The organism is Micrococcus sp. FDAARGOS_333 (genome assembly GCF_002206575.2).
Taxonomy (GTDB): domain Bacteria; phylum Actinomycetota; class Actinomycetes; order Actinomycetales; family Micrococcaceae; genus Micrococcus; species Micrococcus lylae.
Map to the genome: position 1 here is coordinate 619,608 of NZ_NJFJ02000001.1, position 56,150 is coordinate 675,757.

The window sequence follows — 56,150 nt, forward strand, 5'->3', positions numbered from 1 at the left end:
GTCCCCGATCAGCGGGATCTCGGCGGTCATCAGGCGGAGGCCTCCGACTCGTCCAGGACGGCGACGTTCACGACGTCCTCGATCACCGGGTTGGACAGCAGCTCGGCTGCGGCGGTGCGGGCCTGCTCGAGGATCTGGTCGGTGACCTCGCCCTCCACGTGCAGCTCGAAGCGCTTGCCCTGGCGGACCTGCTCGAAGGCGGTGAAGCCGAGGCGGGGGAGGGCTCCGGCGATGGCCTTGCCCTGCGGGTCGAGGATCTCGGGCTTGGGCATGACGTCGACGACGATGGTGGGCATCCACTGCTCCTGATGTGCCTGGTGCGCCCCGCGCGGCGGGGCCTGCTGACGGTGCTGGAAGCACGGCGGCGCGCCGTCTCGTGCCGTCTCACGTCGGCCTGGGCGCCGGACGCTCCGCGTGCTTGCCCGCCCAGTCTAGCCGGGGGCGTGAGGCCGGGTGGGTGCCGGTGCCTGCCCTCTGCTGCTGATAATCGACGGTTCGTCACGAGATCGAGGAGATTCTCTGCGATCCCCTGACCAACCGTCGATTATCCGGCCCACCGCAGCCGCCACGACACCGGTGCAACCCGCCCGTGCATCGAGCCGACTGCCGGCGGGAGTTGTCCACAGCCGATCGGAGTCGTCCATCCGGATCCCGCAGGCTGGGCACATGGACGACGTTCTCGAACAACGGACCGCTCGACTTCGGGCGGAGGGTCTCCTCATTCCCGGACATGGGCCGCTGCTCCGGCTGGCGGACGGAGCTCCCAAGTCCGCCGCGAACCTGCTCGGCAAGCTGTGGACGACCGGGCGCGTCGCCCGGCTCTGCCCCGGCGTCTACATCGGTCTCGAGCGCTGGGCCGCCATGGCGCCATGGGACCGGTACACCGCGGCGTGCGCGGCCTATGCGCTCACTCATCCGGCGGCCCGGTTCACCGGCGTGACAGCGGCCCATCTGCACGGCCTCCCGCTCGCGGAGACGCCACGCGAGATCTGGCTTCGATCCCGCGTGCCCGGGCACCGTGCCAAGCGGGCGATGACCGCCTCGCCCTTCTCAGACGCTGCTCGAGGACGGCACCGGCAGAAGCTGTGGGCGCTGCCCGTGGTGCGCTGGACTTGGAACGGCGTCGAGGCTCCGGTCAAGGAGAAGCCGCGGCGCTGGCGTGGCCGGCTTGCGTTGGCTGCGATCGGGTGGAACGCCTGGCCGGCGGCGCCCCTGGCGCCGGCCACGGTCGAGGCGCAGCTGAAGGACGGTACGCCGCTCGGTGCTGTCACGGTCGATCCGCTGCCGACCCTGCAGCTTCTCCTGGGGTCCACCCTTCCGTTCCGAGAGGCCGTCGTCGCCCTCGACGGGCTTCACCGCCGTCTGCCCGGCCCCTCTCAGACGTGGGCGGAGAACCATGCCCACAGGCTCAGGAGCAGGGCTGCGATGCAGAGGTTCACCCGGGCCTGGTCCTTCTCGGACGCCCGTGCGGAGTCGGCCGGAGAGTCCCTCGCCCGGGCACTCATCCACGAACTGGGGTTCGTGGCGCCGCAGCTCCAGCGGCGCTTCTTCGCGCAGGACGGGCGGGAGGTCGCGCGAACCGACTTCTGGTGGGAGGACGTCCGGGTCGCCGGCGAGTTCGACGGGATCGGCAAGTATGACGTGGACCTCCACGCGGACCCCCGGGACAGGAGGAACTCCATCAACAGAGAGAAGCAACGGGACGTGGAGCTTCGGAGGGTTTGCCGCGACGTCACGCACTGGACGTGGGCTGACCTGAAGGACCCGCGGCGTCTGGAGGCTGAGCTGCTGCGAGTCGGAGTGCCGCGCAGGCCGGCGTGACGACGACGCCCGGGTTCCGCGGTGAGCGTGCGCGGGCAGCCCCCCGCCAGGATCGACGGTTTGTCATGGGGTCGCGGCGAATCTCTGCGATCCCATGACAAACCGTCGATTATCAGCACCGGGGAACAGCACGGGAGCACGCCCCGACCGCCTCATCCCAACCTGCGGGCCAGCACCTCGGCGGCGTCGTCGAGGAGGGCGCGGAACAAGGCGTCGTCGCGGTGCTCGAGCCAGCCGACGGCCGCCCCGAACAGCCCGGACAGCGCCTGCTCGGCCACCAGGGCGACGTCCGCGTCCCAGGCCAGGCCGGTCCGCGCGGCCATGTCCTCCAGCAGCTGCGCCACCACGGCGCGATACTCGCCCTGGCTCTGCCCGGACAGCGCACGCAGCTCCGGATCCCGCGCCGCCATCAGGGACAGCTCGAAATACGCGGTCTCGGTGTCCGGGTCCGCCATCACCGAGTCCGCATATGCCGTGAACACCTCGGCCACCGCGTGCCGCACGTCCTGTGCCGAGGAGATCTCGCGCTCCCGCTGCGCCGCGGCCAGGTCGCTGAGGTGGCTGATGTCCAGCCGCATGACCTCGCGCAGCAGCTCGTTCTTCGAGGAGAACGCATAGTGCACGGTGCCGTGCGGCACGCCGGCCTCCTTGGCCACAGCGCGGGTGGTCAGGGCCCAGGCGCCGTCGCGCGCCATCACCCGCACGGCGGTCTCGGTCAGCTCGCGCCGCCGCTGCTCCAGGGGGACGTGGGTGCGCTTCTCAGCCACGGGTCTGCTCCTTCCCGACGGCGGCGCCTGCCTCGTCCTGCACCGCACCGCAGGTGCCGCCCGGCCGCTCCCCGACGACGGCTCGTGCCTGCGCCTGTCCCTCGCCTCGTGCGGGGGCCGGCTCGGCGGCGCCCCGGCGCACCTCGTCCGCCTCGACCCGGCGCACCTCGTGCGCCTCGACCCGCCGCATCTGCGCGGTGTCCCGTGCGGCCGCGGCCTCGGCGATGAACTGCCGGGCGGCGGCCGGCTGCCCCTGTCTGCCCTCCGAGCGCAGGCCGTGCCAGGCCAGCAGCAGGGTGAGCGCGGCCGTGCCGATGCCGATCGCGGCGACGAGGTCCATGCCGGCCATGAACGCGCCGTCGGCGATCTCGAGGAGACGGGTGCCGCCGTCGGGAAGGGACTCGGCGATCCGGTGGGCGGCGGCGAGGGTCTGGGAGGCGGCGTCCGCGGAGGCCGCGTCCATGCCGGGCAGGTCCGCGGTCTCGCGCACCTGCGCCGCATAGAGGGCCATGCCGGCGGTGCCCAGCACCGCGGTGCCCATGGCGCCGCCGAACTCGTAGCCGGTCTCGGAGATCGCGGCGGCCGCGCCGGCGCGCTCGGGTGGGGCTGCGGTGAGGATGACGTCGTTGGTGAGGGGCTCGGCCAGGCCCACGCCGAGGCCGAACAGGCAGGACAGCAGCGTGAACAGGAGCATGGTCTCGTCCCCGTGCATCTGTGTGCCCGCCCCGAAGCCGCAGATCACCAACCCCAGACCGGCCATGATCACGGTGCGCACGGAGACGGTCTTCGCCAGGGCAGGGGCGAGCAGGGTGCCCACTACGGAGGCCGCCGCCAGCGGGAGCATCCACAGACCGGCCGCAGCCGAGCCCATGCCCTCCACCAGCATCAGGTACTGGGGGAGGAAGAACATCAGGCCCATCAAGGCGAACATGGAGATCACGTTGATGGACACCGCGGAGGTGAAGGCGATGTTCCCGAACAGGGACACGTCGATCATCGGGTTCGCCAGGCGCCGCTGCCGCAGGATGAACCAGGTCAGTGCCGCGCCGCCGGCCGCCAGGCCCACCAGCACGGTCCAGTCCGGGGACTTCGCGGCGGTCTTCAGGGCGTAGACGACGCCGATCAGGCCCACGATGGACAGCAGTGCGGACAGCGGGTCGAAGGGGCCCGGGTGTGGGTCCTTGGACTCCGGCAGCAGGAACGGGGCGAGCAGCAGGAACGCCGCCATGACCGGGACGTTCATGAGGAACACCGAGCCCCACCAGAAGTGCTCGAGCAGCGCACCGCCCACCACGGGGCCGAGCGCGGCTCCGCCGGAGAACGCGGTGGCCCACACGGCGATCGCGGTGCGGCGCTCAGTGCGGTCCGGGAAGATCGTGCGGATCAGGCCGAGGGTGGAGGGCATGAGGGTGGCGCCGCCGATGCCGAGCAGGGCGCGGGCGAGGATCAGCGTCTCCGGGGTGGTGGCGAACGCCGCCACCAGGGAGGCGGCGCCGAACAGCGGGGCGCCGATGAGCAGCAGACGCCGGCGCCCGATCCGGTCGCCGAGGGACCCCATGAAGATCAGCAGTCCGGCCAGCAGGAACGAGTAGAGGTCGATGATCCACAGCAGCTGGGTGGAGCTCGGCTGCAGGTCGGCCGACAGGGACGGCACGGCGATGCCGAGCACGGACATGTCGATGGAGATCAGCAGCACGGGCAGGACCAGCACGGCCATCGCGGTCCAGCGGCGGAGTGCGGACACAGGGCACCTCACGGGGAAGTTCGGGTTAGGACGCGGACCATCCTGACACAGAGTTGGCCGGGCGGCCAAGTCCTTTTGGCCATCTGGCCGAAAGTGTGGTGGGCGGCGCCTGCGGCCGGTGCCCCGTCGGTGCGTGCTCAGGCGGATGGGCGCGGGCCGGGGGCCTGCTCGGCGTCCTTCGTCTGTCCCCGGGCGAACCGCTCCGCCCTCGGCGGAGGAGCCTGCTCGGACGCCTCGCCCGGGCCTAGCCTGGTGCCATGATCACTGCACGTCCCCCGAAGGGTGCCCGCCCGCCGGCCTCCGCCACGGACCGCGCTCGGCGTCCCCGCATCAGCCCGCTCCTGCCGACCATGGCCTTCGCCCTGGCCGGCGTCATCGGTGCCGCGATCCGCGGTTCGAAGAACACCTCCGCCCCGACCGCCCGCGAGCGCCGTCAGGCCGGCCGCGGCGGGAAGGCGTGAGCGCCGGGGCCTGCCCCTGCGGGCTCGGCCTGCCCTACGCCGAGTGCTGCGGGAGGGCACACCAGCGCTTCGCGGCCACCGGGAAGCTGACCGCGCCCACCGCGGAGGCCCTCATGCGCTCGCGCTTCGCCGCGTTCGCCCGCCTCGGCGAGGCGGATCCGAACCACGACGACGGCGCGGCGGAGTCTGCCGCGATGGTCGCCTACCTGCGGGCCACCTGGGCCGCCGAGCATCGCCCCTCCGCCGCGGACCTCACCCCGACGCCGGCGGAGCCGGCGGCGCGCTTCACGCGCCTGGCCGTGCTCTCCACCCAGGACGGCGGGCCGTTCCAGGACCGCGGTGTGGTCGAGTTCGTGGCGGTCGGCGAGGGCGAGGGCGGCCGCTTCCGCCTGCACGAGACCAGCCGCTTCCGCCGTGAGGATGGGGCCTGGGTCTACGTCGACGGCGAGGTGCGCTGACCGGAGGGCGTCGGTCTGCCTCAGGGCGGGCCGGCAACTGACGCCGGCACGTCTCGAATGCGTGCGTCGGCCCGGTCCCGACCTCAGAGGAAGAGACCGGAGAGGACCGAGAGGACCAGCGCGGCCAGGCAGAGGACCGCCACGATCGTGACGATCGGCTTCGGACGGCGCGGGGCGTCGTCCTCCTCGAATCCGTGGTGGCGCAGCTCCGGGGGCATCTCGCCCATGGCGGGTCTCCTCATTCCTCGTCCGGGGTGAACAGGTCCTCGATCCGCCGCTCGAACACCGCGGCGAGGCGGAAGGCGAGCGGGAGCGAGGGGTCGTAGCGGCCCTTCTCCAAGGAGATCACGGTCTGGCGGCAGGCGCGATCGCGTCAGGAGGAAACCATGAGGTGGGCCGCTGAAGGCTATGCAGCCGAGGTTGCAGGCACGGGGAGGCCCTCGCACCGCCGCCGGGAAGGCGGAGGTGCGGGGGCCGTCGTCGTGAAGGGGGAGACGCTCTCCCGTCAGCAGAGGATCAGCGGTTCAGGAAGTCCTCGACCGAGGGAACCACCGCACGGGAGTCCAGCAGCTCGCGCTGCATGGCGGCCTCGGTGATGCGGTTGGCGGCCTTGACGGCCTCGGTGCGCATCTTGATCTTGATGTCGTTCTTGTGGGTCGGGGTGCCGGCCACCTGGTGGGCCTCGGTGTCCATCGGCAGCGGCAGGGCCTCGCAGAGCGTGTACTCGTCCGGCATCTCACCGGTCAGGAAGTACTCGCGCACCGGGGCGTCCACACACTCGGAACCGTACGGGAAGACGCCGTGCGAGCCCTCGTTGTCCACGGAGATCAGCGAGGTGTTGCGCAGCACGCCGGCGGCGCGGTGGCCGCCCTCATACGGGGTGGCGGCGTCCAGCTCCGTCTGGATGATGACGGCGTCCTGGGCCTTGGCACCACCCGGCTGCTTCGGCATGGAGGTCTGGGCGGGCCAGTACATGCACTCGGACGGGCCCATCATGACGCCGATCCACGGGGACTTGCGGATCAGGTCCTTGACCCACGAGGTCCAGTAGCCCTTCGACTGGTTCCACTGGCCGTCCTGGCAGCGGATGGCGGAGAAGGTGCCGGAGAAGGTCACCTGATCGCCGGTCTTCACGGCCTCGGCGATGCGGCCGCGGTTCTCCACGGACTCCATGCCCCGGGCGGCGAAGCGGTCGAAGGCCGCCACCTGGTCGGCCGGCATCTCCGCGCGAGCCCGGGCGACGACCTCCTCGAGCTGGGCCTTCGCCTCCTCCGGGGTCTCCGCCTCGGCCTCCTCGGCGGAGATCTGCAGGAACATGCGGATCATCGCGCCGGCGAACGGGTAGTCGGCGGTGTTGTACATCGCCGGGAGGATGAACGAGCCGGCGACCAACTGGCCGAGCATCGAGCGGGTGCCGCCGGCGGCCTCCCACTGCTCGCGGATCTCCATCGCGTCGGTGCCCAGGCCGAACTCGTCGTCATGGCGGGCCATCCACGGGAGCGTCATGTCCTGGAACTGGCGGTCGCGGGAACGCGGCTGCAGGTCCCAGGTGGTCTGGAGGCCGTCACGGGAGACGTCCACGGCGGAGTCCAGCAGGAAGCGGTGGGCGCGCTGCGGGAACTCGCGCTGGTACCAGGAGCCCAGCCAGGTGCCGTAGGAGTAGCCGATGTAGGACAGCTGCTCCTCGCCGAACAGGGCGCGGATGAAGTCCATGTCATACACGGTCTGCTCGGTGGTGATGTACGGGGTGAGCGGGTTCTCGAGGCAGGCCTCGGTCTGGGCCTTCTGGTCCTCCCAGATGTCCGCGTCCGGGTCCGGGGTGTACGTGCACTCCAGCGGAGTGGACTCGCCCACGCCTCGCGGGTCGAAGCCGATGAAGTCGTAGGACTCCGCCAGCTCGGGGGCGCGTTCGGCCATGGCCGGGCCCCAGGGCAGGCCGGAGCCGCCCGGTCCGCCCGGGTTCACGAGGGCGATGCCCTGGCGGTTCGGGTTGCCCTTCGAGGTCTCGGTCTTGGCGACCCGCAGGGTGATGGTGTTGCCGTCGGTCGGGTTGTGCCAGTCCCGCGGCACGGTCACGTCCGCGCAGGCGGTGCCCGGGATGGCGCCGAAGCGCTCGTTGAGGGACTCCGAGCCGAAGTCGCAGTCCTCCCAGTTCAGCTCCTGGTCCAGCAGGTGCGCGCCGAGGACGCCGGCGTCGTTCACCTGGTTGCCCTTGCCGTTGTTCCCGTTGCCGTTGCTGCCGTTGCCGGGTGCGGCGCTCGCCGGGGCGACGCCTCCCAGGCCCAGGGCGGCGACCGCCGCCACGGCCGCCGAGATCTTCATGTAGCGCGACTTCTTCAGGCTCATGCCCATCGTCCTCATCTGTCGTGTTGTGTTGCCGGGAGTGACACAGGCTTCCCCCTCAGACAGTCTGTGTGTGCGCCACATTACAGATCGACGCGAACTGAATGTGGCGGGAATCACCCCTGGGCCGTGGTTCCACGATGCCAGTGGATGGATATTCGACGCCTGACCAGGGCAGTCAGGGCGGTGTGTAACCAGCCGGTCACAGTGTGCCGCGGAGTGGAAGGCCGTCGTCAGGCCAGGCGCGAGGTCGCCTCCAGCAGCCGTGCCCGCAGAGCCTGGCCGCGGGCTGCGAACTCGCGCTGGCGTCGCGCGTACTCGGCCCGGCCCGCGGGCGTCTCGATGCGGATCGGCTCGAAGCCCCAGTCCACGAGGTCGTAGGGCGAGGCCTTCATGTCCATCTCCCGGATCTCCCAGGCCAGCTCGAAGCAGTCCGCTGCGAGCTCCGAGGGGACCGCCGGCGTGAGTTTGCCGGCCCACTTGTGGAGGTCCATGTTGCCGTGCAGGCATCCGGGCTGCTCCATGTCCCGCATCGTCTGGCGGGTCGGCTGCTCCTCGTTCAGGGTGCGGGCCTCGGGGGCGAAGAAGCGGAAGGCGTCGAAGTGCGTGCAGCGGATCCGCTGGCCCTCCACCACGGCGTTCGTACCCTTGGTGCCGAGGCGCAGGGGCACGGTCGAGTGGCGCACCCCGTGGACCTCGGAGCGATAGGCCATGGCCCACTCGTGGAGGCCGAAGCAGCCGAGGCGGGCCTCACGGCCCGCGGTGCGGCCGAGCAGGTCGCGGATGAAGGCGATCCCCGTGGCGCGGTCCGCGGCGAAGGTCTCCTGGTCCACGGTCCAGCCGCCCTCCGGGGCGTCAGGGTGCTCGCCGGGGGCGACGCGGCGGTAGTGCGTCCACCTGGTCCGCGGGGCCTGCGCGAACTCCTCGGCCTCGGCCGCCGCGGCCGAGCCGGCCGAGTCGTCGGCGAGGATGACGCCCAGCCCCGGGTGCCAGCGCTGCAGTGAGCCTGCGGACTGGCTGTAGTACGTGAAGAGGAAGTCGTACACGGGGTGGCGCAGGCCGTCGTTGTGCAGTGCCATGAGCGGATCGGTGCGCTCGGCGATGCGGGCCCGATGCGCCCGGGCGGCGGCGCGCCACTGGGCGGCGGACAGGACGACGTCGGCCTGCTGGGGTGTGGCAGGGCGGCGGTGGAGGTCAGAGGGGGAGTGCATGACTCCGCCCATTCTTCCCGAATCGCGGGTCCGAGCCGGCTCTCTCCGGACGTCCGGCCCCCGCTGTGTGGCGCGTTCAGATCACATTCAGGTAACGGTCCTGATGTCCAGGGCTTACCCAGGCTAGATTTGCACTCGCGTGTATGGCCTGGATCACGCCCTGAGGGGAAACAAGGGCGCCAGTCGCCGCACCCGCACCGCCCGCCCGGTCCCGGGCGGGGAATCCACATCATTGGTGAGGAAAGGCGAGGTTATGTCTGATAACCCCCAGCGCACCCGGAGGTTCCGGGCCCTGGCCGCCGCCGTCGCCGGTGCCGGCCTGGTCGTGGCGCCCATCGCGGGCGCTCCGGCCATGGCGGCCCCGAACGACGTGCAGGCCAGCTCGACCACCGGCGTGCCGACGATCTCGGACAAGTACGAGGCCGGTCGTTACTTCGTGGTCCTCAAGGACCAGCCCTCGGTGACCTACACCGGCGGCACCGCCGGCTTCGAGGCCACCGCCACGGGCAAGGGCAAGCCGTTCGACGCGAACCGCCCGTCCGTGGCCAAGTACGAGCAGCACCTGGCCATGCGTCAGGAGGCCGTCGCCAAGGGCGCCGGCGTCAAGACGCAGATGAAGTTCAAGCGTGCGCTCAACGCGTTCGTCGCCGAGCTGACCCCGGCCCAGGCCATGCAGCTGGCGAAGGACGACCGCGTCCTCGGCATCGCCAAGGACGAGCAGAACGCTCCGGACTACTCGTCCACCGAGTTCCTGGGCCTGCCCGGTTCCAAGGGCGCCTGGAACAGCACCTACGGCGGTGCGGCGCAGGCCGGCAAGGGCGTCGTGGTCGGCGTCATCGACACCGGCATCTACCCGGACCAGCCGTTCGTGTCCGGCGAGCCGGTCAAGCCGCTGTCCGGCACCCCGAAGGTCGGCGAGCCGTACAAGACGGCCGACGGGCGCACCGCCATGCTCAAGGCCGACGGCACCACCGCCTACGCCGACTGTGAGACCGGCCCGGACTTCCCCGCCGAGTCCTGCAACGACAAGATCCTGGGCGCCTACGCGTTCTCCGAGGACTTCGAGGCCTTCGTGCCCGCCGAGAACCGTCACCCGTCCGAGCGCATCTCGCCGCTGGGCGTGTTCTCGCACGGCACCCACGTGGCCACCACGATCCTCGGCAACCACGGCACCGAGCAGATCATGAACGACGAGTCCTACGGCGAGGGCTCCGGCGTGGCTCCGGAAGCCAAGCTGATCTCCTACAAGATCTGCTGGGAGGACAACGACCCGAACACCGGCGGCTGCTACACCTCCGCCTCCGTGGCCGCCATCGAGCAGGCGATCGCCAACAACGTGGACGTGCTCAACTACTCGATCTCCGGCAACAACAACTCGATCGTGGATCCGGTGGCCATGGCCTTCCGCTCCGCGGCCGAGGCCGGCATCTTCGTGGCTGCCTCCGCCGGCAACTCCGGCCCGGGCCCGAACACGGTCAACCACTCCTCCCCGTGGCTCACCACGGTCGCCGCCCAGACGTTCTCCAACGAGCTGACCGGCACCATCGAGTTCGAGGACGGCACCAAGGTCCGCGGCGCCTCCGCCGCCACCTCTGAGGCCGGTCCGGCCGAGGTCGTGCTCGCCTCCGAGGTCGCCGCCGGCTCCGACGAGAAGGCCGCGCGCCTCTGCGTGCCGGGCGGACTCTCCGACGAGGCCGCCGGCAAGATCGTGGTCTGCGAGCGCGGCGAAATCGCGCGCGTGGACAAGTCTGCGGCCGTGGAGGAGGCCGGCGGCGTCGGCATGATCCTGGTCAACATGACCGAGGGCTCGCTGGACGCCGATCTGCACTCCGTGCCGACCGTCCACACCAACGACACCTCCGTGATCGACAAGGTGCGTGGCAAGGACGTCAAGGCCACCATCGTCCCCGAGGACACCACCGGCCTGCCGGAGGAGCCGCTGCCGCAGGTCGCCGGCTTCTCCTCGCGCGGCCCGTCCAACGCGGAGAACCAGGAGTTCCTGAAGCCGGACGTGGGCGCCCCGGGCGTCGCCGTCCTGGCCGGCGTCTCCGCCCTGGACCCGGACTACGGCGGAGACACCTTCGGCCTGATGTCCGGCACCTCCATGGCCTCGCCGAACGTGGCGGGCATGGGAGCCCTGCTGGCCGGCAAGCACACCGACTGGTCCCCGATGGCCATCAAGTCCGCCCTGATGACCACCGCCGACCCGGTGAAGAACTCCGACGGCTCGGACAACCAGGACAACTTCGCCACCGGCGCCGGCTCCGCCAACCCGAAGGCCGCCGCGGCCCCGGGCCTGGTGTACGAGTCCGACGCCAAGCAGTGGGACTCCCTGCTGTTCGGCGACATCGCCGGCCGTGACGTCAACGTCCCGTCCGTCGTGGTCCCGGACGTGGTGGGCTCCACCGAGGTGAAGCGCACCGTGACCGCCACCCAGGCAGGCACCTGGAAGTTCACCTCGGACGTTCCGGGCTTCGAGATCAAGGCCTCCCCGTCGACCGTGACCCTCGCCAAGGGGCAGTCGGCCGAGGTCACCCTGACGATCTCGCGCACCGATGCCGAGCTGGACACCTGGACCCACGGCTCCATGTCCTGGGAGCGCCCGGCCGCCCAGTCGGTGACCTCCCCGGTCACCCTGAAGGCCAAGGCCGCCTCGGTCACCGCCGAGAACGGCACCGCCGACATCGTCGACGAGGGCGCCTCCGGTTCCCACGACGTGGAGGTCAAGGCCGGCATCACCGGCGAGCTGACCCCGACCATCGCGGGTCTGAACCAGAGCGAGTCCGAGGCCATCACCAAGAAGCCGGGCGGTGAGCTCGATGTCGCGGAGAACGAGTCGACCGCCATCCGTGAGGTGAACGTGGCGGAGGGCGTGGAGTCCTTCTCCGTCGCCATCAACTCCGGCCGTGCCGGCTCCGACTGGGACCTGTTCGTCTTCACCCCGTCCGGCCAGCTCATCGAGCGGGCCACCGCTGCGGAGTCCGAGGACGTCACCATCAACTCTCCGGCGGCCGGTCAGTACATCGTCATCGCGCACCTGTACAGCACCGACGACGGATCCAGCGACGACGCCACCCTGGAGACCCTCCAGCTGACCGCCGACGCCGGCAACCTGACCGTCGACCCGAACCCGGTTCCGGTCGTGAAGGGCCAGACCACCAAGACCACCGTCTCCTGGTCCGGCCTGACCGAGGGCACCTGGCGCGGTGTGATCACCTGGGCTCCGGGTGTGACCTCCAACGTCACCATCACCGTGGGTGAGGGCGGCGGCCAGCCGGGCGACCCCGAGGTCTGCGACGTCGAGGACTTCTCGGACAACCCGGAGGGCTCGCAGTTCTACGGAGCCGTGCGCTGGATGCAGTGTGCGGAGATCACCTCCGGCTATGTCGACGGCACGTACAAGAAGCACCGCGACATCACCCGTGGTGAGTCCATTGCCTTCCTGTACCGCTACATCAAGCCGGAGCACACCGCTCCCGCCACCTCGCCGTTCTCTGACCTCTCCACGCGCTTCACGCACTACGAGGCCATCACCTGGGCGGCCCAGGCCGGCGTGACCACCGGCTACCTGGACGGCACCTTCCGTCCGAAGCGCGACGTGAGCCGCGGCGAGTTCGCCTCGTTCATGTACCGCGCCGCCGGTGAGCCGGAGTACACCGCCCCGGCCGAGTCCCCGTACACGGACGTGCTTCCGGGCTCGACCCACTACAAGGCGATCGCCTGGCTGCATGACCAGGGCATCGTGGAGGGATACGGTGACGGCACCTTCCGTCCGGGCACCGACATCTCCCGCGGTGAGGTCGCCGTGATCATGGAGCGCTTCGACGGCACCCGCTGATCACAGTTCGGATCACCCGGTGATCTGACCTGACGCAGAGGGCCCCGCACCGGCAACGGTGCGGGGCCCTCCTGCATGTCCGTGAGCGGCACTCCCTAGAATCCTGTCCATGCCCTCGCACGCCGCCCCTGCGCCCTCCGCACCGTTTACGCGCCGTCAGGGACTCTTCGCCGTGAGCCTGACGGGTGTCGCCGGCTTCGTGGACGGGCTGGCCTTCATCCATCTCGGCGGCTACTTCGTCTCCTTCATGTCCGGCAACTCGTCCCGCGCCGGTGCGGATCTGGCCGAGGGGTTCGTGGAGGGCTGGGCGAAGGCGATGGGTCTCGTGGCCGCCTTCGTGGTCGGCGTGATGCTCTCCTCGCTTGTGCTGGGACGCCGACGCCGTAGGCATCGGACGCCGGAGGACGGCCCACAGCTGCCCGCAGTGGCCCTCACCCTCGGCATCCTCGTGGTCGCCGCGCTGCTGGCCGTCGTGGTCGACGTCGCCCCCGAGCCGCTCGCGGGTGCCGCCGACGTGGTGGCCCCGCCGATCATGGCCGCTGCCATGGGTGCCGTGAACGGCACCTTCACCCGCGGGGGGAGAGGTGACGGTCGGCCTCACCTACATGACCGGCACCCTGGTGAAGGTGGGACAGCACCTGGTCGCCGCGTTCTCCGGCGGCAGTCGCACGCTGTGGCTGCACTACCTGGGGCTGTGGGCGGCGATCGCCCTGGGCTCCATCCTCGGAGCGGTGGCCTACCTGCAGGTCGGTCTGCAGGCTCTGTGGTTCGCGGTGGCCTCGCTCGCCCTCTCCCTCGCCCTGGCACAACGACGACGGCGACGCGCCTGAGCAGGGTGCGGAGGCGTCACGCCGGCGTCCGGCGACCCGCTCAGCGGCCGGTGCCGCCGTACACGGTGGCCTCCACGTCCGTGTCCATGCCGAAGGCCGAGTGGATGGCCTTCACGGCGGTGTCCAGCTTGTCCTCGCCGGTCACCACGGAGATGCGGATCTCCGAGGTGGAGATCATGTCCACGTTCACGCCGGCCTCGTGCAGGGCCTTGAAGAAGGTCGCGGAGATGCCCGGGTTCGAGCGCATGCCGGCGCCGATCAGGGAGAGCTTGCCGATGGCCTCGTTGTAGACGATGTCCTCGAAGCCGACCCGCTCCTGGGCGGCGCGCAGGGCCTCGCGGGCCTCCTTGCCCTCCACGATCGGCAGGGTGAAGGAGATGTCCGTGCGGCCGGTGCCCTCGCGGGAGACGTTCTGCACGATCATGTCCACGTTCGCGTTGGCCTCGGCGATCACTGCGAAGATCTCGGCGGCCTTGCCCGGGATGTCCGGGACGCCGACGACGGTGACCTTGGCCTCGGAGCGGTCGTGGGCGACGCCGGAGACGATCGGCTGTTCCATGGGTTCGCCTTCCTTGATGGTGATGGTGTCCTCGGGGTCGGGGATCACCCAGGTCCCCTCGTGCTGGGAGAAGGAGGAGCGCACGTGCAGCGGCACGCCGAAGCGTCGGGCGTACTCCACGGAGCGCAGGTGCAGGATCTTGGAGCCGGACGCGGCCATCTCGAGCATCTCCTCGGAGGAGATCCGGTCGATCTTCTTCGCGGAGGGGACCACGCGCGGGTCGGCGGTGTAGACGCCGTCCACGTCCGTGTAGATCTCGCAGACGTCGGCCTTCAGTGCGGCGGCCAGTGCCACGGCGGTGGTGTCCGAGCCGCCCCGGCCCATGGTGGTGATGTCCCGGGACTCCGGGCTCATGCCCTGGAATCCTGCGACGATCGCCACGTGGTCCGTGTCCAGGGCGGTCTTCACGCGGTCCGGATTCACCGAGATGATGCGGGCACGGCCGTAGCTGGTGTCCGTCATCATGCCGGCCTGGGAGCCGGTGTAGGACCGGGCCTGGGAGCCCTCGGCGTGGATCGCCATGGCCAGCAGCGCCATCGAGATGCGCTCGCCGGCGGACAGGAGGATGTCCATCTCGCGGGCGGGGGCGTCGTCGGTGAGCTCGGCGGCGAGGTCGAGGAGCTCGTCCGTGGTGTCGCCCATCGCGGAGACCACCACACACACCTGGTGTCCGGCGCGCTGGGTCTCCACCACGCGCTTGGCCACACGCGTGATGCCGGCGGCGTCCGAGACGGACGAGCCGCCGAACTTCTGCACGATCAGACTCATGGTGTCCTGCCCTTGCGGTTCGGGGTCGGTGAAGCCGGGAACCGGTCCGTGCCCGCACACCGGAAGGGGTGTGGAGCCCATGCTGACCGGGGCCGTCCGGGGTCATCGTAGGCACGGTGCCGGGGCAGGTCCGACATGTGAGGTCGAATGTGTCCAGCCGGTGGACGCCGGAGGCCCGGCCCGCCTCCAGCTCAGACCTGAGACTGATGTGGGCCCGGGCTGGAAGGTGTCATCATGAGTCCATGACACAGATCACCTCGGCCTCGATCCCGGAGGTCCCGCAGCGGCGGGAACCCGGCGGGATCGACGCACACGGCCTGTCCCGCTCCTTCGGGGACGTGAAGGCCGTGCAGGAGATGGCCCTCTCGGTCCCGCCCGGGAAGGTCACCGCACTGGTGGGGCCGAACGGCTCCGGCAAGACGACGCTCATGCTGATCCTGGCCACGCTGTTGCGCCCGGACACCGGCTTCGTCACCGTCGACGGGATCGACGCGATGCGCGACCCGCAGGGCGCCCGCCGGCGGATCGGCTGGATGCCGGACACCCTGGGCGTCTGGGAGTCGCTGACCTGCCTGGAGATCCTGGGGACCATGGGCCGGCTGTACGGCATGTCCGGCGCCGAGGCCGACGCGCGGGCCGCCGAGCAGCTCGAGTGGGTGCAGCTCACCGAGTTCGCCAAGCGCCCCGCCCGTGTGCTCTCCCGCGGCCAGCAGCAGCGGCTGTCCCTGGCTCGAGCCACCGTGCACCGCCCGTCCGTGCTCCTGCTGGACGAGCCGGCCAACGGCCTGGACCCCGGCTCCCGGCTGCGCCTGCGCGACGACGTCCGCCAGATGGCCGCGGACGGGGTGGCCGTGCTGGTCTCCTCCCACGTGCTCTCGGAGCTCGAGGAGATGTCCGACCGCGCGGTGGTCGTCCGCGACGGCACCACGGTCTCCGCCTCGGAACTGGACGACGCCGCGGACCGAGAGCTGCGGTACCGCATCGCCGGCCCGGAGAACGCCCAGGGTGCGGCCCTGACGCGGGCGCTCGAGGAGCGAGGCATCCCCTACACCCACGGCAGGGGACGGCAGCGTGCCGGTGTGGTCGTTGCCGTGTCCGGTCGCCAGGCGGCAGCGCAGCTGCTGGCCGAGCTGGTCGGTGCCGGCGTGCCGATCGCCCACTTCGCGGAGGAGGGCTCCCGTCTGGAGGATGCGTACCTCGCCGCGGAGCGTCCGGCCGCGCAGGGCTCGTCCGGCGCCGGCACGGCGGCCGGGCCGGCAGCGAACGCCGCCCCGCAGGAAGGAGACTCCGCATGAGCCACGTCGGCACCCTCGTGGGGATGGAGCTGCGCCAGCGGATGCGCTCGCGCGGCTGGTACGTGATGCTGGCCGTCTTCTTCGTGCTCACCGGCCTGGTGACCCTCGGCGCGCTGGGCCTGTTCGGCCTGTCCGGGGCGGGGCCGGAGGAGCGGCAGGCCTCCGGCCGGCTGATGTTCGACTTCGTCGCGTTCTTCGTGCTCCTGCTGTCCCTGCTGATCTCCCCGGCGCTGTCCGCGAACGCCATCACGGGCGACCGCGCCGGCGGCACCCTGGCGATCGTCCAGGTCACGCCGGTGCGGACCTGGCAGCTGATGCTCGGCAAGTGGATCGCCGCATGGATCCCCTCGGTGGCGTTCCTGTTGGCGGCGCTGCCCTGGTTGATCGTGACCCTCGTGTTCGGTGACCTGCCGGTGTCCATGCTGCTGCTGGCCTGCCTGGTGCTCATGGTGGAGTTCGCCGTGGTCACCGGACTCGGCGTCGCCGTCTCGGCGATCTCCGGCCGCACCCTGTTCGCCGTGGTGGTGACCTACCTGCTGGTGGCCCTGCTGGGGATCGGCACGCTCATCGGCTTCGGCCTGGGCACCCAGTTCACCAAGACCACGGTGAAGGCCAACTACCCGGACTACTCCTCCACCGCAGACGTCGACTGGCAACCCGGACAGGTAAAGGAGTGCACCGGGCGGCTTCGGGACCAGGAGGTCTCGGACATGCGGCGCATCGGCTGGGCGCTGGCGCCGAACCCGTTCGTGCTTATGTCGGATGCCGTGGCTCCGGCCAGCCGGCTCCTGGACGAACGGGACGCCGCGGTCAATTCCCTCATGACCACGATCTCTGCGGGCACCCGCATCACCCAGCTGTCCCCGGAGGAGACCATCTACTGCGTGGACGGCATCCCGCGGACCACCGGCGAGCCGCTGCTGGTCGAGCGCGGCGGTCTCACCCCGGTCTGGCCGCTCGGCCTGGCCGTGCAGGTCGGGTTCGTGGCGGTGCTGATGGTGTTCGGACACCGGCGGCTGAACACTCCGGCCGGACGTCTTCCCCGCGGCCTGCGGATCGCCTGAGCGGCCTCGTCAGCCGTTGAGGAGGCGGCGTCCCTCGAAGGCCCGGCCGAGGGTGACCTCGTCCGCGTACTCAAGGTCGCCGCCGACGGGCAGGCCGGAGGCCAGCCGGGTGACGCGGATGCCGGTGGCGCCGAGCATCCGGCCCAGGTAGGTGGCGGTGGCCTCGCCCTCGAGGTTGGGGTCGGTGGCGAGGATGACCTCGTGGATGACGTCGTCCTGGAGGCGGGTGAGCAGTTCGCGCACGTGCAGCTGCTCCGGGCCGATGCCGGCGATCGGATTGATGGAGCCGCCGAGCACGTGGTACCTGCCGCGGTAGGCGCGGGTGCGTTCGATCGCCATCACGTCCTGCGACTCCTCCACCACGCAGAGCAGGGACGTGTCGCGCTTGTCGTCACGGCAAATGGCGCAGCGCTCCTGTTCGGAGACGTTGAAGCAGAGCTCGCAGAGCTTCACCTTCTCCTTCACGGTCCGGATCGCGTCGGACAGACGCAGCATGTCCTCGGACTCGGCTTCCAGGATGTGGAAGGCGATGCGCTGCGCGGACTTCGGGCCGATGCCCGGCAGCCGGCCGAGCTCGTCGATGAGGTCCTGGACGGCACCGTCGTACACGTGTCACCTGTGGCTTTCTCGCGGCGCGTGGGGTGCCGCGTGGATGGAGTGTCCGCGTCGGCGGCGCGGGCAGGTCAGCTGTTCGGCTGCTCTTCGATGAGGCGGGCGCCGAGGATCCGCTCGACCACGGCGCGGCCGACGAGGCCGGACTCCTCGAGCGAGATGTCGTCGTCGCTGGCGACCTCGTCCTCCCAGGATACGGAGGGCTTGGCCTCGGCCGGCGGGGTCGTCGGCTCGGGGCGGGGTGCGCGGCCACGGGCGGCGTCGCGGGCCGCTTGGACGGCCGCCGCACGCGGGTCGAGCGCCGGCCTCTCGCTTCCCGACGACGGCTCCTCGCCGCCGCCTGCCTCCCCGCCTCGCGGACGGGACAGGTCGGCTGCGCTGGGACGGCCGCCCTGAGACGGGTCCGCGGCGCCGGGTCCGCCCGGTGCGCCGGAGCCGGGCACGCCTCCGGGACCGCCGGATCCTTCGTTCACCGGGGGGTCGGCCGAGCCGCCCTCGGCCATGCGCTGCATCAGGGCCCCGAACCAGGAGGCGGGGTGGCCTCCACCGCGCTCGGCGAGGGCCTTCGGGTCGTTGCCGGCGGCGGCCTCGGCGAAGGCGACCTCGCGGGCGGAGCGGGCACCGGTGGGGCGCTCGCCGGACGGGGAGCCCGCCGAGTCCTTGCCGGGGAGGCCGGGGACTCCGGTCTCCTGCGTCGCGGACGAGTCGTCGTGGTCCGGGGCGGGGACGCCCGGGTCCGGTGAGTCGTCACTGCTGGGGCGGCGGGAGGATGGACCCTCTGAATCGGCAGCCGAAGCGTTCGGGCGCGGGTCGTCCTCGGCGGAGCGGTCGAAGCCCTGCGGTCTCAGGTTGCCGAAGCGGGCGGCGAACTCGGCGCGCAGCTCGGACTCGGGCCGCGCGAACACCGGGATCGAGTGCTCGACCTCCGGGACCAGGGGGCCCGGGTCGTAGGCCGGCACCGGGGAGCCCTCGGCCGAGGATGACGGGCCGGCCGGGTCGGTGCCCTGCGGTGCGGACGACTCGGCGGACGGGTCGACCTTGCCGCCCTGGACCGAGGCCGACGCGTCCTCCAGAGCCTGAGGGTCCTGACGGTCCTGACGGTCTTGTCGGTGCTCGTCAGCGGTGGTGTCGTCGTCCGCGTCGTCCGCGGCGTCCGCGGCGGGCGCGGCGGGCGCGGAGGAACCGGAGGCGCCGAAGGTCTGCTCGGCCTCGGAGCCGGTGTCCTCCGGGCTCCAGCCCTCGGGACCGGCCGAGTCCTCCATGTCCGAATCCGGGTCGAACTCGGGGATGTCGGCCCACGGGTCGTCGCCCGGGGACTCGGAGGGGCCGCCCCAGTCCGGGGCGGTGTCCTGCGGGGTGCCCCAGGCGTCTGGGGAGGGCGCCGGCGGGGGAGTGGTCTCACGATTGGCCGGCCGCTGGCGCTGCTCGTGCTCAGGCGGGGCCGGTCGCTCGGGCTGCGGCGGCTGCGGGGCCGGTCGCTCGGCCTGCGGCGTCTGAGGGCGCGGACGCTCGGGGTGCTGCGGGCTTGGGCGCTCGGGCTGCTGCGGCACCATGGGGGCCGAGTCCTGCGCGGGCTGGGGGCCTGGATTCTGCGGCGTTCCGCCGTTCACAGGTCCGGCCGCCGGGGAGGGGCGGCCCTCAGCTTTTGGGTGCCGGTCTCCCTGGGGGCCGTCGCCGCCGAGGATCAGGTCCAACTCGGGACGGATGCCGAGGACGCGGTGCACGGCCTCCGCGAGCACCTGGTCGCCGCGGCGGTTCAGCAGGGAGCGTCGCGGGCCGTCCTGGGTGAAGCCGACGGTGAGCAGACGGCCGTCGAAGCCGGCGACGGACGCGTTGTCCTTGACCAGCATCCACACCAGGCGGGAGGAGTCCTCGAGCGCGGCGAGGATGTCCGGCCAGGCGCGGCGCACCATCTCCACCGAGTTCGTGGCCTGGCCGCCGGACGGCGGCTGCTCCGAGGCGGGGGTCGAGGAGTCTGTGCCCTCGGCGGCGTCCGGTGCGCCGGGGGTCTCCACCGGCGGGGCCTCGCTCTGCGGCCCCTGCGTCGAGGGAGCCTCGGTCGGCGGTGTCTGCGGAGCCTCGGCTGGCGACCCCTGCGTCGGGGGAGCCTCGGCCGTCGGAGCCTCGGCCTGCGGTGCCGTCGGTGCCTGTGGACGCTGCGAGACCTGCGGCGCCTCCTGAACCTGCTGGGCCGCTGGGGCCTGCTCGGCCGCCGGAGCGCCCTGACCGCCCGGCGCGGTGTCCTGCCGGCGCATGGCGGCACGGGCGAGCGCGGCGCCGGACAGTCCGGCCGCGGCGGCCACGCCACCGCCGCCGTCTGCACCGTCACCGGCGGCTTCGGCGCTGCGGGCCGCACCGTCCGGGGTGCGACCTGCGGCCGCTGCATCGGCGGCAGGCGAGGCGGGCTGGGAGGGCGCGGGGCCGTCGTCGGGAAGGGAGCCGCCGGCGTAGGCGAGGCGACGCTCCAGGGCCTCCAGGCGCGCGGACAGGCCGCGGTGGGTGTCATCGGAGGCGGGCAGCAGCAGACGGGCCATGAGCAGCTCGAGGTGCAGGCGCGGGCTGGTGGCGCCGACCATCTCGGACAGGGCCTCATTGGTGATGTCCGCGAGCCGGGAGAGCTCGGCGCGGCTCAGCTGGGCGGCCTGCGCGGCCAGACGCCGGACCTGGTCCTCCGGCACCCCGTGGAGCACCGCGGACGCCTGGTCCGGCATGGCGCGGGCGATCACCAGGTCACGGAAGCGGTCCAGGAGGTCCTCCACGAACCGCCGCGGATCCTGTCCGGACTGCACCACGCGGTCCACGGCCTTGAACACGGTCTGCGAGTCGTCCGCGGTGAGGGCATCGATGACGTCGTCCAGCAGGGCCTCGGGGGTGAAGCCGAGCAGGTTCACCGCGAGGTCGTAGTCCACGCGCCCCTCGGCGGCGCCGGCGATCAGCTGGTCCAGCACGGACAGGGTGTCTCGCACCGAGCCGGTGCCGGCGCGCACCACCAGCGGCAGCACGCCCGGGTCCACCTGCGTCTGCTCGGAGGCGCACAGCTGCTCCAGGTACGCGATCAGCGGCTCCGGCGGCACCAGCCGGAACGGGTAGTGGTGGGTGCGGGAGCGGATGGTGCCGATGACCTTGTCCGGCTCCGTGGTGGCGAAGATGAACTTCAGGTGCTCCGGCGGCTCCTCCACGATCTTCAGCAGGGCGTTGAAGCCCGCCGAGGTGACCATGTGGGCCTCGTCGATGATGAGGATCTTGTAGCGGTCCCGGACCGGGGCGAACGTGGCGCGCTCGCGCAGGCCGCGGGCGTCCTCCACGCCGCCGTGCGAGGCGGCGTCGATCTCCAGCACGTCCAGCGATCCGGGGCCGCCGGTGGCGAGGTCCCGGCACGAGTCGCACTCGCCGCACGGGGTGGACGTCGGGCCCTGGGCACAGTTCAGGCAGCGGGCCAGAATGCGTGCGGAGGTCGTCTTGCCGCAGCCGCGCGGACCGGAGAACAGGTACGCGTGGTTCACCCGGTCCTTGGACAGGGCGGTCCGCAGCGGGACGGTGACGTGGTCCTGCCCGATGACGTCCTCGAACCGGTCAGGGCGGTAGCGGCGATACAGGGCGGTGCTCACCCGTAGAACACTATCCGGTGTGCCGGACGTCATGGAACGGCCACGGAATACCTGTGGACGGCCGTTCTGTTGCGCCCATCATGACTCAGACCACCGCAGACCTGCGCAACGACGCCGAGCAGCACGCCCGCTCCACCGCCCCCGAGGACCTGGGGGTGCGGCTGGACCGCAAGGCGCTCGACGCACTGTTCGAGGGCTCCCACACCACCCAGCTGTTCACCGATGAGAGGGTGGACCCCGAGCTGATCCGCCGCGTCTACGAGGACCTGCGCTGGGCCCCGACCGCCATGAACAATCAGCCCCTGCGCCTCGAGCTGATCGAGTCGGAGGAGGCCAAGGCCCGGCTGCTGCCGCACATGATCGCCTTCAACCAGGAGAAGACGCGGCGGGCGCCGCTGACCCTGATCGCCTCCTATGACCTGGACTGGCACCGCCACATGCCGCACCTCGCCCCGTTCCGCGAGGGCTTCGCCGAGGACGCGGAGGGCAAGCCGGGCATGCGCGAGGGCATGGGCCGAACGAACGGCTGGCTGCAGATCGGCTACCTGATCCTCGCGCTGCGCGCCCACGGCCTGCAGGTCGGCCCCATGGCCGGCTTCGACGGCGACGGCATCGACGCCGAGTTCCATGGGGACACCAACTGGAAGTCCCTGCTGGTGCTCAACGTGGGTCACGCCCCGGCCGGCCACGAGAAGGCCCAGCAGCCCCGCCAGGGCCGCCTGGAGTTCGACCAGGTCGCCACGGTCCTCTGACCGCCCCGTGGGCACAGGGGCGACGACGGCACAGGGCCCCCGGAGCGCTTGCTCCGGGGCCCTGTGGTCGTCCGGGGAGGAGTGCTCCGCGGTCGGGGCGGTGACGGACCGTGGGCTCAGGCGGTGAAGGCGGTCTCGTCGAAGACCCAGGCCTGGCGGGGCAGCGCCCGGGGGTCGAACGCGGCGACCGCGTCCTCGAGAGGTCCGGCCGGCAGGCCGACGGAGGCGAGCATGACGTCCCGCACGCGCTCGCCGACCGCGCTCAGGTTCGCGGGGGCGCCGACGGCGGCGAGGTCCTCGAGGGTGACGGCCCCGTCCCGCTTGGCCAGGCGACGGCCCTCGGCGTTCACCACGAGCGGGACGTGCAGGTACTCGGTGTCCGGACAGTCTTCGCCGCGGGCGACGCAGAGCGCCTCGGCCAGCCAGCGCTGCCGCGGGGCGGAGTCGAGCAGGTCGTCACCGCGGACGACCTGGTCGACGCCCTGCTCGAGGTCGTCCACCACCACGGCGAGGTTGTAGGCGTAGGCGCCGTCGTTGCGGCGGAGGACCACGTCGTCCACCAGCCCCGTGACGGTGCCGTGGAGCAGGTCACGGGCGGAAGCCTCCGGGAACTGCCCTGAGGCGAGCCCTTCGATCCGGGCGGCGTCCACGCGAAGTGCCGCAGGGCGCTCGGCACGGCGGCGGTCCCGCTCGGCCGCGGACAGGTTCCGGCAGGTGCCGGGGTAGAAGCCGGGAGGACGAAGAGGCGCCGGGGAGGCGGAGGAGGGGCCGTCGTCGTGCTGCCCGGCGGGTCCGTTGGGCGCGGAGGAGGCTTCTGCGATGTCCTTGCGGGAGCAGTAGCACTCGTAGACAGCGTCCTCGCCGAAGCGGGCGCGCAGGGCTGCGACGGCGTCCGCGTACAGGGCGGTGCGCTCGGACTGGCGGACCGGCTCCGCGTCCCACGTGATGCCGACGGCCGCCAGCTCGGCGAGCTGCTCCTCCTCGGCGCCGGAACGGACACGGTCCAGGTCCTCCACACGGAGCAGGAACGGGCGGCCGGAGGCGCGGGCGGCGAGCCAGGCGAGCATCCCGGTGCGCAGATTGCCCACGTGGAGTCGGCCTGTGGGGGAGGGGGCGTAGCGACCGGCGGGCATCGTCAGGCTCCTCGGGGTGCGGGCCGGAGACGCCGTGCGGCGCATGGCTCCGGGGAAAGTGAAGACCCCCCACGCACCTGCCAGAGCCCACCTACCCTTGCTACCTTCCGGTCCTGGGGGAGTTCAGCGAGATGACACCACGTGAGGGGCCGTAGGCGAGTCTAGCAGTGAACCATGAGGCGGGCGATTCAGTGGTCGATTGGCATTGTCGGGAATCTGTGGTGTAGGCTCATCCGTGCCCTTGACCGGTTCGCCGGCAAGGGTGAGCCAAGGAGGATTCGCCTAGCGGCCTATGGCGCACGCCTGGAACGCGTGTTGGGTTAACAGCCCTCGGGGGTTCAAATCCCCCATCCTCCGCGGAAGAAGAGCCCTCGGACTTCGGTCCGGGGGCTTTTCGCGTGTCCGAGAGCCTCTGAAAGACGCGTTGTGTCCCCCTCGGTGACGTATGCTTCACCATCAACCGAGGGTGTTCTGCCTCACATTGCGCCAGACCGGCGAGAGGGGGAACAGCGGCTCCCTCACACTGTTCTCTTCATCTCGGAGGCCACAGCATGTCGTTTGAGGAACTCATCGAACTCACCAACAAATACATCTGGTCCTCGGCCCTGGTGTACCTGTGTCTGGCCGCAGGCGTCTACTTCTCCCTGCGCACCGTCTTCCTGCAGGTGCGGTGCATCCCGGACATGCTCACCCAGCTGAAGGCCGGCGAGAAGTCCGCGGACGGCACGTCTTCCATGCAGTCGCTGATGATGTCCCTGGCCGGCCGCGTGGGTATGGGCAACATCGGCGGTGTGGCCACCGCGATCGCCTTCGGCGGCCCCGGCGCCGTGTTCTGGATGTGGACCGTGGCCTTCCTGGGGGCGGCGACCTCCTTCATCGAGTGCACCCTCGGCCAGATCTTCAAGGAGAAGGACCTGGACACCGGTGAGTATCGCGGCGGCCCGGCCTACTACCTCTCCAAGGCGTACCAGCACACCTCCTTCGGCGGCGCCCTCAAGGTCTACGCCGTGGTCTTCGCGATCGTGACCGCGTTCGCCACCTCGTACTTCCTGCCGGGCGTCCAGGCCAACGGCATGGCCGCCGCCATGGGCGAGGCGTGGGGCGTGGCGCACTGGGTCGTGGCGCTCGGCGCCGTGATCCTGCTGGCCTTCATCGTCATCGGCGGCGTGAAGCGCATCGCCACCTTCGCCGTCTACGTGGTGCCTGTGATGGCGGTGCTGTACATCGTCCTGGCGCTGATCGTGTTCTTCGTGAACTTCGACCAGATCCCGTACGTGTTCTCCACGATCTTCACCTCGGCCTTCGGCTCCCACGCCGTGTTCGGCGCGATCCTCGGCATGGCCGTCCAGTGGGGCGTCCAGCGCGGCATCTACTCGAACGAGGCCGGCCAGGGCACCGGCCCGCACGCCGCGTCCGCCGCCGAGGTGTCCCACCCGGCCAAGCAGGGCTTCGCCCAGTCCTTCGCCGTGTACATCGACACCCTGTTCGTCTGCACCGCCACCGCGTTCATCATCATCTCGACGAACATGTACAACGTGTTCTCCGAGGGCAAGGAGGACTCCGCGAAGCTGTTCACCGGCAGTGTGGCGGACTCCGTGAAGGTCGGGCCCGGCTACGTGCAGAACGGCTTCGACACCGTGTTCGGCGGCTGGGGCCCGTCCTTCGTGGCGGTCGCCCTCGCGTTCTTCGCCTTCACCACGATCGTGGCCTACTACTACATGGCCGAGGTCAACACCTCGTTCCTGGTCCGCAACCTGAAGAGCCCGATCCTGCGGCGCGGTGCCATCCGCGCCGTCCAGGGCCTGATCCTGATCTCCGTCGCCTATGGCGCCGTCACCACCACCGGTGCCGCATGGGGTCTCGGCGACATCGGCGTGGGCTCCATGGCCTGGCTGAACATCGTGGGCATCCTCCTGCTCCAGGGTCCGGCGTTGAAGGCGCTGAAGGACTACCAGCAGCAGAAGAACGCCGGGCTGGACCCGCAGTTCGACCCGCGCAAGGTCGGCATCCGGAACGCGGAGTTCTGGGAGCTGCGCGCCGACGGGCTGGTGAAGCAGGGCATGACCGGCGAGGAGCTTGCGGCCACGGCCGACACCGTGGACGCCCCGCGCCGCGACGGAGGCTCGCACGGCGCCTGAATCCTGCGGACACCCAGCTGAAGCGCAGCCGATACGAGGCCCGCACCTGTGACGGTGAGGGCCTCGTGCGCCGTCCGTGGGTGGTACCACCTCCCCTGCAGGCGCTGAACCATGCGGATCTGGCCGCCTGGACCAGGGTGATGCAGGGTGTTCAGAATCATGGAGTGCTCGTGATGACGCTCTGTATCTGCATTGGGTATGCTTAGCCATGGGGGAGCTCTCACCGGCTGGACGCCCGAAGCAGAGTCGCTCACTCCGTTCCACTGTGAAGACCATCTGACTGAGGTAAAGAGATGAGCGTCGACAACGCCAACAACACCCGCCGTGCGGTCAACCGTCGCGCGGTCACCACCGGCCTTGCCTGGTCCGTCCCGGCCGTCGCCGCCACCGCGGCCGCGCCGTTCGCCGCCGCGTCCCTGGTGAAGAACCCGGGCATCAACGGCTGGGTCCAGGTGGCAGCAGGCTCGAGCTACACTTGCACCCGGCGCGTGACCGTCACGTCGCGTCCGTCGAACCCGGGCCGGACGCCTGACGGCGCTCCCTACGGCCTCTACCTCTACGACACGGACCCGCGCGGCCACTATGACGCCGCGAAGATCGTCTACTGGGTCCGTGGCGACCACACCAGCCGCAATCGGATCACGTGGCGATCGGGCGGCAATCACTCCTCCTGCTGGTCCGGTCCCACCACGGGCACTGCGCAGCGGAAGTCGGACGGTGCCGTGTACACCCCCTACACCTGGACCTACACCTGCGCCATCGATCCGTCCACGGTCTCTCGGGACGGCCGTCTGTACCTCGGCAACTTCGATGTGTACGCGGACATCAACCAGAACTTCGGCGACCGGTATTGCGAGCCGCTCCAGTTCTGGGCCTACCGCGAGATCCGCGTGGACGCGGACGGCGACGGCCCGGGCGAGCCGGAGCTGATGCACTTCGAGCGTCACGCGGACCTGGACCGCACCCGCGGCTTCCGCTCGGGCGACGGCGCTGCGCCGAGCCAGGCGGGCACGGATCGCGCTGCCGGCGGCGGCGCTGACTCCGCCGCCGAGACGTCGTTCGACGAGGCCTCCGCGATCCACTGACACCGGGGCACTCCCCCCCCCCCCCCCCCCCCCCCGGAACCGCAGGAGCGCCACGGCAGCTTGGGCCCCCACGGTGACTTCTGTCTCACCTGACACCCGCTGACCGTCAGGGACGACGGCGGCCACGCACCTTTCACAGGTGCGTGGCCGCCGTCGTGTGTGCGGGGCCGTCCGGCCTCGCGGGTGGTCAGCCCAGCAGGTGCGGGTGGAACTTCTCCGTCACCTTCGGGTGCGCCCGGGCGAAGCCCTTGAGCATGTTGGCCCCGAAAGAGGAGAGCATCGGGTTGTCCGGGTCGTCCGAGGCGCCGCGGGCCTCGGCGGCCAGCTCGGCCGGCAGCTCCACCTGGTCCACCACGGCGTCCAGGCGCGGGGAGTAGAAGAACGGCACAGAGTAGCGGTCCACGCCCTCCGGAGGGGACTGCACCCGGTGGATGGTGGCCATGAGGTACCCGTCTGTGGCCACCTCGAGCATCTCGCCGAGGTTCACCACCAGGGCTCCCGGGATCGGCTCCACCGGCAGCCATGCGTCCTGGCCGTAGGGGCGCACTTCGAGGCCGCCGACCTCGTCCTGCAGCAGCAGGGTGATGAACCCGTAGTCCGCGTGCAGGCCCACGCCCTGGGAGCCGGCCTCGGTCACGCCGCCCACGTAGTGGGCGAGCTTCGCCATCCAGGCGCGGTCGCCGGAGAAGGCGTCGGCGAAGTGGTCCTCGTCCAGGCCGATGGCCACGCACAGCGCGCCGAGCAGCTCCTCGCCCACGTGGTCCATCAGCGTGGCCCAGGCCATGGCCTGCCGCTCCAGCTCCGGCATCTGCTCCGGCCACTGGTTGCGGCCCTGCAGATGCCAGTACTGCTCGTCCGGGCCGATCCGCTCGGCCGGCACCGGCTCGCGGTCCGGGGAGAAATCCAGCTGCTCGCGGGAGTCCGGCCGCCCCTGGGTGCGCTCGGCGGCGATCGCCGAGTAGCCGCGCCAGTGCGGCGAGTTCTGGTTGTGCAGCGCCATCTTCTCCGCCTCCGGGCGGGCGAAGAACTCGGCGGTCACGCGGAACAGGTCGTCCACCTGGCCGGGCTGCGCTCCGTAGCCGACGATCTGAAAGAACCCGACTGTGTGCGCCGCATGCCGCAGCTGCTCCAGGAACTCGGGGTTCCGGGAGCCGTCCGGCAGGCGCAGCGTGGACATGTCCAGCACGGGGACCTCGGTGGGGGCCGGCTCCGTGCGCTGGTCCTGTGTGGTGAAGGTGGTCATGCCCACCATGAGACGCCCGGGCCGGTCTCCGGCGCACATCGCGTTGCGCCGCATGTCCTGCGGTGACTCCGTGTGTCCGCCGGTGACCCCGCGTGACGGGTTCGGAGCCCGCGCCCAGGTCAGTGCCCCCGCAGCTCCTGCTCCACCCACTCCAGCAGGGACGCCCCGACGGCTTCGTGCACATCCTCGGCGTCGCCGAAGCCCCGTTCCGCCAGGTCTGCCGCCGTCAGCACCGGATAGGGCGTGTCCGGGACGCCGTCCGCCGGGCGCACGTCCACATGGTCCACGCGGGCGCCGCGGCCGTGCAGCCAGTCCGCCATCGTGTAGTCGGAGCGCGAGTCGCCTGCGGTGAGCCAGCGTGCCGGCAGCTGCACATGCGCCTCGGCCATCATCTCCAGGGTGTGGGAAGCGCCGAGCGCCTTCCCGGAGTCTGCGTGCTGTACATCCACCGAGATGACGGTCGCCTCGACCTCGTAGTCCTCGGCCAGCCCCTCGGCCGCCAGGAACTTCTCGACGCGCCGGGCCACCGCGTCCCGGGCGGGTTCGTAGCGGCCTGTGTCCGCGTCGACCTCCTTCTCCAGGGAGATCATCGCCAGCTTCGTGTGGTCCTCGAACTGCAGCCCGTCCGCCAGCTCGGCGTTCACCTTCCCGACGACGGTCCGGAGCCTCTGAGGGACCGCCATCGGCGGCGACGTGCGCACCCAGGCCGGCAGGCCGTCGTCGTGGCTCACCCGCGGCAGGTCCCCGGAGGGGACCTCGGAGAAGGGGAACCACACGGCGCCCTTTTCGCAGACTGCGAAGGCCGGGGCATCCGCGGCGATGCCGGCGTCCCTGAGCGGGGAGAGGACGCGGCGCAGGAGGAAGTCGGCCGAGCGGCCCGTGTTGAAGCAGACCGGCACCCCGGAGGCGAGGAGGCGGGCCAGGGAACCCACGATCCGCTCGGGCACGGTGCGGGTCTCGGTGGAGGCCACGGGGCCGTCCACGTCCAGCAGGAGTCCGACGGGGGAGATGTCGCGCATGTACCCACACTAGGTGTTGTGGGTCATGAGGTTCGTGGTACGAGGTACGGGCTGAGATGAGACGAGCGGGTCCCTGCCGCAGGATGGAAGTTCCTCAACAAACACACCCAGCAGGAGGGTCCGCTCAGGACTCAGGCTCACGCACCCCCTGACCCCGACCGGCCGTCTGCGCATGGTCCACCGCCACCTGCACGACCGGATCCCGCAATCCCACGTGGCAGTCGAGTTCCGCGTCAGCCGGCCTACGGTGGCCACGTGGGTGGCCCGCTACAAGATTCAGGGCGAGGCAGGACTTCAGGACCGGTCCAGCCGGCCCCGGCGCTCATCTGACCGACTCGATCCTGCGGTGGTCGCCCAGATCCACGCCTTGAGAAGGCAGAAGAAGTGGTCGGCATCACCGGATCCGCCCGTGTCCGGGCCGTCGTCGTGCGCGGCAGGTCAGAAGAGCTGGCGCAGGTTCGCCTTCGCGAGATCGAGCAGCTTGGTGCCCTTGCCATCGAGGACGGTGCGCATGGCGTAGAGCGCGAAGCCCTTGGCCTGCTCGAACTCGATGCTCGGCGGGATCGTCAGCTCCTGACGCTCGGTCTTGACCACCAGCAGCGCCGGCCCGTCGTGGGCGAGGAACTCGCGCATCACCGCGGGCAGGTCCGTCGTGTGGTCCGCGCGGAAGCCCTTGATGCCGATCGCTTCCGCGATCGCCGCGAAGTCCGGGTTCTCCAGACTCGTCCCGTAGGGGATGAACCCGGCGGCCATCATCTCGAGCTCCACGAAGTTCAGCGAGTCGTTGTCGAACACGAGCGTCTTCACGGGCAGGTCGTTCTGCACGAACGACATCAGCTCGCCGAGCATCATGGCCAGCCCGCCGTCGCCGGCCATCGCCACCACCTGGCGGGTGGGGTCGACCGCCTGGGCGCCGACCGCCTGCGTGACCGCGTTGGCCATGGAGCCGTGGGACATCGAGCCGACAATCCGGCGGCGCCCGTTCATCGTCAGGTATCGGGAGGCCCAGACCACGGGGGAGCCGACGTCGGGCAGGAACACCACGTCGTCGTCGGCCAGCTCGTCGAGGAGGCGGGCCACATACTGCGGGTGCACGCGTCCGCGTCCCGGGGTGGCCAGCTGGTCGAGGTCCTTGCGGGTCTTGGCGTAGTGCTTGAGCGCCTTGTCCAGGAACGCCGACGACGAGTTCCCGCGCAGCAGCGGCAGCAGGGCCTGGGCCGTCTCCTTCACCCCGCCCACGAGCGGCACGTCCACGGCCACCCGTCGGCCGATCTGCTCGCCGCGCACGTCCACCTGGATGACCGTGGCGTCCTCGGGGTAGAACTGCCGGTACGGCAGGGAGGAGCCGAGGATCAGCAGCGTCTCGGCCTCCTTGAGCGCGTGGTAGCCGGAGGCGAAGCCGAGCAGGCCGGTCAAGCCGACGTCATACGGGTTGTCGTACTCGATCCTGTCCTTGCCGCGCAGCGCGTGGACGATCGGGGCCTGCAGCCGTTCCGCCAGGGCCACGACCTCGTCGTGGGCGCCGGCCGCACCCGCGCCGGCCAGGATGGTGATCCGCTTGGACGAGTCCAGGGCCTCGGCAGCCTCGCGCAGCACGGAGTCCGCCGGGATGACGCGGGACGGCGTGTGACGGATCACCTCGGGCTTCGCGGAGAGCTCGGTGAGGGCCACGTCGCCCGGGATCACGAGCACGGCCACGCCCCGCTGCTCGACGGCGGCCCGCATCGCGGTGCGCAGCATGCGGGGCATCTGGTCCGCCGAGGAGACGTGCTCCACGTAGACGGAGCACTCGCGGAACAGGTCCTGCGGGTGGGTCTCCTGGAAGTAGCCCGAGCCGATCTCCTCCGACGGGATGTGCGCGGCGATCGCGAGCACCGGGGTGCGGGAGCGCTGGGCGTCGAACAGGCCGTTGATCAGGTGGAGGTTGCCCGGACCGCACGAGCCCACGCAGACCGCGAGCTCATCCGTGAGCTGGGACTCGGCGGAGGCGGCGAAGGCCGCGGTCTCCTCGTGCCGGGTGTGCACCCACTGGATGCCGCCGTGGGAGCGCAGGGCCTCGGTCAGCCCGTTGAGGGAGTCTCCGGGCACGCCGTACATGCGGCGCACGCCCGAGGCGTGGAGGGTCTCGACGATGTTCTGGGCGACAGTGGCCACGGTGGAACCTCTTCTCTGGTCGGGAGGCGCCCGGGCCGGTTCGGCAGGGGCGCGGCATTCCCTTCCACGCTAGGGGTCGAGGTCCGGGCCCGGCGAGGGGCGGCCGCCCGCAGGGGGCGCCCGACCTGGTCAGCGCAGCAGGTCGCGTTCGACCCAGCGCAGCAGGGACTCGCCCGCGGCGACGTCGGGCAGGTCCCCGGAGGGCACGGGGCCGTCCACGTCCAGCAGGAGTCCGATCGGGGAGATGTCGCGCATGTACTTTCACTAGGGGGCGGTGAATCCACAGTCCCCGCATGGACTTCTCGTCGGTGTGGATGCCTAGGATGGCGGCGAACGAACGGGCCGGGGTGCCTGCGCCCCGGCGCCTCCGTCTGGCCAGGGAGCACCCCATGAGCACGCACGTCGACAGCACTCAGGCGGGTCGCGCACTCGACTCGACCGTCGGGCGCATCGTCACCGCCGTCGTGGTGGTGGCCGCGCTGATCTTGATGATGGTCGGCATGGGCCTGTTCGGCGGCACGCGTGTGACCCACGCCGTCGGCGGCTGGCTCGATGCGGACGCCACCTGGCTGTCCGTCGGAGAGGCAGCCGGCTACATCTGGGGGCTCATCTACGCCGGCTTCGTCGGCTATGCGGTGTGGCAGCTGATGACTCCCACCCCCAGCCGACGGCACGTGCGCATGCGCCCCTGGATCCTCGCGGGCATCGCCCTGAACATCGTGTGGCTCGCCGCCGTCGAGGCAGGGCTGCTGTGGGCCAGCGTGGCGGTGAGCATCGTGCAGCTGGCCGTCCTGCTGGTGATCCTGGTCCAGATGGAACGGCTTCCCGCGCCGGGCTGGGGCGAACGGATCGCCGTGGACTGCGTCCAGGGGTTCTACCTCGGTTGGACAATGGTGTGCGTCTTCATCAACGTCGCCGCGGGCCTGGCCTCCTCCGGCTGGGACGGCGGCCCCTTGATGCCTGCCACCTGGGCCGTGATCGCTGTCATCGCCCTCACCATCCTGAGCGCACTGCTCTCCGCCTACGACGGCGGACGGTTCTGTGTGGTCCTGGCCGTGGCCTGGGGTCTGTTCTGGATCGGGGTGAACCGTTCCGACGGCCGCGGCCTGCAGTCCGGCAGCCTGGCGGTCACCTCCTACGGCTGCGCTGTGGTGGTCATCCTCGCCTGGGCCGGCGCCCGTTGGCTGTCCGCGAAGTCGCCCACCGGCGAGGCCCGTGACCTCATCGTCGACGCCCTCGACGGCGACGGTCAGATCACCACGCGCTGACGCCTGGGCAACGCGGCCGACTGCGGCGGGCGCCCCCTATGGAGTTGGTCACAGTGATGCGGTTCTGACCTGGGAAGATGCTCGCGTCAGGATAAACTGGGAAAGTCCTGTACGGCCGCTCCTCAAAAACTTGGAGGCCGAAGGGCATCTCCCCTTGGTGAGGGCTCATCCCCTCTTCGCAGAAAGGACACAGCGTCGTGCCCGTTTCCCCATCCCCCTCCAGCTCCCTGCGTCTGGCCGCCGCCCTCGGGCTCGGCCTGTCCCTGGTCCTCACCGGCTGCGGCGAGGATCCGAACGCCTCGTCCGCCGCCGGGAGCTCCTCCTCGGAGTGGGCCAGCGAGACCAATGACTCGTCCTCCAGTGCGTCCGCCGACCGGTCCGCCGACGCCCGTGAGTCCGAGCGGGCGGAAGACGGTCGCGGGGACGACGTCTCTGAGGAGTCGGCCCGCGAGTCCGAGGAGTCGGCCCGCGAGTCCGAGAAGGCCGAGCGCGCCGAGAAGGAGCGTCAGGAGCGCGAAGCGCGCAAGGAGCAGGAGCGTGAGACGCAGGCCCGCGCCGAGGCCGAGAAGTCAGCCGCCGCCGAGCGCGAAGCCGAGCAGGCCGCGGCGAGCCGAAAGGCCGAGGAGTCGGCCGCCGCCGAGCGCGAGGCCGAGCAGGCCGCGGCTCAGCAGCGTGAGCGCGAGGCGGCTGACAAGAAGGCAGCCGAGGCGAAGGCCACCGAGCAGAAGACGGCCGAGCAGGCCGTCGCGACGGACGCTGCCCAGGCTGCCGCTCCGGCCCCGTCCCAGGCCTCCGCGAAGCCGGCTTCCCCTGCGTACGTGGACGGGGAGCGCGGCATCGTGGTCTCCGTGACCGACGGGGACACCCTGCGCATCCGCATCAACGGCGTGGAGGAGCGGGTCCGTCTGCTGAACATCGACACCCCGGAGACCAAGCATCCCTCGCACGGTGTGCAGTGCCTCGGTCCGGAGTCCACGGCCGCCCTCAAGAGCCTGGTCGCCCCGGGACAGCCCGTCACCCTGCGCTATGACAAGGAGCGCCGTGACCGCTACGACCGGGTCCTCGCCGGCGTCTGGGCCGGAGACACCTTCGTCAACGCCGAGATGGCCCGCCTGGGCCTGGGCGAGCCGGTGATCTTCCAGCCGAACGTCCGCTTCTACAACGAGGTCCACGCCGCCTGGCAGGAGGCCAAGGCCGCCGGCCGCGGCCAGTTCGCCTCCGGCCTCGGCTGCACTCCGGGCACGGCGTCCGCACCGGCCCAGGCCGCTCCGGCTCCGCAGCAGTTCGCCGCTCCCGCATCGAAGCCGGCCCCGGCCCCGGCCCCGGCATCGAAGCCGGTGGCAGCCCCGGCCCCGGCCCCGGCGCCGAAGCCCGCAGCGGCCCCCGCAGCGGGCGGCTCGGGCCCGGTGGCAGGCAACACGGCCACCAAGACCTGCCCGGCCTCCCACCCGGTCAAGGCCAATGACAACTCGGGCATCTACCACCTGCCGCACAACCAGGCGTACTCGCAGACCAACGCCCGCAACTGCTACGCCACCGCCGCGGCCGCCCAGGCCGCCGGCTACCGCGCCGCCAAGCGCTGACCCGCCTCACCTCCCGCGCCGCGCCGCTGCGGCCGCGGAGGGGCGGACACAGACCGGGCCCCGGTCCTTCCTGACAGCGTCAGGCAGGGCTGGGGCCCGGTTCGTGTGGGGTGTCCGTCGAGGGCTCAGGAGTCGGCGCGCAGGGCGTAGCCGGCCTCCTCCAGCTTCTCCTGGGCATCGGCCTTCTTCACGAGGGCGGAGGTGTCCTTCGGCGGCAGGCTGAGGTGGCTCTCGGCGGCCACACCGGCGCGCAGCTGCTTCGCGCGCTCCCACTCGGCGTCCACGGACAGGCCGAGCAGCAGCACGATGTTGAAGACCCAGAGCGCGAACAGCAGGGCCATGACACCGCCGATGGCGCCGTACGAGGAGTAGCCGGCCAGGGTGGCGAAGTAGACGGACAGGGCCACGGCGGCCAGGATCATGCCGACGAAGGCGACGATGTTGCCCGGGCCGAAGACGGTGAACTTCGGCTTCTGCACGTTCGGGGTCAGGTAGTACAGGACCGCGATCATCAGCAGCACGAGCACGACGATGACCGGCCACTTCACCCACGTCCAGATCGGCAGGAACGAGTCCGTGAGGAAGCCCATGAGGTCATCGGCGCCGAGCGGCTCGGCGATCGGCCTCACGAGACCCTCCACCAGGGTGCGGTTCACGGCCAGGCAGATGAGGACGACAACGATGCCCACGAGCACCACCAGGGTGGCCAGCAGGTTGGCGGCGGTGAGCTTCACGAAGCCGCGGCCCTCCTCGTAGCCGTAGAGCTGGTTCGCCGCGCGGTTGAAGGCCTTCACATAGGCGGAAGCGGACCACAGGGCGGTGGCGATACCGATGATCAGCGCGATCACGCCGCCGGTGGACTGGTTCATCATGTTGTCCACGAGGTCGGTGACCAGCGGGGCGTAGTCGGGGGAGACGTTCTTGTCCACGATGTCCTGGACGAGGTCGTTCACCACGTCGCGGTTGCTGGCCATCACCAGGGTGATGATCGAGAAGATCGCCAGCAGGGCCGGGGCCAGGGACAGCACCATGAAGTAGGTGAGCTTCGCGGCAAGGTCCGTGCCGCCGGCGTTCAGGAAGGTCTTGATCGAACGCGAGAAGGCGTACTTCCAGCCGGCACCGCCGAGCTTCACGGCCTTGTGCTGCTCCTTGCGCTTGTCGGGGTCGAACGTCGCGGCCTCGAGCGTCGCGTCGAGCGGATGCTTGGTCACGGGAGAGGTCCTCTCGGCGTGGGGTGTGAGGTACAGGTCAGCAGACCGAACATACCCCACAGGCCCGGCGCACCATCATGTCTCGGCTCCGGACGGGGCCGACTGCGCCCCGAGACGCAGCGGCCGTCCCGCCGGTCAGCACTCGATGACGTTCACGGCCAGGCCGCCGCGGGAGGTCTCCTTGTACTTGGACTTCATGTCCGCGCCGGTGTCACGCATCGTCTTGATGGCCTGGTCCAGGGTGACGCGGTGCGAGCCGTCGCCGAGCACGGCGAGGCGGGCGGCGTTGATGGCCTTGACCGAGGCGATCGCGTTGCGCTCGATGCAGGGGACCTGGACGAGGCCGCCCACGGGGTCGCAGGTGAGGCCGAGGTTGTGCTCGATGCCGATCTCCGCGGCGTTCTCCACCTGCACCGGGGTGCCGCCGATGACGGCGCACAGCCCCGCGGCCGCCATGGAGCAGGCCGAACCGACCTCGCCCTGGCAGCCGACCTCGGCTCCGGAGATGGACGCGTTCTTCTTGTAGAGGATGCCGATCGCGGCGGCGGTGAGCAGGAACTCGACCGCCTTCGCGTCCTTCTCCTCCTCGGTGGCCTCCTGCGGCAATACGAAGCGGCAGAAGTACATGAGCACGGCCGGGATGATGCCGGCGGCGCCGTTGGTGGGGGCGGTGACGATGCGTCCGCCCGAGGCGTTCTCCTCGTTCACCGCGAGGGCGAAGAGGTTGACCCACTCCATGGCCCACATCGGGTCGGTGCGGGTGGTCTGCTCGAGCAGGTGCGCGCGCAGGGCGGGGGCCCGGCGGCGCACCTGGAGGCCACCGGGCAGGATCTTCTCCTCGCGGGTGCAGCCGTTGTGGATGCACTCCTGCATCACGTGCCAGATCTTCGTCAGCTCGGCCTCGAGGTGCTCCGGGCTGTGGCGGACGGCCTCGTTGGCGCGCATCAGCTCGGCGATGGTCATGCCCTCGCGTTCGCAGTGCTCCAGCAGCTCGGCGGCGGTGCTGAACGGGTACGGCTCCGCGGCCTCGCGGGAGTCCTCTTCATGGCGGGTGATCTCGCGGGCGGCCTCGAGCTCGTCCTCGAGCTCCTCTGCCGTGACCACGAAGCCGCCGCCCACGGAGTAGTAGTCGCGGCAGTGCAGCTGGCCGCCGTCCTGGTCATAGGCGGTCAGGCGCATGCCGTTCGGGTGGCCCGGCAGGGACTTGCGCATGTGCAGAGTCATGTCCTTCTTGCGGTCGAACCGGATGTGCCGGTCCCCGTCGAGCGGCAGGTCCCCGGACTCCACGATGTCCTTGACCAGGCCCGTGCAGGCGTCCGGGTCGATGGTCTCCGGGTCCTGGCCGGCCAGCCCCAGCAGGACGGCGGTGTCCGAGCCATGACCGATGCCGGTGGCGGCCAGGGAGCCGTAGAGCTCGGCCTTCACGCGGGCGGTCGAGTCGAGGAGGCCGTTCTCAGCGAGGCTGAAGGTGAAGCGGCGCGCGGCGCGCATCGGGCCGACGGTGTGGGACGAGGACGGGCCGATGCCGATGGAGAACAGGTCCAGGGCACTGAGCGACATGCGCGGCTCCCTTCCAGGTGGCTGCGGCGTCCTGCCGGTGGTGGGCGCGCCGCATGAGGGGGTCACAGACTGTGGACCAGCCTACGCGCTGGCACCCGGGTCCGGCCATGCCGCGGAAAGGGCCTGCCGTCCAGCGGAAGGGCAGCGGCCGTCGTCGTGCGCTGCTCGGCGTCCCCAGCCCGGTCCCGGCGCCGTCGCCTCAGGTCAGAGGACGTTGTCCGGGGACTCCTCCACCCGGGCCGCGGCGCGGAACGAGGCGAGGTCCGACAGGTACTCCTCGGCGTGCAGGAACTCCTGCAGACGGCTCTCGCGGTCCGCCTTCGGGTGGAGCATCACCGGGGCGATCGGCTCGTGGGCGTGGCCCAGGGCCACGATGTCCGCCCAGTCCGTGCTGTCCTGGGTGGCCGCGGAGAGCTGGCGCAGCTGCCACCAGGACGGGGTCATGAGGTTCACGGTGCCGCTGCGGAACTCGGCCAGCAGCGCCTCGGGGGAGGCCCAGCCGTGGCTGGCGGCCTCGGAGGACATGCGCTGCGGCTCCTGTCCCTCCGGCAGGCGGACCACGAAGAACACCGTGTCATACCGGCGCGGACCGCCCACCGGGGTGATCCAGCGGGACCACGGCACCAGGGCGGCCGCGTCCGGGACGAGGCCGTGCTCGCTGAGCAGGTCGCCGAAGGCGAGGTCGTGGGACTCGAGGCGCTCGCGGGTGTCCTCCGGGAGGGAGCGGACGAGCTCCGGATCAACGGCTGTGCCCGTCCGGGTGTCCAGGGCCAGCAGCACGCCGGTCTCCTCGTAGGTCTCGCGCAGCGCGGCGGCCAGCAGGCGGCCCGCGGCGTCCCGCGGGGAGAGCTCGGCCATGTGGGAGGCCGCGCCCTCCGGGGCGGCGTCCGTGCCGAGTCGGCGGGCCCAGTCGTCCAGGTCCACGCCCTTCCAGAGGTGCACGGGCAGGTCGTCCGCCGGATCCACGCGGCCGCCCGGGAAGGCGGTGGCGTGCGCGCTGAAGGCCATGGAGCCGGCGCGGCGCAGGGCGAACACCTCGATGCCCTCGGCGGCAGGGCGCACGAGAAGCAGGGACGAGGCCAGGCGGGCCGGGACGGGCTCGGTGCCGGAGCGGTCGGCGGTGGTCATCGGTCTCTCCTCACGCGGGCGGGCGGTTCCTCATCGGTGGCTCCGAGGATAGCGGCGCGGCCGCTGCCGCCCGCGGCGCGGGCCCGGCGGAGGCGGCGGGGTGGCACGAACCGCTTCAGTGAATCATCATTTACTGAGATGGCCGCATCGGACAGGCGGGGCCATCCCTGTCCGCTGTAGCCTTGACCACAGTTCTGAGACCGTTCAGACCGCGGCGATTCGAGGAGGAGTCCGACCCGTGAAGATCATGGTGCTGGCCAAGCAGGTCCCCGACACCTGGCAGGAGCGCACGCTCGACATGGAGACCGGCATGCTGGTCCGCGACGGTGCAGCCGAGCCCGTGCCGGACGAGATCAGCGAGCGCGTCATGGAGGTCGCCCTGCAGTACAAGGACTCCGGCGCGGACGTGGAGATCGTCGCCATGACGATGGGCCCGGAGGACGCCACCAAGACCCTCCGCAAGATGCTCGCCATGGGAGCCGATGCCGCCGTGCACGTGGCCGACGACGCGCTCGCCGGCTCCGACGCCGTGCAGACCGCACGGGTGCTGGCCGCCGCGATCGAGAAGGAGGGCGCCGATCTGGTGCTCGCCGGCAACCTCGCCACGGACGGCTCCACCGGCGTCGTGCCGGCCATGCTCGCCGAACTGCTGGACCGCCCGTACCTGCCGCATGCCGAGGACCTCGAGATCTCCGAGTCCGAGGTCGTGGGCACCGTGGTGACCGAGGACGCGGACCTGCGCGCCGCCGTCGCGCTGCCGGCCGTGGTCGGCCTGACAGAGAAGACCGCGGAGCCTCGGTTCCCGAACTTCAAGAACATCATGGCGGCCAAGAAGAAGCCGCTCACCGACTACTGCCTGGCGGACCTGGGGATCGTTGCCGGCCCGGTTGAGGCCGAGTACCGCTCCGTGATGGTCTCCGCCAACGCCCGCCCGGAGAAGCAGGCCGGTCCGAAGGTCGTGGACGACGGCACCGCCGCCGAGCAGCTCGCCGCCTTCCTGGCCGAGAACCGCCTCATCTGACGGACGCAGGACACCGAAGGAGACCTCCCATGACTGAGACCGTGAACACCGCCGCGAACTCCGGCGCCCCCGTCCTCGTCCTCGCCGAGCTCAACGCCGACGGCGAACTCCGTGCCTCCGCCGCCGGCCTGCTCGGGGCGGCCGCCACCGTCGGCGTGCCCGTGGCCGTCGTGGTGGGCGCGCCCGGCAAGGCCGAGGCCGCCGCCGCTCGCCTGGGCGAGCTCGGCGCCACCGCCGTGCACACCCTCGAGACCGAGGACGCCGCCACCCGCATGGGTTCGGCCGCCGTGGCCGCGCTGGCCACCGTGGTCGGCCAGACGAACCCGGTGGCCGTGCTGCTGCCGAACACCCCGGAGTCCCGTGCCATCGCCGGCCGCCTGTCCGTCCGTGTGGGCGGCCCGGTCTGCGCCGACGCCGTGGGCCTGCGGTGGGCGGACGACGAGGTCATCGCCCAGCACTCCATCTTCGGAGGCGACATCCAGTCCGAGTCCACCGGCGAGGGCGGCCCGCGCATCATCACCGTGCGCGGCGGATCCATCGATGCCCGCGCCGAGGCCGTGGCCTCCCCGCAGATCACCGCGATCGACGCCGGCTCCCTGCCGCAGGTCACCGCAGGCGCGGAGATCCGTGAGGTCTCACCACGCCAGCAGACCTCGTCCCGTCCGGAGCTGCGCGGCGCGAAGGTCGTCGTCTCCGGCGGCCGCGGTGTGGGCTCCGAGGAGGGCTTCGCCGTGGTGGAGCAGCTGGCCGACGAGCTCGGGGCCGCGGTGGGCGCCTCCCGCGCCGCCGTCGACGCCGGCTACACCCCGGCCGAGCGTCAGGTCGGCCAGACCGGCGTCATCGTGTCCCCGGACCTCTACATCGCCCTGGGCATCTCCGGTGCCATCCAGCACCGTGCCGGCATGCAGACCGCCAAGACGATCGTGGCCGTGGACAAGAACGAGGACGCCGAGATCTTCGAGATCGCCGACTTCAGCATCGTGGGTGACCTGTTCGAGGTCGTCCCGCAGCTGATCGAGCAGATCCGCGCCCGCCGCTGACGCGGCAGACTCCGGGAGGACCACGCATGCCCAAGCAGCGGATGGCCGGGTACACCCCCCTGAAGGGCCGTACCCACGACGACGCCACGCCCCTGACCCAGGATCCCTCGCCTCAGCCTGTGGCCGAGGCCGGGCCTGAGGAGACGGTCGCCCCCGCCACCGCGGCGCCTGCCGTCCGTGACGGGGTGCCGTACGAGCAGCGGCAGCGCATGGCCGGCTACACCCCGTTCCGGGGCACCGCGCCGCAGGCGGTGACCGGCGGCGCCCAGGACCGGGCCACCGCTGCGCAGGCCCCAGCACCGGCCGCTGCAGAGCCCGCCGCTGAGCCGGACCGGACGGCCGCCGTTCAGACGCCGTCCCCGGGTGCCGCGGCCGCGGTTCCGGCCGCCGTGTCCGGCGTGCCCTACGAGCAGCGTCAGCGCATGGCCGGCTACACCCCGCTCAAGGGCGGCGCCCCCGCCGCACCGGTCGCTGCGACCACCGCTGCGGCCCCGCGCACCGAGGCCGCCGCTGCGGCGGAGGCCACCCCGGCCGAGCGGTCCGCCGCCTTGGCCGAGGGCGCAGGCACCGCCGTGGCGGGGACCGCCGCCGGCGTCGCGGCCGGTGGTGACCTGGCCGCGAGCGCGAACACTGACGCCCAGGCAGCGACTGACGCCCAGGCACCGGCCGCCCCCGTGGGACAGCGCATGAAGGGGTACACCCCGCTCAAGGGCCGCACCGCCGGTGCCGCGGCTCAGACGTCCGACGCGTCCGTGCAGGCCGCCCCGGCCGCGGCCGAGCCGCCTTCCAGCGCCCAGGCGCCTGCCCAGCCGGCTGCCGATGCGCAGCCCGGCCGGAAGCAGCGCATGGGCGCCGGCACAGCCGCCGCTGCCGGAGGGGTCGCAGCCGCCGGTGCCGCCGGTGCAGCGGCCGCCCATGGATCCGGCCAGGACACCCCGGCCGCCCCGAAGCATGCAGCCCAAGCCCCGCCGGGCACCGCGCACCAGGGCACCGCGCACCAGGGTTCCGCGCAGCAGGGTGCTGCGCAGCTCGCCGCGGCGACCTCTGCGGCCGCTCCGAAGGCGGCCGGCAAGCCTGCCGGAAGGCCGGCGGCGCAGCCCACGAAGAAGGCCGAGGGCGCCGAGCCCATGCCGCGGGGACGGAAGGTGCTCTGGGGGGCGCTGGGCGCCGTCGTCGTGGCCCTGGCGCTGGTGTTGGCCGCCCGCGGCCTGCGCACCCTCGAGCCGGTGCAGGACTTCATCGCGCAGTATGACGGGCACACGGCCCAGCCGGAGTCCGCCCCGATCGGCATCCCGGCCTGGCTCGGCTGGCAGCACTTCCTGAACATGTTCCTGATGGTGCTGATCATCAGGACCGGCCTGCAGATCCGCTCGGAGCAGCGTCCGCCGGCGAACTTCACCCCGCGCAGGGACTCGCTGTTCTCCGCCAAGGGGAACACGCCGAAGAAGTACTCGATGACCATCTGGATGCACCAGGCCCTGGACGGGCTGTGGGTGCTCAACGGCCTACTCTTCGTGATCCTGCTGTTCGTCACCGGCCAGTGGATGCGCCTGGTGCCGACGGACCCGTACGTGTTCCACCACGCCCTGTCCGCCGGCATCCAGTACATGTCCCTGGACTGGCCGTCGGAGAACGGCTGGGTCCACTACAACGCGCTGCAGATGATCACCTACACCCTCGTGGTGTTCGTCGCCGCCCCGCTCGCCGCCCTCACCGGCTGGCGCATGTCCTCCTGGTTCCCCACTGAGGCCAAGGCGCTCAACAGGGCGTTCCCGATGGAGGCCGCCCGCAGGGTGCACTTCCCGGTGATGCTGTTCTTCGTCGGGTTCATCGTGGTCCATGTGTTCCTGGTGGTCTTCACCGGCTTCCTGGCGAACCTGAACCACATGTACACCTCGCGCGAGGCCACTGACGCCTGGGGCCTGGTGGTGTTCCTGGCGTCCGTGGCCGTCACCGCCGCCGCGTGGTTCTTCCTCCGCCCGCAGTTCGTGGCCCCGGTGGCCCAGCGGTTCGGCACCGTCGGCCGCTGACCCGGCGGGACAGACGAAGGGGCCCGAGCCAGGTGCTCGGGCCCCTCCGTCATGTCTGTGGCCGTCCCTGCGTGGTGCGACCGGCCGAGGCCGCAGCGGCGCAGGTGTCCGGGAGGATCAGCCGGCGGTCGCGTCCTCGAAGTCACCGGCGCTGCGGCGGAAGCGGGTCAGGATCTCGATCAGCGAGGTGACGTCCTCGTCGGACAGGCCCGTGTCCGCGAAGACCTCCGTGTTCAGCGCGGCCGCGGCCTTCGCGGTGAGCTCGCGGCCCTTCTCCGTCAGGGCGAGCAGGGTGGCGCGGCGGTCGCCCGGGTGCGGCTCGCGCGTCACCAGCCCGGCGGACTCGAGGCGGTCCACGGCGTTGGTCACGGAGGTCGGATGCACCTGCAGCAGGGCGCCGGCCTTGCTCATGGGCATGCGGCGCTCGCGGGAGAAGTCCAGCAGGGCCAGCAGTTCGAAGCGGGCGAAGGTCAGCGAGAACGGCTTCAGCGCCTTGTGGGCCCGGGCCAGCAGGATCTGCTGCGCGCGCATGATCGAGGTCACCGCGGCCATCGGTGCGGCGACGTCGTCCCACCCCTGGCGCTCCCAGTTGCGGCGGGCCTCCGCGATGGGGTCGCGGTTCAGGGTCTGTCGGGTGCTGCTCATTCGCCCCATCCTAGGTGAGGGGACGAGGGTGCGCCCGGTCAGCGGGCCTCGGTCTCACGGGGCGGGCGCGGGCGACCTGATCGAGTGGTACGGATACATCGTCCACGGCTTCCCCTCTGCAGACCCCTCTGCCCGGCGCTGATAGGCTCCGAAGCAGGCAGTCCTCGGACGTCCAATCAATCGCCGCGTCCGGCCGGGCACCCGTTGCCCGGCCGGATACGCGTGAGGAAAGGTGAACTCCATGACCGACGCGCAGACCGCACAGCCCACCGACGAGCTGCTCATCGAGCAGAGGGGTCGCCTCGGCGTCCTCACGCTGAACCGCCCGAAGGCCATCAACGCCCTGACCTTCGAGATGGTCAAGGGCATCCGCGCCCAGCTGCTCGAGTGGAAGGACGACGACTCCGTCCAGACCGTCCTGGTCCGCGGCGCCGGCGATCGCGGCCTCTGCGCCGGCGGCGACATCGTGTCGATCTACCACTCCATCCAGGCCGGCGACCTCGCCGAGGGAGAGGAGTTCTTCGCCACCGAGTACGCCATGAACCACCTGATCGGCGACTACCCGAAGCCGATCGTCGCCTTCCAGGACGGGATCGTCCTCGGCGGCGGCGTGGGCGTCTCCGGCCATGCCTCCCACCGCGTGGCCACCGAACGCACGCGCTGGGGCATGCCGGAGACCGGCATCGGCTTCGTCCCGGACGTGGGCGGCACCTATCTGATCTCCCGCCTGCCCTCCGAATTCGGCCTGCACGTGGGCATGACCGGCGAGCACATCACCGGCGCGGACGCGGTGGCCCTGGGCCTGTCCACGCACCACGTCTCGTCCGAGACCCTGGACGAGATCGCCGCCGCCCTCGAGACCGAGGAGCCGGACGCCGTCCTGGAGCGCTTCGCCACCGAGCCGGGCGAGTCACCGCTCTGGCAGCAGCGCCCGTGGATCGACGAGTGCTACGCCAAGGACACCCCCGCGAAGATCATCGAGGCCCTGCGCGCCCGGGACGAGGAGGCCGCCCACAAGGCCGCCGACCGCCTGGAGAAGCTCAGCCCGACCGCCGTCTCGGTCACCCTGGCCGCCGTCCGCCGGGCCCGCCGCGCCAAGGACCTTGCCGCCGTGCTCAAGACCGAGTACCGCACCACCGCCGCACACCTGCGCGGCCACGACTTCGCCGAGGGCATCCGCGCCCTCCTGGTGGACAAGGACAAGAACCCGCAGTGGCGGCCGGCCACCCTGGACGAGGTGACGCCGGAGCTCGTGGAGTCGCACTTCGCCGAGCCGGAGACGGGTGACCTGACGCTCTGAGCCCCACCTCAGGCCCAGACCCGGCCACACGGCACAGGGGACGACGACGGACGGGAGCCTGCCGCCGTCGTCGTCCCCTGTCGTCTCCGGTGGGCTCGGTCAGCCGCGCGCCGCGCGGAAGGTGACCTGCACCTGCACCATCGGCTTGTCCACGACGGGGGAGCCGTCCTCGCCGAGGGGGACGAGCTCGACGTCCACGAACCGCAGCGAGCGGCCGGCGTGGCGGACACGGGTCATGGCGACCATGTCCCCCCGGCCCGGGCGCGTGTAGACGGTGCGGGCGGCCTGGACGTCGTAGCGAGCGCGGTCCGGCATCGCGCCCTGGGCGGCGAGGATCGCGCGGAGCATCATCGCGCCGCCGTGGACGGCGCCCTGCGGATTGTCCAGCTCCCGGTTCTCGCGGAAGCGCGCGCCCGGGACGAACTCGCCGGACTGGGCGGGCCGGGACGTGTCGTCCTGGACGGTGACGGAGTCCGGCTCCAGGCCGAGCAGGTCCGCCATGGGGACGCGGGTCTGCGGCCCCAGCGGCAGGCCGCCGTGGCGGACGAACGCCTCCATCGAGGCGGCGGGAGCGGCCGGCACGGCCTGGAACCAGCCGGTGGCCTCGGCCACGCGGTCGCCGTCGGCGTCCACGAGCCAGGCGCGGGCGGCGCCGCCGGCCTCGTCCACCGTCAGCGGGGTGTACCAGCACTCCATGCGGGGCTGGTCGGCCGGGTCGGCGTCCGCAGACGCGTCGAAGGCCGGCAGCGGCTTGAGCACGTTGAGCGTGAGCTCCGTGGTGACGATGGCCTGCATGGCACCGGCGGCGGCGTGGTGCACGGCCACGGCGGTGGCGTTGTCCATCAGCACGGTGGCCGCGGCCGTGGTGGGGCGGCCGTCCAGGCCGATCGAGCTGGGCCCGGCGAGCATGTACCCCGGGTTCCAGTGGGCGCCCTCCTGCCGCACCTGCTCGTGGCGGCGCACACCGAACAGCTGCTCCGTGCGGCCCTGCGGATGCGCACGGGGCCCGGTGTTCTCCGCGTCCTCGGCCGTGCGGCGGCCGCCGGGATCCGAGGTGCCGGCCATGATGTCGGGGATCGAATGTCCGTAGCTCACGGAGTGAACGGTAGCGGAAACGGCGGCGGAGACGCCCGGACGGAGACGTCCCCGCCGCAGGCGGTGCGGAGCGTGCGGCTCAGCTCAGTAGAGCGTGCGGCTCAGCTCAGTAGGAGGAGTAGCCGTCTTCGGAGAGCGTGTGCTTCTCGTCGCCGGTGATCGGAGGGTTGAAGATCGAGACCAGGTGCATGTCCTCGGTCTCGCCGCCGCGCAGCTCGTGCGGGTCGTGTTCGTCCAGCACGTAGATGGTGCCGGGGGTGATCTCGTGGACGGTGCCGTCCTTCTCCACCACCGAGCCGGAGCCGGAGATGCAGTAGCAGGCCTCCAGGTGGTTGCGGTACTCGAGCTTGGAGGCGGTGCCCTGCTTCACGATCGTGTGGCAGACGGCGAAGCCCATGTTGTCCTTCTCCACCAGCAGGCGGTCGGACGTGCCGCCGCCCCACTCGACGGTCTCGGCCTGCTCTCGGTTGCGCGTGAACATCTGCGGATTCGCTCCTTCGACGGATCGGGTGTGCGGGTCCGGGCGCTCGCCGACCGCTCATCGTGCGGTCTGCCCGGTCTGCGGGCGGCCGAGGGGACCCAGTGCCCTGACCGTAGGCAGATCCCGGCGGCGGTTCCCACCCCTGGTCTGCGCCCGTCGCCGGCCGGTCAGCCGAGGGAGAGGCCGGGACCCAGGAGCCAGGCGCCGGCGCCGCCGACCGCCACGGCCACCGCCGTGCTCGCCGCCCCGAGGACGAGGGGGCGCGGCCCGACCTGCACGATCGAGCGCAGGTGCACACCCAGGCCCAGCGCGGCCATCGCCGTGGCCAGGAGCAGCTGCTGGACGGCTGCCGCCGCATCCAGCACCCCTGCCGGCAGCAGGCCGGTGGAGCGCAGCAGCATCGCCGCCACGAACCCCAGCACGAACCACGGGACCAGGGGAGGGCGGGAGGCGGAGGCGGCCGAGCCGTCGTCGGGAAGGGCGGACGAGCGGGCGTCCCGGCGCCGCTGGGCGGCGGCGAGCGAGGCCATGACCGGCGCGAGCATGACCACGCGGGCCAGCTTCACCGTCACCGCCACGGACAGCGCGGCCGAGCCCACCAGGCCGCCGGCGGCCACCACCTGGGCGACCTCGTGCGTGGACGCGCCGATCCACAGGCCGGCGGCCTCCTCGGACAGGCCGAGCGCCCCGGTGACCAACGGCATGAGCGGGATCATCAGGGTGCCGAAGAGCACGACGAGGCCGATGGCGGTGGCGGCCATCTCCCGGCGGGCACGGACCACCGAGTCTGCGGCGGCCACGGCGGCGGCGCCGCAGATGGAGAAGCCGGACGCCACGAGGGTGGTGAGGTCCCACGGCAGGCGCAGGGCACGGCCGAGCGCGAGCGTGGCAGCGAAGGTGATCCCGACGGCCGCCACGACCAGGCCGATCACGCCCCAGCCGAGCGCGAGGACGTCTCCCAGGGCCAGCTGCAGGCCGAGCAGGACGATGCCCAAGCGCAGGACGGGCTTGGCGGCGAAGGCGATCCCGGGGGAGAGGCGCTCCGGGACCGCGGCGAGGTTGCGCCAGGCCATGCCCGCCAGGATCGCCAGCAGCAGCGGGCTCAGCGCAGGGGCCCACGGGCGGACCAGCGCGGAGAGGCCCACCGCCGCGGCGCCCAGGGCCAGGCACACGAGCAGGCCGAATGCGCGGGAGGCAGGGGTGGAGGCAGCAGTGGTCACGGGCGCACTCTAGCCCCGCGGCCGATCCGAGTGACCCGGCACACGCTCTGTGGGATACTGGCACCACGTCGCAATCGCCCTGTGCGGGAGAGCGTCGGCGCGTCTGCGGAGACACCCCGGACGTCAGCCGGCCGCCGAAGGAGCAAGACCTCCCCGGGAATCTCTCAGGCACCCGTACCGCGCAGGGGAAGGACGCTCTGGAAAGCACGCAGGATCCGCCGACCCCGGACCGGAGGACTGCGTCACCGACGGTGCAAGCCCGCCGCAGGCGGGTGGAAACTCTCAGGTCAATGACAGAGCGGGGAGGTGAATGATCATGCCGCACCGGCAGGACCCCTCGGAGGTACCCGTGACCAGCACCCATCCGACCGCAGACGAGACCACGGCGCTGCCGCAGTCCGCGCACGAGCCGCGGGACACCGCCTCGGCGCCGTTCGTCGACCGCCACATCGGGCCGCGCGCCGACGACGCCGCGCACATGCTCGAGGTGCTCGGCCTCGACTCCATCGACCAGCTCGTGGACAAGGCCGTCCCCCCGGTCATCCGCATGGAGGGCGGCCTGGACCTGCCCGCCCCGCTCACCGAGTCCGCCGTGCTCGAGCAGCTGCGCGAGATCGCCGGCCGGAACGTGATGAAGACCCAGATGATCGGCCAGGGCTTCTACGACACCGTCACCCCCGGCGTCATCCTCCGCAAGGTGCTGGAGAACCCGGCCTGGTACACCGCCTACACCCCGTACCAGCCCGAGATCTCCCAGGGCCGCCTCGAGTCCCTGCTGAACTACCAGACGATGGTGCAGGACCTCACCGCCCTGCCGATCGCCAACGCGTCCCTGCTGGACGAGGCCTCCGCCGTGGCCGAGGCCGTCCTCCTGATGCATCGCGCCAACAAGAGGAAGGGCAGCGGCGTCACCCTGCTGGACGCCGACCTGTTCCCGCAGACCCTCTCCGTGGCGCAGCTGCGTGCCGACGCCGTGGGCATCGAGGTCCACGTGGCGGACCTGTCCGCCGGCATCCCGGAGGACGTCAGGGCCGTCGTCGAGGAGAAGGGCCTGTGCGGCATCGTCCTGCAGCAGCCCGGCGACTCCGGCCGCCTGCACGACCACACCGCCGTGATCGCCGAGGCCAAGGAGGCCGGCGCCCTCGTCACCGTGGCCGCGGACATCCTCGCCCTCACCCTCATCACCCCGCCGGGCGAGCAGGGCGCGGACATCGCCGTCGGCTCCACCCAGCGCTTCGGCGTCCCGCTGTTCTTCGGCGGCCCGCACGCCGCCTACATGGCCGTCCGCGAGGGCATGCAGCGCTCCCTGCCGGGCCGCCTCGTGGGCGTCTCCCACGACGACGCCGGCAAGCCGGCCTACCGCCTCGCCCTGCAGACCCGCGAGCAGCACATCCGCCGCGAGAAGGCCACCTCCAACATCTGCACCGCCCAGGCGCTGCTGGCCATCACCGCCTCCATGTACGCCGTCTACCACGGCCCGGCCGGCGTCGCCCAGATCGCCCGCCACGCCCACCGTCAGGCGCACCGCCTCGCCACCGCGCTCGCCGGCGCCGGCGTGAAGGTCGTCCACGAGGCTTACTTCGACACCCTCACCCTCGAGGTGCCGGGCGCCGCGGAGCAGATCCGCGCCGCCGCCGAGGACAACGGCGTGAACGTGCGCGTGGTGGACGCGGACACCGTCCGCGTGGCCTGCGACGAGACCACCGTGGACGAGGACCTCGCCGCGGTGCTCGCCGCCTTCGGCGCCGATGCCTCGGCCCTGCCGGCGCCCTCCCACGAGGGCGCCGTGGCCGCCCCGGCCATCCCGCAGGAGCTGCTGCGCACCTCGGAGTACATGACCCACCCGGTCTTCAACACCCACCACTCCGAGACCCAGATGCTGCGCTACCTGCGCCGCCTCTCCGGCTACGACCTCGCCCTGGACCGCACGATGATCCCGCTGGGCTCGTGCACCATGAAGCTCAACGCCACCGCGGAGATGGAGGCCATCTCCTGGCCGGAGTTCTGCTCCATCCACCCGTACGCCCCGGCCCACCAGACCGAGGGCTGGAGGTTCCTCATCGAGGACCTCGAGGCGAAGCTGTCCGAGATCACCGGCTATGCCGGCGTCTCCGTGGCACCGAACGCGGGCTCGCAGGGCGAGTTCGCCGGCCTCTGGGCCATCCGCCGGTTCCACATGGACAACGGCGAGGGCGAGCGCGACATCTGCCTCATCCCGGCCTCCGCGCACGGCACCAACGCGGCCTCCGCGGTGCTCGCCGGCCTCAAGGTGGTGGTGGTGGCCACCGCGGAGGACGGCACCATCTCCGCCGAGGACCTGGACAAGAAGATCGCCGCTAACGAGGGCCGCATCGCGGCCATCATGATCACCTACCCCTCCACGCACGGCGTGTACGACGCCGACGTGCGCGAGGTGTGCGACAAGGTCCACGCCGCCGGCGGCCAGGTGTACATCGACGGCGCGAACCTCAACGCCCTGGTCGGGCTGGCCCAGCCGGGACGCTTCGGCGGCGACGTCTCCCACCTGAACCTGCACAAGACCTTCTGCATCCCGCACGGCGGCGGCGGCCCGGGCGTGGGCCCGGTGGCCGTGGGCGAGCACCTGGTGAAGTACCTGCCGTCCCGCGAAACGCTCATGACCGCGGCCCCGCACGGCTCCGCCGGCGTGCTGCCGATCTCCTGGGCCTACCTGCACCTCATGGGAGCCGAGGGCCTCACCAAGGCCACCGGCCACGCCCTGCTCGGTGCGAACTACATCTCCCGGCGCCTGGCGGAGCACTACCCGACCCTCTACACCGGCGAGGGCGGCCTGGTGGCCCACGAGTGCATCCTCGACCTGCGCGAGCTCACCGCGAAGCACGGCGTGACCGCGGAGGACGTCTGCAAGCGTCTCATCGACTACGGCTTCCACGCCCCGACCCTGGCCTTCCCGGTGGCCGGCACCCTCATGGTGGAGCCGACCGAGTCCGAGGACCTGGGGGAGCTGGACCGCTTCATCGAGGCGATGATCTCCATCCACGGCGAGATCGTGGAGACCACCCCGGAGACCCTGGCCGACTCGGTCCTGCGCAACGCGCCGCACACCGCGGCCGTCCTGACCGGCGACGAGTGGGACCGCTCCTACTCGCGCTCCCAGGCCGGCTACCCGGTGGCCTCCCTGCGCCAGGACAAGTACTTCCCGCCCGTGGGCCGCATCGACGGCGCGTACGGCGACCGCAACCTGGTCTGCTCGTGCCCGCCGCCGGAGGCCTTCGAGGAGGAGACCGACGCGACCGCCACCGCGGACGCCTGAGAGGAGACCACCATGTCCGAGAACCTGCGCAACTCCCCGCTGCACGCCGTCCACGAGGCCGCCGGCGCCTCCTTCACCGACTTCGGGGGCTGGAACATGCCGCTGAAGTACGGCTCCGAGCTCGCCGAGCACAAGGCCGTCCGCTCCGCCGCAGGCATCTTCGACCTGTCCCACATGGGCGAGGTCCGCGTGACCGGGCCCGAGGCCGGCGAGATGCTCGACTACGCGCTGTCCAGCGTCATGTCCACGCTCAAGCCGGGCCGTGCCAAGTACAGCCTGTGCCTGACCGACGCCGGCACGGTCCTGGACGACCTCATCGTCTACCGCATGGACAACGGCGCCGAGGGCTCCGTCCCGGAGTACCTGGTGGTGCCCAACGCCGGCAACGCCGCCTCCGTGTACACCGCCCTCGCCCAGCGCGCCTCCGGCCGCGACGTCACCGTCACGGACGAGTCCGCGGACACCTCCCTGGTGGCCGTGCAGGGCCCGCAGGCAGAGCAGATCCTGGCCCAGGCCATGCCGGCCCACGTCCAGGAGCTGGCGGAGCTGAAGTACTTCGCCCACATCACCCTGGCGCTGCCGACCGGCGCGGGCGACGTGGAGGTCCTCGTGGCCCGCACCGGCTACACCGGCGAGGACGGCTTCGAGCTGTTCGTGCACGCCGGCTCCCCGGAGGAGGCCGGCGACCGCGGCTCCGCCGTGTGGAACGCCGTGGTGAAGGCCGCCGAGGCCGCGGGCGTCGAGCTGACCCCGTGTGGCCTGGCCTCCCGCGACTCGCTGCGCCTCGAGGCCGGCATGCCGCTCTACGGCAACGAGCTGGACAACGCGCACCAGCCGCACGCCTCCGGCGTCTCCTTCGCCGTCCCGGCGTCCAAGGAGGCCGACTTCGTGGGCAAGTCCGCGCTCCAGGGCAAGGACGAGGTGTCCCAGGTGCTCGTGGGCCTGAAGGGCGCCGGCCGCCGGGCCGCCCGCCACGGCTACGCGGTGCAGGACACCGAGGGCAACGTGATCGGCGAGGTCACCTCCGGCGCCCCGTCCCCGACCCTCGGGCACCCGATCGCCATGGCTCGCATCGACCGCGCGTTCGCGGCCGAGGGCACCGAGCTGCTGGTGGACCTGCGCGGCCGCGGCGAGTCCTTCTCCGTGGTGCCCCTGCCGTTCTACCGCCGTGAGCGCTGAGCACGTGCTGAACTCGGCACAGTGACGACGGTCCGCCGTCTCGGGCTCCGAGCCTCCTTCGCTAGGATGGGTCTCCGAGCCGGGGCGGCGGGCCTCGTCCGCGTCCGGGCTCGACCGTCCATCGTCCACTGTCAGGATCCTCCGCATGACTCATGTCGCCTCCCGCGCCCGGGTGTCCAAGAAGGCGTTCGTCGTCTTCGCCGTCGTGGCGCTGACCATGATCCTGCTGGCCGTCATGGTGATGTTCCGCGGCATGGTCGAGGAGGGCCGCCGCATGCAGATCGTCGAGGTCGTGGACGGCACCACCGTCAAGATCAACGCCCACGGGGAGGAGAAGCTCGTCAAGATGGCCGGCCTGACCGCCGGTCCCCGCAACCCGGACGGCCTGCGGGTCGGCCCGGCGCTCTGCATGGGCGAGAAGTCCTATGTGTGGCTGCGTGACCGCCTCGTCGCGGGAGCGACCGCGGTGGTGGACATCGAGGAGGTCGACGGCGAGGAGTACGCCACCTTCCGCATGGCCGGCGAGGACGTCAACCTGGCGATGATCGAGGAGGGCATGGCGGCCCCCACCGGCATCGGTGTGGGTGAGGCCGAGGCCTCCGAGATGCGGTCCGTGAACGAGAAGGCGTACACGCGCAACATCGGCCTGTACGACCTCGAGGAGCGCTGCACCGTCAACAGCGAGCTCTACGAGGCCGAGTACGCCCTGGACGTCATCTCAGACGACGTGGAGCCGTCCATCGCCAAGATCGACGAGAAGTCCGTCGAGCTGGGGCAGGCCGTGGACAACGTCCGTCTGGTGCAGGAGGACATCCACAACCTCGACCCGGAGGGCACGGACTTCGTGAACACCGTCTGGGGCCCGTCCAAGGACCTCCTGGTGGCCGAGGCGGACGAGATCGCGGACCGCGGCATGAAGCGCCTGCGCGACCTCAACGACCGCCGCAACGAGATCTACTCGCGCTGAGCCGGCGCCGGGGTCCGCCGCCCCTGTCCGGACCCGCTTCACGACGTCGGCGCGTCACCGTCCGAAGGTGACGCGCCGACGTCGTGGGTGTGGCCTCCGGTGCCATGCCGGAGGGGGCAGGTCAGTCGAGGGAGAGGGTGACCAGGCCCAGCTGCGCGGAGCGGATGATGGCCTGGACGCGGTCTCGGACCTCGAGCTTGTCCAGGATGCGGGTGAAGGTGGCCTTCACGGTGGACTCGGACAGGTGCAGGCTCTGGGCGATCTCCGTGTTGGACTGGCCGCGGGCGAGCAGGCGCAGCACGCCGAGTTCGCGGTCGGTGAGGTCGGAGCCGTCCGGGTCGCCGGGACGCACCGGCCGGGTGCCGACGCCGGGACCGTCCTCCTCGATGGCCGTGAGCAGCTTCTTCGTGACCGTGGGGGAGAGGACGGACTCGCCACGGTGCACGGCGTGGATGGCGCTCAGGATGGAGGCCGGCTCGGCGTCCTTGACCATGTAGCCGGCGGCGCCGGCGCGCAGGGCGGGGACGAGGTAGTTCTCCGAGGTGAAGGTGGTGATGGCCAGGACGCGGATCTCCGGGTGGTCGCGGGCGATGTGGCCGGTGGCCTCCACGCCGTCCATGACCGGCATCTGCATGTCCATGAGGACGACGTCCGGGGTGGTGGCGTCGCAGGCCTCGAGGGCCTCCGCGCCGTTGGCGGCGACGCCGATGCAGCTCATGCCGGGGGCCGAGTCCACGAGGGTCTTGAGGGCCCCGCTCATGAGCGGCTGGTCGTCCACGATGAGCACGCGAAGATTCTGGGTCACCGCATCAGCGTAGAACACGCGCGGGTGTAGCACGGATCACAGTGCGCTTTTCATAGGCAGACATACGGGATGCGGCGTTTTCACAGGAAAAAGTATGGAGTGCGGGGTTTCCTGTGAATCTGCGCTCTGTGGTGTTCAGGCCTGGTGCGGTGTGTGAGCTGCATCCCATAATGCTGGACATGAAGACTCGTACCTTCGCTGCCAGCATCCTGACCGCTGCCGCCCTGTTCACCATGGCTCCCGCCGCCTCCGCCGCGCCGACCGGCACCGGCTCCGACGTCGCCGAGACCACCGGCTTCGCCAAGGGCACCCGAGACTACTTCTGCTACAACTTCGGCATGTTCTGCGACTGATCGTCCGGCATACCGGAACGGGTGACTTCGACCGGGACGATCGACCTCACCCCCGCTGAACCGTCGCCTGCGAAGGCGCCGGTTCAGCGGGGGTGGTGTCGCTTCTGGGACGCACGCCAGTGCAGTCCCTGGTATCTGGGGATCGTCAGCATCCTCGTGGTGCTGTCGATCTCGTCCGACCTCGTCTCTGAGGTCACGGAGCTGGAATCGGCTGAGCGCCAGGACAGGTACGTCCTGATCCTGGGTCTGCTGGCGGCGGCCTTCCTGCTGCAGTGGGTGTCCACCACGGTGGCGTTCACTGCTCTTCTGCCCGTCTATTTTCTGGCGCGAACGGGCGGGGAGACCCTTCCCATCCTGCTGTACGGCACTCTGATCGTCAGTGCCGTCGTGGCGACGGCCAATGCGCTGTTCAGTGTCATCGCCAGCGTGCTGGCGCTGGGGTGGGCCGTGCTCTTTCCGTCTCTGCTGCATCAGCCGGCATCGACGATCTGGTTCTCGGTGATCATCTCGGTGATGGGCATCGGCGTGGGGCTCTTCGTCCGATTCGCCTGGATGCGCCGCGAGGCAGACGCCCTCAAGATCCAGGAGGCCCGCCGGCAGGCGCTGGAGGCCGCGCTGCGTGAGCGGCGGGTCCTCGCCCGAGACCTGCATGACATCGTGGCGCACAACCTCACGATCATCTCGATGCAGGCGCGTACCGCGCAGTTCGTCGGCACGGACGAGGCCGCGCGTCAGGCGCTGGACGTGGTCGGCAGCTCCGCCAAGGATGCGCTGGTGGACCTGCGGCGCATGCTCGCGCTGATGCGCGAGGAGGGCGTGGTGGGGGATCAGGCGCAGCCGGGCCACTCCGGTTCGGAGTCGAGCACCTCGGTGGACATCGACCTCGGCGTCTCCCGGGTCTCCCACGAGCTCATGGAGCTGGGCTTCACCGTGCGCGCGGACGTCCGGCTTGAGGGGAGAACGGTCCCCTTGGGCACCCAGAGCACGCTCTACCGCGTGCTCCAGGAGGCCACCAGCAACATCGCCAAGCACGGGGACCGCAGCGAGCCGGTGCAGATCTCCGTCGGATTGGAGGGGGCGGACGTGGTCCTGCGGATCTCCAACGCGATCGAGCGCCGGCCCCAGGGCAGGAAGGGGCGCGGCGGACAGGCCTGGAACTCCTCCGGCGTCGGCCTCAACTCGATGCGCGAGCGCGTCTCTGCCTTCGGGGGCACGTTCAGTGTGGGGCCGGAGGGGGAGCAGTGGCGGCTCGTGGCCGCCGTCCCTGCACGTGATCCCGCGGACGTGTGATGTATGTCACACCGTCCGCGAAAGTGTAGACAAAAGTCCACTACCGGTCCGGCTGTGGCCCTGACTACAGTGGAAAGTGCCCCAAGAGACGGTGCACAGTGCAGGACGACACCGACCGGAACAAGCCTGAGGGGATGCGGGCCCGGGAGGACGTTCTAGGGGGAAGGCGGCGGTCGCAGACCGCCGCCTTCCTTCTCTCTGCACGACGTGCAGTGCCGCAGGCCTGCGGCACGATCACCTACATGTGAGGCCTCGCCTCGTCGCCGGGGTCCGGCCGCTGCAGTGGCCGGACCCCGGCGATACGCCTGCCCAGGGCTGCATGCTCCGTGGCAGACAGGCACGCCCTGGACGGGTCAGGCGGCCGCCTGATCCGGATGCTGCTCCGCGCCCGCGTCACCTGCCTCGTCCGGGCCGCCGACGACCTTCACCAGCGGGCGGGCGGCCACGCGTCCCAGGCCCATGAGGATGCCAGCCGGGAAGCCGATGACCGGGATGAGCATCGGCAGGATGCCGCCGGCGCCCTGGGTCAGCACCACCAGGCCGTACAGCATGCCCACCAGGGCGTAGGCGAGCACGTGTACCCATTGATTGAGCACGTGGCGGAACGCCCAGTTCACCAGCAGGCACAGCGGCAGGCCGACCACCAGGCCGGCCAGGCCCACCACGGTGAGCAGCGGTGTCAGGCTGCCGAACTCCTGCAGGCTCGGGATGAGGGCCAGCACGAGCACGAGCGCCGCCATCAGCAGGTTCGGGACCAGCCAGGCCACCAGAAACCCGTAGATGCTCATGTGCAGGCGCGGGCGTGGCCCTGCGGCGGCTCGGGCGGCCTTGCGGCGGGCACGGGCGGTGCTCTTCACCGGGGCGGGGGTGGTCATGGCGGGGCGACTCCGAAGTCAGTGGACGCAGCGGGCGGCTCCCCACTCTAGTCACCCGGCCTGACTCGGACCTGAGTGCGTCGTCAGCCCTCCGCGCCGTCCACGGCGAAGGTCAGCTCCTCCGGGGACGGCCAGCTCTCCAGTGTGGCGCGGGCCTGCCAGGCGTCGTCCGAGTCCTGGTCCACCGGCTCGACCGCGAGGGAACCGAGCTCACCGTCCACCACGCACAGGCGCACCTCGAACTCCTGGCCCTCGTGGGTGAAGCGGCCGCGCACGGGCCAGGTGAAGTCGTGCGGAACGGCGCGGACCAGCGGGGTCTCGGCGTCGACCACCAGCGGCAGCCAGTCGGTGAATTCGACGCCCGGCTCCTGCTCCACGGCCTTCGTGTGCGCCAGCTGGGCGCGCAGTGCGGCCTCGCCCGGCAGAGCGGCGCCCTCGGCCAGGGCCGGGTCCAGGATGGTCTCCAGCAGCACGCGGGCGGCGGCCGGGACCGGGACCGGTGCGAGTCCGTCCTCATCCTCGGGCATGTCGTCCATGAAGCGCAGCAGGGCACCCTGCTGTACGGCGTCGCGGTGGGTGCGGCGGGCGGCGGCATTGCCCAGCAGGGCGGCGGCCACGCCGAGCACGGCCATGGCCGCGCGCGGATGCGTCAAGCCGGCCTTCTGGGCCAGACCGGTGGCGCCGACCTTCTCCAGCAGGTCCATGCTCTTGGCGTCCCACATCGCGTAGACGGCCGGGGCCAGGGCCACGAGCCCGCCGGCGGCAGCGCCTCCGGCCAGACCCACCAGGCCGTTGCGCAGGCGGGTGGTGAAGCGCGGGGTCACGCCGGCGGCGAGGGCACCCACATCCAGCGCGGCCCGGAGCTCAGCTGCGCCGTAGACGCCGGTGGCGGCGGCGATGATCC

General features: G+C 71.3%; 46 protein-coding genes, 1 tRNA gene, 1 other RNA gene, 3 pseudogenes and 1 riboswitch (2 of these 52 cut by a window edge). Of the genes and pseudogenes, 24 read left to right on the plus strand and 27 right to left on the minus strand.

Features of this window, described 5'->3' with window-relative positions; translation table 11 throughout:
• Positions 1–30, minus strand: partial view of a phosphoribosylformylglycinamidine synthase subunit PurQ gene (gene purQ / locus CEQ11_RS02870; protein ID WP_088477690.1) — the 5' end (the start) only. It extends 765 nt beyond the left edge of the window; the window shows 30 of its 795 coding nt (coding positions 1–30); it begins with the start codon at positions 28–30; the stop codon falls past the left edge of the window.
• Entirely contained in the window at positions 30–296 is a 267-nt protein-coding gene (gene purS, locus CEQ11_RS02875; RefSeq protein ID WP_067189266.1) for a phosphoribosylformylglycinamidine synthase subunit PurS, read from the minus strand. Before purS ends, purQ begins: the two co-directional genes overlap by 1 nt.
• A 370-nt stretch (positions 297–666) precedes the next feature.
• On the opposite strand from purS, the gene CEQ11_RS02880 reads away from it, so the two are divergent.
• A complete protein-coding gene (locus tag CEQ11_RS02880) occupies positions 667–1,821 on the plus strand; it encodes a hypothetical protein (RefSeq protein WP_088477691.1) in 1,155 nt (384 codons plus the stop codon).
• A 152-nt stretch (positions 1,822–1,973) separates the two neighbouring features.
• On the opposite strand, the gene CEQ11_RS02885 is transcribed toward CEQ11_RS02880, so the two are convergent.
• Both CEQ11_RS02885 and CEQ11_RS02890 read right to left on the minus strand, forming a co-directional pair.
• Positions 1,974–2,588, minus strand: a complete 615-nt coding sequence (locus tag CEQ11_RS02885) for a TetR/AcrR family transcriptional regulator (RefSeq protein WP_088477692.1) — start codon at positions 2,586–2,588, stop codon at positions 1,974–1,976.
• Positions 2,581–4,332: an MFS transporter gene (locus CEQ11_RS02890; RefSeq protein ID WP_227718701.1), complete on the minus strand. Its 1,752-nt coding sequence runs from the start codon at positions 4,330–4,332 to the stop codon at positions 2,581–2,583. Before CEQ11_RS02890 ends, CEQ11_RS02885 begins: the two co-directional genes overlap by 8 nt.
• A 257-nt stretch (positions 4,333–4,589) precedes the next feature.
• Here CEQ11_RS02890 and CEQ11_RS13035 point away from each other — a divergent pair, with 257 nt between their 5' ends.
• Both CEQ11_RS13035 and CEQ11_RS13040 read left to right on the plus strand, forming a co-directional pair.
• The gene (locus tag CEQ11_RS13035) at positions 4,590–4,793 is read left to right on the plus strand and encodes a hypothetical protein (RefSeq protein ID WP_088477693.1); all 204 of its coding nucleotides are present in this window, start codon (positions 4,590–4,592) and stop codon (positions 4,791–4,793) included.
• Positions 4,790–5,251: a YchJ family protein gene (locus CEQ11_RS13040; protein ID WP_088477694.1), complete on the plus strand. Its 462-nt coding sequence runs from the start codon at positions 4,790–4,792 to the stop codon at positions 5,249–5,251. The genes CEQ11_RS13035 and CEQ11_RS13040 overlap by 4 nt, the downstream gene beginning before the upstream one ends.
• 83 nt (positions 5,252–5,334) lie before the next feature.
• Here the strand turns inward: CEQ11_RS13040 and CEQ11_RS12850 are convergent, their stop codons facing one another.
• From CEQ11_RS12850 to CEQ11_RS02915, 4 genes and pseudogenes are all read right to left on the minus strand, one after another.
• Positions 5,335–5,478, minus strand: coding sequence for a hypothetical protein (locus CEQ11_RS12850; RefSeq protein WP_193762974.1), 144 nt, complete (start codon positions 5,476–5,478; stop codon positions 5,335–5,337).
• Between the two features lie 11 nt (positions 5,479–5,489).
• Positions 5,490–5,609, minus strand: a pseudogene (locus CEQ11_RS02905) (helix-turn-helix transcriptional regulator); the annotation flags it as partial.
• 158 nt (positions 5,610–5,767) lie between these two features.
• Positions 5,768–7,597, minus strand: a complete 1,830-nt coding sequence (locus CEQ11_RS02910; RefSeq protein ID WP_227718702.1) for an alpha/beta hydrolase — start codon at positions 7,595–7,597, stop codon at positions 5,768–5,770.
• A gap of 230 nt (positions 7,598–7,827) precedes the next feature.
• Positions 7,828–8,805 carry a 3-methyladenine DNA glycosylase gene (locus CEQ11_RS02915; RefSeq protein ID WP_070637062.1) on the minus strand — a complete coding sequence of 326 codons (978 nt, stop codon included), beginning with the start codon at positions 8,803–8,805 and terminating at the stop codon, positions 7,828–7,830.
• 253 nt (positions 8,806–9,058) lie between these two features.
• On the opposite strand from CEQ11_RS02915, the gene CEQ11_RS02920 reads away from it, so the two are divergent.
• From CEQ11_RS02920 to CEQ11_RS13270, 3 genes and pseudogenes are all read left to right on the plus strand, one after another.
• On the plus strand, positions 9,059–12,643 hold the full coding sequence (locus tag CEQ11_RS02920; RefSeq protein WP_088477696.1) for a S8 family serine peptidase: 3,585 nt from the start codon (positions 9,059–9,061) through the stop codon (positions 12,641–12,643).
• Positions 12,644–12,752: 109 nt separating this feature from the next.
• A pseudogene (locus CEQ11_RS13420) lies at positions 12,753–13,160 on the plus strand (DUF1275 family protein); the annotation flags it as partial.
• A gap of 88 nt (positions 13,161–13,248) precedes the next feature.
• Entirely contained in the window at positions 13,249–13,473 is a 225-nt protein-coding gene (locus CEQ11_RS13270) for a DUF1275 family protein (RefSeq protein WP_255397837.1), read from the plus strand.
• Positions 13,474–13,513: 40 nt separating this feature from the next.
• Here CEQ11_RS13270 and CEQ11_RS02930 read toward each other — a convergent pair whose 3' ends face one another.
• Positions 13,514–14,800 carry an aspartate kinase gene (locus tag CEQ11_RS02930; RefSeq protein ID WP_088477697.1) on the minus strand — a complete coding sequence of 429 codons (1,287 nt, stop codon included), beginning with the start codon at positions 14,798–14,800 and terminating at the stop codon, positions 13,514–13,516.
• A gap of 242 nt (positions 14,801–15,042) precedes the next feature.
• On the opposite strand from CEQ11_RS02930, the gene CEQ11_RS02935 reads away from it, so the two are divergent.
• A complete protein-coding gene (locus CEQ11_RS02935) occupies positions 15,043–16,095 on the plus strand; it encodes an ABC transporter ATP-binding protein (RefSeq protein WP_088477698.1) in 1,053 nt (350 codons plus the stop codon).
• Positions 16,092–17,159 (plus strand): ABC transporter permease, encoded by a 1,068-nt coding sequence (locus CEQ11_RS02940; protein WP_070637071.1) that lies wholly within the window; start codon positions 16,092–16,094, stop codon positions 17,157–17,159. The genes CEQ11_RS02935 and CEQ11_RS02940 overlap by 4 nt, the downstream gene beginning before the upstream one ends.
• Positions 17,160–17,168: 9 nt before the next feature.
• Here CEQ11_RS02940 and recR read toward each other — a convergent pair whose 3' ends face one another.
• Positions 17,169–17,768 (minus strand): recombination mediator RecR, encoded by a 600-nt coding sequence (recR, locus tag CEQ11_RS02945; RefSeq protein ID WP_067189286.1) that lies wholly within the window; start codon positions 17,766–17,768, stop codon positions 17,169–17,171.
• Between the two features lie 74 nt (positions 17,769–17,842).
• A complete protein-coding gene (locus tag CEQ11_RS02950; protein WP_088477699.1) occupies positions 17,843–21,379 on the minus strand; it encodes a DNA polymerase III subunit gamma and tau in 3,537 nt (1,178 codons plus the stop codon).
• A gap of 80 nt (positions 21,380–21,459) precedes the next feature.
• On the opposite strand from CEQ11_RS02950, the gene CEQ11_RS02955 reads away from it, so the two are divergent.
• Positions 21,460–22,131, plus strand: coding sequence for a malonic semialdehyde reductase (locus tag CEQ11_RS02955; RefSeq protein ID WP_088477700.1), 672 nt, complete (start codon positions 21,460–21,462; stop codon positions 22,129–22,131).
• A gap of 116 nt (positions 22,132–22,247) precedes the next feature.
• On the opposite strand, the gene gluQRS is transcribed toward CEQ11_RS02955, so the two are convergent.
• Together gluQRS and ffs are read right to left on the minus strand one after the other, a co-directional pair.
• On the minus strand, positions 22,248–23,264 hold the full coding sequence (gene gluQRS / locus CEQ11_RS02960; protein WP_088477701.1) for a tRNA glutamyl-Q(34) synthetase GluQRS: 1,017 nt from the start codon (positions 23,262–23,264) through the stop codon (positions 22,248–22,250).
• A 57-nt stretch (positions 23,265–23,321) separates the two neighbouring features.
• Positions 23,322–23,418, minus strand: an RNA gene (ffs, locus tag CEQ11_RS02965) — signal recognition particle sRNA small type.
• A gap of 117 nt (positions 23,419–23,535) precedes the next feature.
• Here ffs and CEQ11_RS02970 point away from each other — a divergent pair.
• The 3 genes from CEQ11_RS02970 to CEQ11_RS02980 all read left to right on the plus strand — a co-directional run bounded on the left by CEQ11_RS02970 (position 23,536) and on the right by CEQ11_RS02980 (position 26,487).
• Positions 23,536–23,621: transfer RNA gene (locus CEQ11_RS02970), tRNA-Ser, on the plus strand.
• A 194-nt stretch (positions 23,622–23,815) separates the two neighbouring features.
• A complete protein-coding gene (locus CEQ11_RS02975; protein WP_088477702.1) occupies positions 23,816–25,402 on the plus strand; it encodes a sodium:alanine symporter family protein in 1,587 nt (528 codons plus the stop codon).
• A gap of 293 nt (positions 25,403–25,695) precedes the next feature.
• On the plus strand, positions 25,696–26,487 hold the full coding sequence (locus CEQ11_RS02980) for a hypothetical protein (protein ID WP_088477703.1): 792 nt from the start codon (positions 25,696–25,698) through the stop codon (positions 26,485–26,487).
• A 187-nt stretch (positions 26,488–26,674) separates the two neighbouring features.
• Here CEQ11_RS02980 and CEQ11_RS02985 read toward each other — a convergent pair whose 3' ends face one another.
• Positions 26,675–27,730: an isopenicillin N synthase family oxygenase gene (locus tag CEQ11_RS02985; RefSeq protein ID WP_088478864.1), complete on the minus strand. Its 1,056-nt coding sequence runs from the start codon at positions 27,728–27,730 to the stop codon at positions 26,675–26,677.
• 119 nt (positions 27,731–27,849) lie between these two features.
• A complete protein-coding gene (locus CEQ11_RS02990) occupies positions 27,850–28,749 on the minus strand; it encodes a haloacid dehalogenase (protein WP_088477704.1) in 900 nt (299 codons plus the stop codon).
• 148 nt (positions 28,750–28,897) lie between these two features.
• Here CEQ11_RS02990 and CEQ11_RS02995 point away from each other — a divergent pair.
• A pseudogene (locus CEQ11_RS02995) lies at positions 28,898–29,143 on the plus strand (leucine zipper domain-containing protein); the annotation flags it as partial.
• A 44-nt stretch (positions 29,144–29,187) separates the two neighbouring features.
• Here CEQ11_RS02995 and poxB read toward each other — a convergent pair.
• Both poxB and CEQ11_RS13275 read right to left on the minus strand, forming a co-directional pair.
• Positions 29,188–30,903, minus strand: coding sequence for a ubiquinone-dependent pyruvate dehydrogenase (poxB, locus tag CEQ11_RS03000; protein ID WP_088477706.1), 1,716 nt, complete (start codon positions 30,901–30,903; stop codon positions 29,188–29,190).
• A gap of 129 nt (positions 30,904–31,032) precedes the next feature.
• The gene (locus CEQ11_RS13275) at positions 31,033–31,158 is read right to left on the minus strand and encodes a hypothetical protein (RefSeq protein ID WP_255397838.1); all 126 of its coding nucleotides are present in this window, start codon (positions 31,156–31,158) and stop codon (positions 31,033–31,035) included.
• A 134-nt stretch (positions 31,159–31,292) separates the two neighbouring features.
• On the opposite strand from CEQ11_RS13275, the gene CEQ11_RS03005 reads away from it, so the two are divergent.
• Positions 31,293–32,171: a tryptophan-rich sensory protein gene (locus CEQ11_RS03005; RefSeq protein ID WP_227718703.1), complete on the plus strand. Its 879-nt coding sequence runs from the start codon at positions 31,293–31,295 to the stop codon at positions 32,169–32,171.
• Between the two features lie 197 nt (positions 32,172–32,368).
• On the plus strand, positions 32,369–33,754 hold the full coding sequence (locus tag CEQ11_RS13045) for a thermonuclease family protein (RefSeq protein WP_227718704.1): 1,386 nt from the start codon (positions 32,369–32,371) through the stop codon (positions 33,752–33,754).
• Between the two features lie 125 nt (positions 33,755–33,879).
• On the opposite strand, the gene CEQ11_RS03015 is transcribed toward CEQ11_RS13045, so the two are convergent.
• The 3 genes from CEQ11_RS03015 to CEQ11_RS03025 all read right to left on the minus strand — a co-directional run bounded on the left by CEQ11_RS03015 (position 33,880) and on the right by CEQ11_RS03025 (position 37,653).
• Positions 33,880–34,965, minus strand: a complete 1,086-nt coding sequence (locus tag CEQ11_RS03015) for a YihY/virulence factor BrkB family protein (protein ID WP_088477707.1) — start codon at positions 34,963–34,965, stop codon at positions 33,880–33,882.
• Positions 34,966–35,100: 135 nt separating this feature from the next.
• Positions 35,101–36,525: an L-serine ammonia-lyase gene (locus CEQ11_RS03020; protein WP_088477708.1), complete on the minus strand. Its 1,425-nt coding sequence runs from the start codon at positions 36,523–36,525 to the stop codon at positions 35,101–35,103.
• Positions 36,526–36,729: 204 nt separating this feature from the next.
• Positions 36,730–37,653, minus strand: coding sequence for an NUDIX hydrolase (locus CEQ11_RS03025; protein ID WP_088477709.1), 924 nt, complete (start codon positions 37,651–37,653; stop codon positions 36,730–36,732).
• Between the two features lie 238 nt (positions 37,654–37,891).
• On the opposite strand from CEQ11_RS03025, the gene CEQ11_RS03030 reads away from it, so the two are divergent.
• The 3 genes from CEQ11_RS03030 to CEQ11_RS03040 are packed head-to-tail and all read left to right on the plus strand — an operon-like array spanning position 37,892 to position 41,744.
• Positions 37,892–38,674: an electron transfer flavoprotein subunit beta/FixA family protein gene (locus tag CEQ11_RS03030; RefSeq protein WP_070638117.1), complete on the plus strand. Its 783-nt coding sequence runs from the start codon at positions 37,892–37,894 to the stop codon at positions 38,672–38,674.
• A 29-nt stretch (positions 38,675–38,703) separates the two neighbouring features.
• Positions 38,704–39,714: an electron transfer flavoprotein subunit alpha/FixB family protein gene (locus CEQ11_RS03035; protein WP_088477710.1), complete on the plus strand. Its 1,011-nt coding sequence runs from the start codon at positions 38,704–38,706 to the stop codon at positions 39,712–39,714.
• A 26-nt stretch (positions 39,715–39,740) separates the two neighbouring features.
• On the plus strand, positions 39,741–41,744 hold the full coding sequence (locus tag CEQ11_RS03040; RefSeq protein ID WP_227718705.1) for a cytochrome b/b6 domain-containing protein: 2,004 nt from the start codon (positions 39,741–39,743) through the stop codon (positions 41,742–41,744).
• Between the two features lie 117 nt (positions 41,745–41,861).
• Here CEQ11_RS03040 and CEQ11_RS03045 read toward each other — a convergent pair whose 3' ends face one another.
• Entirely contained in the window at positions 41,862–42,389 is a 528-nt protein-coding gene (locus tag CEQ11_RS03045; RefSeq protein WP_070638111.1) for a MarR family winged helix-turn-helix transcriptional regulator, read from the minus strand.
• Between the two features lie 241 nt (positions 42,390–42,630).
• Here CEQ11_RS03045 and CEQ11_RS03050 point away from each other — a divergent pair, with 241 nt between their 5' ends.
• Positions 42,631–43,689: an enoyl-CoA hydratase/isomerase family protein gene (locus CEQ11_RS03050; RefSeq protein ID WP_070638158.1), complete on the plus strand. Its 1,059-nt coding sequence runs from the start codon at positions 42,631–42,633 to the stop codon at positions 43,687–43,689.
• A gap of 99 nt (positions 43,690–43,788) precedes the next feature.
• Here CEQ11_RS03050 and CEQ11_RS03055 read toward each other — a convergent pair whose 3' ends face one another.
• The 3 genes from CEQ11_RS03055 to CEQ11_RS03065 form a co-directional block, all read right to left on the minus strand.
• Positions 43,789–44,784, minus strand: coding sequence for a PaaI family thioesterase (locus tag CEQ11_RS03055; protein ID WP_227718706.1), 996 nt, complete (start codon positions 44,782–44,784; stop codon positions 43,789–43,791).
• A gap of 106 nt (positions 44,785–44,890) precedes the next feature.
• Entirely contained in the window at positions 44,891–45,265 is a 375-nt protein-coding gene (locus CEQ11_RS03060) for an ectoine synthase (protein WP_067190781.1), read from the minus strand.
• Between the two features lie 167 nt (positions 45,266–45,432).
• Positions 45,433–46,485 carry a YeiH family protein gene (locus CEQ11_RS03065; protein ID WP_102957476.1) on the minus strand — a complete coding sequence of 351 codons (1,053 nt, stop codon included), beginning with the start codon at positions 46,483–46,485 and terminating at the stop codon, positions 45,433–45,435.
• A gap of 74 nt (positions 46,486–46,559) precedes the next feature.
• A riboswitch (glycine riboswitch) is annotated at positions 46,560–46,675 on the plus strand.
• 120 nt (positions 46,676–46,795) lie between these two features.
• On the opposite strand from CEQ11_RS03065, the gene gcvP reads away from it, so the two are divergent.
• The 3 genes from gcvP to CEQ11_RS03080 all read left to right on the plus strand — a co-directional run bounded on the left by gcvP (position 46,796) and on the right by CEQ11_RS03080 (position 51,923).
• Positions 46,796–49,777 carry an aminomethyl-transferring glycine dehydrogenase gene (gcvP, locus tag CEQ11_RS03070; protein ID WP_369804908.1) on the plus strand — a complete coding sequence of 994 codons (2,982 nt, stop codon included), beginning with the start codon at positions 46,796–46,798 and terminating at the stop codon, positions 49,775–49,777.
• Between the two features lie 12 nt (positions 49,778–49,789).
• Positions 49,790–50,956, plus strand: coding sequence for a glycine cleavage system aminomethyltransferase GcvT (gene gcvT / locus CEQ11_RS03075; protein WP_088477711.1), 1,167 nt, complete (start codon positions 49,790–49,792; stop codon positions 50,954–50,956).
• Between the two features lie 145 nt (positions 50,957–51,101).
• A complete protein-coding gene (locus CEQ11_RS03080) occupies positions 51,102–51,923 on the plus strand; it encodes a thermonuclease family protein (RefSeq protein WP_088477712.1) in 822 nt (273 codons plus the stop codon).
• Positions 51,924–52,044: 121 nt separating this feature from the next.
• Here CEQ11_RS03080 and CEQ11_RS03085 read toward each other — a convergent pair whose 3' ends face one another.
• Positions 52,045–52,728 (minus strand): response regulator transcription factor, encoded by a 684-nt coding sequence (locus CEQ11_RS03085; RefSeq protein WP_088478870.1) that lies wholly within the window; start codon positions 52,726–52,728, stop codon positions 52,045–52,047.
• Between the two features lie 179 nt (positions 52,729–52,907).
• On the opposite strand from CEQ11_RS03085, the gene CEQ11_RS12855 reads away from it, so the two are divergent.
• Both CEQ11_RS12855 and CEQ11_RS03095 read left to right on the plus strand, forming a co-directional pair.
• Positions 52,908–53,081, plus strand: a complete 174-nt coding sequence (locus CEQ11_RS12855; RefSeq protein WP_193762975.1) for a hypothetical protein — start codon at positions 52,908–52,910, stop codon at positions 53,079–53,081.
• A gap of 159 nt (positions 53,082–53,240) precedes the next feature.
• Complete coding sequence (locus CEQ11_RS03095; RefSeq protein WP_127913448.1) at positions 53,241–54,371, plus strand: sensor histidine kinase; 1,131 nt, start codon at positions 53,241–53,243, stop codon at positions 54,369–54,371.
• Positions 54,372–54,724: 353 nt separating this feature from the next.
• Here CEQ11_RS03095 and CEQ11_RS03100 read toward each other — a convergent pair whose 3' ends face one another.
• Together CEQ11_RS03100 and CEQ11_RS12860 are read right to left on the minus strand one after the other, a co-directional pair.
• Positions 54,725–55,246, minus strand: a complete 522-nt coding sequence (locus CEQ11_RS03100; RefSeq protein WP_102957477.1) for a hypothetical protein — start codon at positions 55,244–55,246, stop codon at positions 54,725–54,727.
• A gap of 83 nt (positions 55,247–55,329) precedes the next feature.
• A protein-coding gene (locus CEQ11_RS12860) for a hypothetical protein (RefSeq protein WP_088477715.1) crosses the window boundary here: on the minus strand, positions 55,330–56,150 show its 3' portion. Its footprint extends 202 nt past the window's final position; only the last 821 of its 1,023 coding nucleotides appear in the window; the start codon falls outside the window, past its right edge; it ends in the stop codon at positions 55,330–55,332.

Bases quoted from the DNA above. Each gene is read 5' to 3' on its own strand.
- CEQ11_RS02985 (WP_088478864.1), bottom strand. From the start codon at position 27,730: ATGACCACCTTCACCACACAGGACCAGCGCACGGAGCCGGCCCCCACC.
- CEQ11_RS13035 (WP_088477693.1), top strand. From the start codon at position 4,590: ATGATCACTGCACGTCCCCCGAAGGGTGCCCGCCCGCCGGCCTCCGCC.
- CEQ11_RS03080 (WP_088477712.1), top strand. From the start codon at position 51,102: ATGACTCATGTCGCCTCCCGCGCCCGGGTGTCCAAGAAGGCGTTCGTC.
- CEQ11_RS02915 (WP_070637062.1), bottom strand. From the start codon at position 8,805: ATGCACTCCCCCTCTGACCTCCACCGCCGCCCTGCCACACCCCAGCAG.
- gcvT (WP_088477711.1), top strand. From the start codon at position 49,790: ATGTCCGAGAACCTGCGCAACTCCCCGCTGCACGCCGTCCACGAGGCC.
- CEQ11_RS03005 (WP_227718703.1), top strand. From the start codon at position 31,293: ATGAGCACGCACGTCGACAGCACTCAGGCGGGTCGCGCACTCGACTCG.
- purS (WP_067189266.1), bottom strand. From the start codon at position 296: ATGCCCACCATCGTCGTCGACGTCATGCCCAAGCCCGAGATCCTCGAC.
- gluQRS (WP_088477701.1), bottom strand. From the start codon at position 23,264: ATGCCCGCCGGTCGCTACGCCCCCTCCCCCACAGGCCGACTCCACGTG.
- CEQ11_RS03100 (WP_102957477.1), bottom strand. From the start codon at position 55,246: ATGACCACCCCCGCCCCGGTGAAGAGCACCGCCCGTGCCCGCCGCAAG.
- CEQ11_RS03025 (WP_088477709.1), bottom strand. From the start codon at position 37,653: ATGACCACCGCCGACCGCTCCGGCACCGAGCCCGTCCCGGCCCGCCTG.
- CEQ11_RS02920 (WP_088477696.1), top strand. From the start codon at position 9,059: ATGTCTGATAACCCCCAGCGCACCCGGAGGTTCCGGGCCCTGGCCGCC.
- CEQ11_RS02930 (WP_088477697.1), bottom strand. From the start codon at position 14,800: ATGAGTCTGATCGTGCAGAAGTTCGGCGGCTCGTCCGTCTCGGACGCC.
- CEQ11_RS13275 (WP_255397838.1), bottom strand. From the start codon at position 31,158: ATGCGCGACATCTCCCCGATCGGACTCCTGCTGGACGTGGACGGCCCC.
- CEQ11_RS12855 (WP_193762975.1), top strand. From the start codon at position 52,908: ATGAAGACTCGTACCTTCGCTGCCAGCATCCTGACCGCTGCCGCCCTG.
- CEQ11_RS03060 (WP_067190781.1), bottom strand. From the start codon at position 45,265: ATGTTCACGCGCAACCGAGAGCAGGCCGAGACCGTCGAGTGGGGCGGC.
- CEQ11_RS12850 (WP_193762974.1), bottom strand. From the start codon at position 5,478: ATGGGCGAGATGCCCCCGGAGCTGCGCCACCACGGATTCGAGGAGGAC.
- CEQ11_RS13270 (WP_255397837.1), top strand. From the start codon at position 13,249: ATGACCGGCACCCTGGTGAAGGTGGGACAGCACCTGGTCGCCGCGTTC.
- CEQ11_RS03020 (WP_088477708.1), bottom strand. From the start codon at position 36,525: ATGTCGCTCAGTGCCCTGGACCTGTTCTCCATCGGCATCGGCCCGTCC.
- CEQ11_RS02975 (WP_088477702.1), top strand. From the start codon at position 23,816: ATGTCGTTTGAGGAACTCATCGAACTCACCAACAAATACATCTGGTCC.
- CEQ11_RS02910 (WP_227718702.1), bottom strand. From the start codon at position 7,597: ATGAGCCTGAAGAAGTCGCGCTACATGAAGATCTCGGCGGCCGTGGCG.
- CEQ11_RS02955 (WP_088477700.1), top strand. From the start codon at position 21,460: ATGACTCAGACCACCGCAGACCTGCGCAACGACGCCGAGCAGCACGCC.
- CEQ11_RS03045 (WP_070638111.1), bottom strand. From the start codon at position 42,389: ATGAGCAGCACCCGACAGACCCTGAACCGCGACCCCATCGCGGAGGCC.
- CEQ11_RS03050 (WP_070638158.1), top strand. From the start codon at position 42,631: ATGACCGACGCGCAGACCGCACAGCCCACCGACGAGCTGCTCATCGAG.
- CEQ11_RS02880 (WP_088477691.1), top strand. From the start codon at position 667: ATGGACGACGTTCTCGAACAACGGACCGCTCGACTTCGGGCGGAGGGT.
- CEQ11_RS02940 (WP_070637071.1), top strand. From the start codon at position 16,092: ATGAGCCACGTCGGCACCCTCGTGGGGATGGAGCTGCGCCAGCGGATG.
- gcvP (WP_369804908.1), top strand. From the start codon at position 46,796: ATGATCATGCCGCACCGGCAGGACCCCTCGGAGGTACCCGTGACCAGC.
- CEQ11_RS03035 (WP_088477710.1), top strand. From the start codon at position 38,704: ATGACTGAGACCGTGAACACCGCCGCGAACTCCGGCGCCCCCGTCCTC.
- CEQ11_RS03040 (WP_227718705.1), top strand. From the start codon at position 39,741: ATGCCCAAGCAGCGGATGGCCGGGTACACCCCCCTGAAGGGCCGTACC.
- CEQ11_RS02990 (WP_088477704.1), bottom strand. From the start codon at position 28,749: ATGCGCGACATCTCCCCCGTCGGACTCCTGCTGGACGTGGACGGCCCC.
- CEQ11_RS02935 (WP_088477698.1), top strand. From the start codon at position 15,043: ATGACACAGATCACCTCGGCCTCGATCCCGGAGGTCCCGCAGCGGCGG.
- CEQ11_RS02980 (WP_088477703.1), top strand. From the start codon at position 25,696: ATGAGCGTCGACAACGCCAACAACACCCGCCGTGCGGTCAACCGTCGC.